The organism is Paenibacillus sp. alder61 (genome assembly GCF_020179875.1).
In the GTDB taxonomy this organism is placed as follows: Bacteria; Bacillota; Bacilli; order Paenibacillales; family Paenibacillaceae; genus Fontibacillus; species Fontibacillus faecis.
Genome location: NZ_JAIUDG010000005.1, coordinates 230,687 through 285,277, shown reverse-complemented (window position 1 = coordinate 285,277; position 54,591 = coordinate 230,687). Strand labels below are relative to the sequence as shown.

The following is a 54,591-nucleotide window of genomic DNA, read 5'->3' as shown; positions in this document are numbered from 1 at the left end:
TAGGTATCTTTGTATTCAAGGAGACCTCCTTTCGTATGTATCTGTACAATTCTACGATAACTGGGGTCTCCTTTTTTTGTAAATTATTCTTCTTACTTGTTATGTCATTTTTTTTGCAAGATTGCTGTGATGCGGGTCCAAAAAACAGGTTTCGGCCCGTTTTTCCCTAAAATAGGGCCCCAAATGACCGCTATTTCTCACCGAAGGGACAATTTCGACAAAATAACGCCTCAAATGACCGTTATCCATCACTATTGACCAGCCCGCATCATAAAGAGGGATCCGGCCGCGGCAACCAATTTCTCTTCTAAACCGACAGAGCACCCCATCCTCACCAAATTACTCGGGCAGAAGCTTTTCCTTCCAATCTAGTTTCCGGTACAGCAGTGTTCCTTCCGCCAGCAGATCGTACATCGCCGAAATTTTCAAATACTTGGTGATCCCCGGTTTGTCATCAAAATAATGGCTACCGCATAAATAGGCGCAGTAGAACTCCTTCCAGCTGTTATATTTGTTCTGCAGCAGGGTTGCGGCTTCCAGCTTGATTTCCCAAGCTTCTTCCTTGCTCAAAAAACCTTTGGAAACGCCCACCCGGCTAAGCATAACGGCCCAGGCCCCGCCATAAGCACTGACATCGCCGGAAGGCAGTTGATGCAGGCATTTGTTCACAACGTCCCATTTGGCATATTCCTTCTCGCCCTGCTCCCTCTGGATCGTCTCGAGATACCGGCTGCGCGCGTCACCCGTGAGGGCCGTGAGATACCGGTGTCGAACGAGGTACTCCTCACGGTCCCCGTCATCCAATAGCCAGCGGATTTTCCGCTTTAAACTTTCGGCATCCTGGATGCTCCATGTTTTAAGGACGTCGCGAATGACGCTCTTGCGAACCAGCCGTTCCATCAGGCCAAACTCGTACGCCACGTAATAGTTTTGCAGCGTGCCTTTTAAGCAGCTTGCCGTGAGACAGCGAAAATACAACTCCAGCCGTTTCCGCTGCCGCTTGCTGTATTGATGCGACATCGTTGAATCCCCCCTTCTTCCTTATGTAAAAGACAATCTGGCGGCTCTCCAGGTTTTCCAGGCGCATCCGCCCAGAATGACCGGCAGCACCCAGAGTGACACCGGCGGCAGGTGGAATACAAAATAGACCAGCGCAAACAGAAACAAATACAGCCAGCTTAGACGGAACATGATCAGGACGTAAGTCCAGCGGCGGGCTTTTTGCGCCATCTTTTTCAGCTCGGCATAATTGGGATTATGCTCCTGGGGGTAGAGGCGGGAATTCCGGAGCATGATCAGCATCACATTGTACCGGAAGTGATAGAATTCTTCCCATGTCGGCCGCGCCTCCGCGTACTCCTCCCAAATGCTCTGAACTTGCCCCAGCTTCAGCTTCGCCTCGGCCGACAAGGCGAGGAGATCCTGATCCGGGGTGTAGTGTTCCCGAGCCGACTCGCATTGCCGGATAACGTCCTCATACCGCCCTTCCTCAAACAACCCTTGGGCGTACAGCTGCCGGGCTTCCCGATCCCGGGGTCTCAGGTCAAGGACCCGTTCCAGGCACCCCATCGCCTCAGGTTTCCGTCCCGTGCCCAGGTAAAGTTTTGCCCGCATCAATGACAAGTCGGGATCCTCCCGGAACATCCCAGCCGCCTCGGTCAATGCCGCTTCGGCCTCCTCCAGGTCGTCCTCTCTCAGGGCCGACTGAGCTTCCTGCCTAAGATCCAGGTAATGCTCGATATCGAAATCCAAGGCCTTTTCCGCAAAACATTCGTATCCCAATTCGGCGGTTCCCCGGATTTGCTCCAGGATATAGTCCACCTCCTCCTCATCGTAAGATTCATATAGTGCTTCCTTGGACTCCAGCAGCCGAAAAGAGTGGTCCAGAACCGTCCATACTTCCCGCGGCATATGCCGATGTCTCTCCAAAAAATGCATCAAACCGTTCACCCGAACGTCCTGATACTCCATATTCCACATAAAATCTTCCGCCATGAGCGCGGTCCACGCCTCGGGATCGATCCGGCGGGGGAAGTCGTCGTAAAGGTTCCTCATCTTTTCAAAAAATACCTGCACCGGATGCGGCTTCGTCCCGGTCGGCACACGAAGGTCCGCCTCTGCCTGAAAATCCTCTTGACGCATAACCGCGATTTCTTCATATATAGGTTCGTTCCATTCATCCGCTTCCCGCGCAACACTCGCCCCGGCCTGATCCGGATCGCCGGCCCGCTTCATCGCCCATTCGAAAGCTTCGCGAAGCTGCTGGTACCCTTGCGGATCCTCTTCCGGATGATGGAGCTTCAATTGCCTGGCGTACGCTTTTTTAATCAAGGACTTATCCGCCGTCGCCTCAATCCCCAATATCGACCAGTATCTCATTGCCCGGTTACTCCACCTCTCACCGCTTGAATTTCAAGCATGATTTCACAATAAAAAACCCCCGGCAGCGAATGCGGGAGCTATGTTCATTATAACATAGGAGGCTGTCATACTCATCCAGGGCGAAGGGCTTAATTGGCGGCCGGAGACGCGTTAACCGCATTACCCGAGTAACTCTAAAATCACGGAAATGTGCGATTTATCAGCCACCGATTGTTCTTCCGGCGATTTTTAAAATTAGCTGTGCTTCTTCTTCCGGCGACTTCAAGCAATCGGAGAGAATCCATTCTTTAAGAAGTCTTACTGTTCCATACTGAACGTACGAAGCAATCGCCTTCTTTTCCTCCAAATCCAGGTTTTCCGGTAAGTGTTTAATGACCATATGATCAAACTGCGGTAGTGAGATTTTGATGTGGGAGAGTAGGTCATAATTATCTAGATCTAATACAAGTTTTGCAAATTCAAGATTGTCTTTTATATATTGCAGAACCTGAGTCAGACATTCATCGATATTTTTGCCTGCCGCCATATCATTTATAACGGTAAATGAAGTGCTTTGTATGTACGTGTCAGCAATTTCATTTAATACATCATATTGACTTCCATAGTGATTATAAAATGTAGTCCGATTAATTCCTGCGACTTGGCATAACTCTCGTATGGATATTTTATTTATTTTTGTTGTCTTTAGCATTTTTAATAAAGCCTCGCGAATCAAGCGTTTTGTTAACATAACCCTCTGGTTGACATTACTTTTTTCTGACATAGTTCCTCCATTGTATTTCGACATTTTGAAAGCATCTGTCGGTTGCAAAATAGACATATGTTGATATCATTTTAAAGTGCTAGTGAAATATGTCAATGAAAAGGAGAGGTGGACGTGAAAAAAAATAAAAAAAGAATATTAACCGTAATCATTGTGTGTATGAGTCTCGTGATCGTACTTATTGCCGGCTATCAAATCAAAGAAAATGTCCGAATTAACAGAATAGTGAATTCACACAAAACGGAGCACGCAGAACAAAACAATGCTGCAAGAAGCAATAATGAGAATGACCCTGAACATATTACGACCGCAGTTCAACAGATTATGATAGGAACCATGAGTAATAATTATGATAATGCTCTACAGACATTACTTGCTATCAAAAACGCAGGTTATGAAGCTATCGAATTGAATGATTTTATGATTCACAAATCTTCTTTGCTTGTAAAATTAATGACAAAATTCTCAGGTATGCCTATTGGCAATGGCGGCAAGCTCGATTGGCCGAAGTTGATTCAAGAAAGCGGACTAAAGGTCGTAAGCATACATAGTAATCTGGGGAGCATTGAGAACGATGCTAAAGCGATAGCCGATGAAGCGAAGAATTTTGGGACAGATACTGTAGTGATTACTGGGATGTACAAATTTGATTACAGTAGTCTGGATGATGTGAAGGAACTTGCCCAACGTCTGAATCAGGCTGGAAAAGCTCTATCGGAAGAAGGAATACGTCTTCTGTATCATAATCATAATGTTGAACTGCAAAAGGTAACCTCCGAAAAAACAGCTTACGACATCATCATTGAAGAAACAGATCCTGCCTATGTCAATTTCGAGTTTGATAGTTACTGGATGGCCGACGGTGGTGCTAATGTTCCGGCCTTGATGGAAAAACTGGGTGGCCGAATGAAATTATGGCATATCAATGACCGCGGTTATACCAAATCAGGTCCTTATATGACACCAATACTGAAAGAAAACGCTACGGAGTTAGGATATGGAAATATGGATCTGGATACACTCTCGGCAATTGCTATCAAAAACGGAGTAGAAGGGGTCATCTTAGAAACTCATAAAAATTGGATAGATAACGATCCGATTAAGAGCCTCCAGGTTAGCGCAGAATACATGCAGGAGAAGTTTGGTGACCAAGAAAACGTTAAATAAAATGAAGCACAGAAATATAATGATACCGAGGCAAATTTATTATATTTCAAACTCTCTATTGCAACGGTTGAACGGCTTCTCTCAAATCCCTTTTCTTGGAAGATTGTACTCCTTACTGTGTTGCTTCCCGTGCTCACGAATAAAATTCCTGCAAATCTGCATGTTTTTTTCTTGTTTGGAACCAGAATTTCAAAATGCCTGCAAATCTGCAGGCATTTTCGACGAAACCGGCTCGTTTCTAGAAAATCGCTAGAAATACCTGCAGATTTGCATCTTTTTTGCGAATCCCCTCCGGGATCAGGCTTAAATACCTGCAGATTTGCATCTTTTTGAAGTTGGAAGGGTTGGAGTGTGCGCTAACTAGGTACCCTGACCGCCGTGGGCTAAATACGATTTGGATACCTGTGGGCGTGAATGCCGCACAAACTAACCCATGTAATCTTCAGCGATTTGAATGTGTCTCTTAAGTTCTAAGTCCGGATACCTTCTATCTAGTTGGTACAGTAACTCTATGTATTTTTTACTTTGTAGGTTGTATGCTACATCTTCAAATACTTCACTAAGAAATGAGATTTCCGTTTTCGAACATTCTTTCAAAAAACCTAATGTTAATCCTTCATCTTCACTAAGTAAATCAATTAACTCTGTCCACTTTTGCGTAATTCTAGGATCATTATCATCGAGTAAGGCTCTAGCCCCCAAAACCGCACGTACTTTCTCATTAAACACAATACTTGTGACCTCCACTGGGTTCTTCCCGGGAATCGCCAACATCGAGGAGTGGCCTGCTTGCTCGGCGACTTCCTTGGCGAAGCTGAGAGATTTCGGAGATCTCTCTTCTCCTTAGAAATAATCCCTAATCATACCCACAAATTTACTATAACTTCAATTCGGCAGCAAACGGCCTATTTTCCCAGACTGTCATCTTCCCAATCTATCCCCATCTCCTCAAACGATGTCCGGCTCTCCCTCCAACCCTCGGGGCTTTCCGCTCCAATGACTTCGAGCTCCCCGCGGGACAAAACGATGCTCCCGTGAGGATTACTAATTTTCCTCTCATATATCGACTTCAGCAAGTTTACTTGCTCAGCAGTCATATCATAATAATCCCGCCACGATTCAATCGCGGTTTCCGGCTCCATCAGTTGACGATCCAGCAAATACCCGCCGTATTGCACGAGTCCGACGATATGATCCACCGAAGTCATCGTCTCGTGATCTCCCCAAAAAGCGGTCGTTATGGACGGGGAAATCGTACCATCCTCACGCTGATCCAGCAAATATTCCAAAGTTTCGGTTTTTGCCAACTCCACAACTTCCCGTGGCGCCCCCGCAAAGAAATCCAGCGCTGTAGGCATATCCGGGCGCGTGTCTTGCTCGCTCCGAAAAGCCCCCACACAATAGTTCTCTTTGAACGTAATCGTCCCTCTTCCTCCCGAGTCGTCGACAACACTGTAGTTATCTCCATCCCAGGAGTGTTCGTACGAAAATTCGGGGTAATGGGCGACCATGATCGCATGGGCTATCGACGCCAGCAGGCATCCGCTCCATAATTGCTGTTTATTTAATCGGCTGTTTAAAACGATCGGTTTCATCTATATCTTCCTTCCTTTAGGTAAAAGCGGTCATTCGGATGGATGCATAGACTAATCTACTACAACTCAAACCACGCAGCAATCCGGCGATCTCCCGATTCCATGGTTGCGCGGGATTGACAACTTTTCCGCGTTCTTTTAATATTTTAGACATCTAACATATTGGTGGTGTTCATTTGGACCTGTACGCTCGCGTTAAACAAATCAATGAAGCCGAATATGCCATAAACCGGCTGATCTTCAAGCAGTACAAGAAGGCTCTAGCCAGTCAGCTCACCACACAGCAGGCGGTATTGCTGGACATCGTCTATGCTGCGGGAAAAATCACGGTGGGGGAGCTCGCCCTGGAGATGGACATCAGCTCCAGCGCCGTAAGCCAGCTGATCGCCAAATTGGAAAAGAACGGATACGTTCACCGTTCCGTCAACCCGGATAACCGGCGCGAAGTTTTTATTACCTTGGGTCCGCAAGGACTGGAGTACTTCGACAAGCAGGAGCAGGTCCAGCGCGCCGTGGCCGAGCGACTGTACGCCAAACTGACACAGGCCGAACTCGGGGATTTGGAGCGGATTACGGCAAAATTAATGAAGATTGCCCAGGAGGAATTCCGTTGAATTCCCCGTCCCCAATATGTTAGTTGTCTAAAATAATTAGGAGGATTAACTATGCGAACGTCTCTTTTTTCTATCCGTCAACCATTGGAACAACTAAAATTCAACGGTGCGGTGTATCTGCAAACCGGCGGGCAAGAAGGCAGGCAGCTGACGATAGGTTATGCCGATCTCGAACAAACCCGGCCGATCACGGAAAGCACGCTATTTTACATCGCATCCTTAACCAAAATGTACACCGCCGCCATGATTCTGCAGCTCATCGATCGCGGCACAATCCGGCTTGAGGACCCGCTGACCGGCTGGTTCGAAGCCCGCGCTCCCTATGACCGGGTCACGATCGAGCACCTGCTGACGCATTCCTCCGGGATACCCGAATATTTCAATCCGGAGCTCGGCAACGTGGAGGCTATTTTGAAAGGCGACTGGGAGCCTTATTTTACCCCGGGTGAAGGGTGGCTTTACACCAATACGAACTATGTTCTGCTCGCCCGAATCCTCGGGCGGACAAGCAGACTTTCTTATGAAGCCTGTCTGCGCAACAACATCGCCGGTCCGCTGGGACTCCGGCATACCACCACAAGGCCCGACCCGGAACAAATCGCCGTCGGCAAATTGTACGATTACCGGGAGCGCCAATTTACCCCGGTGACGAAAGATCCGTTGTTCAAACAGATCGATCGCCTGTATGGCCATTATGACGGAGATGGCGGAATTTATGCGACCGCCGCGGAGGTGGCCCGATTTATGCAGGGATTTCTTCGCGGGGAATTGGTTTCCCATGAACTTGTATCCCGCGCGATCACCGCTTCTCCATTAAGCCGGGGGCACGGATACGGATACGGATTCATCATTCAGGAGGAGGCCTTCGGCCATTCCGGAGGATGGCCCGGCTATTCGGCCCACGCCTTGTGCTCATGGTCCGGAGACGACCTAACGGTTCTGCTTACCAACGAGGAAGTCAGCCCGGCCTACGAGCTGCAACTGCTGGACCTGTTGAGTCACTCCGCCGCCGTCCCTCAGGAGGAGTTCGAACGACGCGCCGCCGGTCTTCCCCCCAAGCATCCCGAAGTCCTGTCTGTTGCCGGCGCGGCCGAGGAATGGAATGACCTTGAAGGAACTTATCGGCTTGCGGACGAACACCAAACTAGTTTTACGATTCAAATTGACATCGAATCAATCAGTCCGACTGTTTCTTTTCCCGACCAACTGGCCGCCGGTTTGCTCAAAGTCGAGCCCCATGTATACTGGATCCGCAATACGATGAGCTATATCGATGTGGCGAGGATGATATTTGTGGACGAGGGAATTGAAGTCCCGTTTCGAAAGATGCCGTAGCTGCGCTGCTCCACTGATGCACTCAAGCACTCAAGTCCGAGAGCTAACGGAAATAATAGCCGCTATTTCGTACATTTCCGCCTTTTGAAAATTCTAACGGAAATAATAGCGCCTAATCCCTACTTTTGCTTCAGAAATCAGGCCGTTTTTCCAAAATAGCAGCTATTGCGTCCGTTAGAATTCCAAAACGCCCTGAATGCGCAAAATAGCAGCTACTGTGTCCGTTAGAATCCCAAACGGCCCTCGACGCACCAAAGCAGCCAGCTACTACGTCCGTTAGAATTCCGAAACAGCCCTCGATGCGCCTAAGCAGCCAGCTACTGCGTCCGTTAGAATTCCAAACGGCCCTCGACGCGCCTAAGCAGCCAGCTACTGCGTCCGTTAGAATTCCAAACGGCCCTCGACGCGCCTAAGCAGCCAGCTACTGCGTCCGTTAGAATTCCAAACGGCCCTCGACGCGTCAAAACAGCCAGGGATAGCTCCCCATCGCCAGGCTAAGTATCCGCATAAGCAAAAAAAAGCTCCACACCCCGGCACATGTCATGCGCCTGGTGTGAAGCCTCCCCAGCTTATGGCCGTCCGAGATCATCGGTTATTGGCCGCAGCATTTTTTATATTTCTTGCCGCTGCCGCATGGGCAAGGATCGTTGCGTCCGACCTTGACCACGCGAATCGGCGTTTTGCTCGTTCTCCCCATCACGGTCGGTATCGTGGATGACTTCCCGGTTCCCAGCTCCGCCGGCGTGTGTCCGCAGTTGGACCAGAGTCGCGTATGGTTGGACACATCCACCAAAAGTTGAGCAACCTGCCGCACTTGCTCCTCATTGTCGAACACCAGGTCCCGGCGTTCAAACTCATAGATCAGCCCCTGCATCGGAGCTTCCATGGAACAAGCCAGCTGGATGTCGTCCACCAGGTAATGGGCCATCTTTTCGTCCAGCCCCATGCTGCCGACCACAAACTTCTTCAATGCCTCGAGCTGCGGCGTCATTTCGAAATAGCCGTCATCCGTATAACGAAGCAGCTCCGCTTGCTCCGGTACATAATACGGCTTGCCCTGGATTCGCTCCAGCAAAGCTTCCAGCTCGCCTTCTTCTCCGCTCTGCGCCAGGCCCGCGTCAACCAGCCAACCGTCCTGCAGCACAAATTCCCGCTCTCTCTGGAGAATATCGTCCAGGTGACCATGGAACTCTTCCAGGGTGAGCTCGTCCGCATTTTGGCCGTTGAAAATGTCCACCAGCTTCTCCGGCTGAAAAACCCCGTATAAATGGGTCAACGCCAGCAAATATTGATAAACCAGCGCCCTTCTGCCGCGGGCTTCCCGGAACTCCGGCGTATTGAGCCGGGCGTAGGCGGCCCGGACTTCCTCCGGAATGACCAAATGCAGCGCGCCCTCGTGGAAGTAGGTAAATAACAGACCCCGATCCAGCAAGAAGGCGTAAAATCCATACGGCACATAGTTGTCCTGTTTGGACTTGCGGTCCACCGCGGAGGCAAAAAGCTCCCATTCCTCGGCATCCAGCAGGAGGAGCGTCGATTCCAGACGGTTTAAGTCGACCAGCGCTTCATGAACCGCCTCGATCAGCTCGCTCTGCTTCATTTTGGATCTGCCGGGGATGCTGTAGGTTCTGGCCAGCGAGGCCAGCCGGGTCTTGGTGAGTCCGCCCAAAATATCCCGTAAGGACGTCTCCACTTCCCCCACGATCGCATGCCGGATATTGTTTTCTTCCATGACTTGATTGAAATCCATTAGCTTATAAACTCCTTTTTCTTCATTAATAAAGCGTGCATTATAAAGCGTCAAGCGTGCATTTTGGCTTCCGCCTCATCCCAGGCCACCGTATAGCCCTGTCCCTTGGCGCAAAAGATGGAAGAAGACGTATACTCCGGGTCCGCATCCTTATCGTAGCCGATCCGCTCCATCACTTCCCGTTCATTATGACAGCGATCGTATCCCGCAAGCGTCAGACTTAACTTCCCTTTTCCTTGGGTAAAAGAGGCCAGCTGGCTCCCGTAGTCCATAAACGTCGCTACAGGCACCGTGCCGGTTAATACCGTCAGGTCCCCCTCCGCCACCGGCGCCTCGAACCGCCCGTTGGCCTGGCTGATATCGGAGATCACCCGTCCGATGTGATCCGTGTCCACTTTGATTTTGAAGTGGTAATACGGCTCGAGGAGGAGGTTATCCGCCTTTTCCAGACCCTGGCGCAATGCTCTGAACGCGGCTTCCCGAAAATCGCCGCCCGACGTATGTTTGTTGTGGGCTCTCCCCGTCAGCAGGGTGATTTTGATGTCCGTCAGCGGCGAACCGGTCAGCAAACCGTGATGATCCCGCTCAAACAAATGGTGCCGAATCAGATTCTGATGGCCCACGGATAAATCGTCGGCATGGCAGGCATTCTCGAAGGTAATCCCCGAGTTGCGTTCGCCCGGCTGCAGGCGCAGGTGAACCTCGGCGTAATGCCCCAGCGGTTCGAAGTGGCCGCGGCCGACGACTTCGTTGTCGATCGTTTCTTTATATAAAATTTCCGGTTGGTCAAAGGCCACTTTTAACTTGAAACGCTCGTAAACGAGCTGTTCCAATACTTCAAGCTGAATCCGGCCCATAACATGAATATGAATTTGCTGGAGTTTGTCCTCCCAAACCACATTCAGGGAAGGATCTTCCGCATTCAGCAGGTTAAAATAGGCCAGCGCTTCCTTGACATGAACTTTCGGTTCAAAGATGACCTTGGACCTTAACGCGGGGGCCGTTTCATATTTCGCCTTTTCCCGCAGCGCTCCCGCGCCATCCCCGACCTGGGCCCGGCTCAAGCCGGTCACGGCAAACAGCTCGCCCGCCTCTACCTGGTCGACCGTCTTATACTCGCTTCCGTTGTACAACCGGATTTGGGTGATTTTTTCGGTCACCGGGTTCTGCGCGTCCCCGTATTCCAGGGTGTCCCTTACTTTTAGCGTCCCGTTCAACGCTTTAATGAAAGTAACGCGCGTTCCTTGTTCGTCATGGCGAATCCGGTAAACTCGCCCGGCAAACGGGCCCTCCCTAGTATAGTCCGTCACCGTCAACCGCTCCAGCATGCGGAGGAATTCCTCGATCCCGCTTCCCTGCAAGGCGGAACCGTACGCATACGGGAAGATCCGGCGCTCTTTAAACAAAGAACGCATTACCTTCATCCACCGGTCCGGGGCGTAACCGTGCTCCAAATAATATTCCAGCAGGGATTCGTCCCGCTCGGCGATAAAATCAACCAGGGCATCGCTCATCCCGCCGTCATCCGCCAGGTGGCCCGGCAGCTCGCATAGCTCGGCCCCGAATTCCCGGCGAAGCTCCTCGGCCACACGGGCCGCGTCCGCACCGATCCGATCCGTTTTGTTGATGAAGAAGAAACAGGGAATTTCGTGCTTCTTCAACAGTTCCCATACGGTTTCCGTCTGCCCCTCGATGCCTTCCACGGCGCTGACCAGAATAATCGCATAATCCATCGCCTGGATCGCCCGCTCCGTCTCGGGAGAGAAGTCCATGTGCCCGGGCGTGTCGATCAGGTAGTAGACGGAATCCCCGCAGGCGAAGCGGCCCTGATCGGCAAATACCGTAATCCCCCGCTGCCGCTCGATCTGATGGCTGTCCAGAAACGCGTCCCGATGATCGACCCGGCCGCGGCTTTTGATGCTTTTCGTATAATAGAGCAGCTGCTCCGAGAAGGTCGTCTTCCCGGCGTCCACATGCGCCAGTATCCCAATGGTCTTATTCATGGTTGCCTCCGGAAATAAACGTTCGACTCATATTATAACACAGGGACGCAAATGCTGATTTTTGCTATTTTTCGCGGCCGTTTTCCTTGTGGATTCTAAAAGACACCGATGTTCCCTGACCGGGGACACTGTGAATCTGCAGCCCCCGCCCATAATGCCGTTTTAAACGGAGATGCGTATTCCATAGCCCCACGCCGGTCCGGCTGTCCGTCCCGCTGTCCAGCACCCGCCGCCATACTTCCTCTTCCATGCCAACACCGTCATCTTCGACCAGAACTTCGGCGTAGTCCCCCCGGTCTTTAACCCGAACGGTGATCTTCCCGCCGCGGGAACGAATCGTGATCCCGTGCCGGATCGCGTTCTCCGCCAGAGGCTGAATCGTGAGCATCGGGATTTCCAGGTCCCGGCAAGTCTCATCCACGTCCCACTCCACGCACAATCTGTCGCCAAAGCGGACCTGCTCGATGTACAAATAAGACCGGACGATGCTCAACTCTTGCTCCAAAGGGGCGGCTTCATCCTTATTCTGCAGTCTGAACTTGTCCCGCAGAAACTCTCCGAACACTTCCAGAAGATCCCGCATCCGATCCGGTTCCGTCTCGCTCAGGGCCAAAACCGAATTCAGCGCGTTGAACAAAAAATGCGGCTGAATTTGCGCTTGAAGCCAGGCCGCCTCGATTCGAAGCCGCTCGCGGAGCGATCGTTTGGTCTCCGTTAACGCCCGGACACGGGACCTGAGTTCCTTCGCATCCACCGGCTTGGTGACGTAATCGTTCGCCCCCGCCAAAAATCCCTGCTCAATGTCCTCGGGCTGGCTTCTTGCGGTCAGCAGAAGCACGGGCAGCTCCGTAACGGAAAAACGTTCGCGGATTCGCCGGGCCAGCTCATATCCGGACATGCGCGGCATCATCACGTCCGAGAGCACCAGATCCCACTCCCGGGAATCGAGCGCCTTCAAGGCCTTTTCCCCGCTTGTAACCGTCGTAATGGAGTAATCTTCCGCGTCCAGGATCGCCTGGATAACATCCAGATTCACCGGGTCGTCGTCCACGACCAAAATCCGCGAGCGGTCCCCCTCCGGAACCGGCCCCGGCGGCGTTACCGCAAAAGCCCTAGCAGGCGTAAGCGCCTTGGGGCTCGAAGCCTCGGCGCTAGAAGTCTCGGCGCTGGCCGCGGCCGTTTCCGCTTTCTGAAGCGGCCCAAGCGATCTCAAAGGCGCCGTTTCTTCCGCCTTCGTCTTGGCCAGCGGTAGAGTAAATACGAACTCCGAGCCTTGACCGGGCGAAGACTCCACCCGCAGGGTCCCGCCCTGCAGCTCCGCCAAACGTTTGCTGATGCCAAGCCCGAGCCCGAACCCGCCCTCCGTGAGCATCCTGCCGGAGTCGGCCTGTTCGTAAGGCTCGAACACGCGCCGCAGCGTGTCGCCGTCCATGCCGATCCCCGTATCCTTGACGGCGATATGCACCTTGTCTTCCTTCACATATCCCCGGACCGAAATTTCCCCTTCCGGCGTGAACTTTAACGCGTTATGCAGCAGATTGAACATCATTTGAATCACCCGGTTCTCATCGGCGAAAACCTGCGGCAAATGTTCCGGGATCTCGTCGATCAGCTTCACTCCCCTGCCTTCCGCCATGTAACGGAGCATATCTAGGACCCCCGTCGAAACGCTCTGCACGGCAAAAGGCCGAGGCTGAAGGCGCAGCGCATTTTCCCGCAAGCTCATCGTGTCCAGCAGGTCGTTCAGCAAGAGCGACATGCGCCGCCCCACGTTCATGACGGTTTCCAGCTCCTTGGCGCTCTGCGGATGCAGCGTTGGTTTCTCCCGCTCCAGAACCGCTTGCGATAGGTTAAGCATACTGTGCAGCGGATTGCGCAGCTCATGCGACGTATTGGCGAGGAACTCGTCCTTCAGCTTGTCCGCCCGCTGCAACTTTGCCGCCATTTTTTTCGTATCGGCATGGACCTGGAAGTAGTTTTTAAACCAAACGGCGACCAAGCAGGCCATGCAAAAGATAAGATCGAACGGGTAGAAGACCGTCTTGATCCCCAGGGACAATTGAATGCCCCACCAAATCAGATTGCTGGCGAAGGCCGTTACGGACAGAAGCAGCAGCAGCTGGTTTTTAGGCTCTCTTAGGGACGTCCGGATCATGGAACCTATCGTGATAAATAAAGATACGCCCAATAGAAGTCCGTACAAAGGCTGAGCCAGAACGATTTCCCGGACAGGCCGGAAAACCGCGAGCAGCAAGCCGGCCCCGCAAAGCGCGGCGTACCCCGGCGACAGCTTGCTCCAGAACCGGGGGACCTGATCTTTGACGCAGCGGATCTGGAGTAAGCGATAAAGACCATGGACATATGTACCAGTTTAAAGCTCCAATCGTAATCCATCGTAAACCAGTAGCTGAACAATTTCTCGTCGCTTCCCAACAGGTACATCATCATGGCGCTGACGCAGAGGACGGAGAAAGCGAGCAGCCGCCGATCCCGGTTGCCCACCAGGAACATAATAAAGGCGTACCCCGCATGCATCAAAAATACGACGGCCACCAATTGCTGCATGGCGACGGATATCTGGGTTTCGCGTTCGACGGCCTCCTTCAGTCCGAATTTCACCGAACGAACGATGCCGCCTTCCCGCGGATCTTTATAATTCGCCGCCTGTATAACGACGTCCATTTCCCCCCGGCTATTGGCTTGAAAGGAAACGGTCTGCGGCATATTTCCCGCGGTGTAATCGCGCCCGCTTTCCGCAGGCTCACCCGACTTATGAAGCAGCTGCCCGTTTACGTAAATCGCGGAGGAACTGCGGACACTCGTAATCCGTAAACTGTACTGCCGGGAGCTCCCCGGTTCGACAAGAATGCGCAGCCGATAAGTGCCGTAGCCGTAAGGGGTGCTCTCCCCCGGCTTCAGATGGTCGTCCCAGCCTTCGGGGACCTGGATCAAGGCCGGGGCTCGCGGCCCGTCCTGCGCCCGCGGCCCGATCAGCCAATCATACGGATAAAACTCCCATTCCCCGTCCAGGGTGACCACCGGCGTTTTTTCATTCGTCCCCCAGCCCCGCAAGTCCATCCGGCCGCCGACGGCCCGAAGATGATCCCCATGGTAAAACCCATCGATCCAGAGCATGCGAAAACCCGCCAGCAGCAACAGAAACAGCGCCAGCAGGGCGACGATTCTCCAGGTAGATCTCTCTTTTCTTTTTTTCCTTAACAAATGTTCGGACTCCTTATTTCCTAAATGATCTCGCCGTCAGTTCGAATCTGCCAAAATATTCTTATTTCAAACTATGAAAAGTATAGCCCAAGCCTCTGCAAGAATTCAATTTCTACTATAAAAAAACAATCCCGGATACGCCTCGCGGCAATGTTAATTCTGTACAAAATCACAGTAAAAAACGACAAGTTTATGCGTCGGCAATTGTGCTATAATCACGTTGATTCGCTAAGCCGATAAATTTGTAAGGCGTTTCAACAACCGTGTGAGAACACACAGAAACAGGTGATTACATGTTCGAGCTGAAATGGCTGTGGCAGAACCTGGAGGGAGACCGTTCGCGGTATGTTCTGGCTCTCATCCTCTCGGTCGTGGGGTCGTCGCTCACGATCGTCAATCCGTATATCAGCCAGCGCATCGTGGATACGTTCATTTCCGGTGAACATGCGATGCAGAACCTGACGCAGGAGCGCGGGCTTCTGATTATGCTATGCCTAGGCATGATCGGCTTCACTCTGCTGCGCACAGGTTTAGCCTATCTGACGACGATGCAGTACGAGCAAGCCTCGCAAAATATGCTGTACCGCATCCGTATTTTTTTGTACAACAAAATTCAGGGTCAAGACATGGAGTACTACGACCGCAACCGGACCGGCGATCTCATGACCAAGATGACAGGCGATCTGGACATGGTGCGTCACTCGATGGCGTGGATTATCAAGACGATTATCGAATCGCTGACGATCTTTATCGCGGCCGTCGTTTATTTTTTCTCCATCGATGTGGAGTTGACCCTTTGGCTGCTGATTCTTTCGCCGCCGATTTTTATCGTAGCCTACATATTCGCCAAGCGCGTTCGTCCTATGTATGTGGATCTGCGCGAACGGCTCTCCCAACTGAACACGATCACGCAGGAGAATATCGCCGGCAACCGGGTGGTCAAAGCGTTCGCCCGCGAGGATTACGAAGTGGAGAAGTTCACCGAGAAGAACGTCAACTACGCCAAGGCGAACAAGGCGGCCGCCCTCGTCTGGCTGGACTACTTTCCATATCTGGAGTCGTTTGCACAAGCGTTTAACGTCATCCTTATGCTCGTCGGCGGCCTGTTCGTCATGAACGGCCGGATCACTTTCGGCGAGTTTGCGGCCTTTTCGTCGCTGATTTGGGCCGTATCCAACCCGATGCGCAACATCGGCATTATCATCAATGATATTCAGCGGTTTTTCGCCAGCCTAAGCAAGATTGTGGATGTCTATTATGCCCGGCCGCACATCGTGAACGAGCACAACGCCATCGATAAACGGCGTTATGACGGCCGCATCGAGTTCGATCACGTCAGCTTCAAATACGATAACGTGAAGGTTCTGGATGATGTGAGCTTTACAGTTGAGCCGGGTGAAACCGTTGCCATCATGGGCTCGACGGGATCGGGCAAAACGACGCTCATCAACCTGATCCCGCGTTTCTACGACGTCTCCGAAGGCCGTGTCCTGGTCGACGGTACGGACGTACGCAAGCTGGAACTCGACGAGCTGCGCGGCAACATCGGCGTGGCGACGCAGGACGTGCTCCTGTTCTCCGACACCATCGACGGAAACATCGCTTTCGGCGATCCCGATCTGCCGGAGGAGGACACGGTGAAATACGCCCGGCTGGCCGCCGCGCATGACTTTATTACGCGAATGCCCGAAGGCTATGACACGATCGTCGGGGAGCGCGGCGTCGGCCTGTCGGGCGGGCAGAAGCAGCGCATCGCGCTGGCCCGCGCCATGGCGGTGCGCCGGCCGATCCTCATCCTGGATGACACGACCTCCGCGGTCGATCTCGAAACCGAGGAACACATCCAGCAAAGCCTGCGCGAACTGGACCATCCCTGCACGAAGATCATTATCGCGCAGCGCGTGTCCACCACCGCGCAGGCCGACCGCATCCTTATCCTGGACGGCGGCCGTCTGATCGAGGAAGGCACCCACGCCGAACTCCTGGCGAAGCGGGGCTACTATTACGAAGTATTTATGCTGCAGAACGAAGGTATCGGAAGGCAGGTGAGCGCCCATGGCAAGGAATAGGTTCGATATCGACGAAAACCTGGAGTCCCCTTTTGACATCAAGCACTTCCGTCGGGCCATGATCTACATCAGGCGGCAGAAGAAACCGATGATCGTCGCGTTCTTACTGAGCGCCTTGTCCGCGGCCATCGCGCTGTCGGCGCCGCTCATCCTGCAGCATGTCGTCGACGTGACAATTCCCGAAAAAGCGGTCGGTCCCTTGTTCGGCTGGTCCGCGCTGATGCTGGCAACGATCGTCGTCAGCGTCGTCCTGGCGACGATCCGCTCGCGGATCATGACCCGCGTGGGACAGGACATTATTTTTGAAATCCGGAGCGATCTGTTCAAGCATTTGCAGCAGCTTCCTTTCAAGTATTACGATGACCGCCCGCAGGGCAAAATTCTGATCCGGGTCGTCAACTATGTCAACTCGGTCTCGGACGTGCTGTCCAACGGGATCATCAACTTTATTCTGGAAATGTTGAACCTGATTTTCATCGCGGCGTTCATGTTCGCCGTCGATGTCCGGCTCTCGCTCATTACGCTGGCGGGGTTGCCCGTCTTCCTCGGCATCATGCTGATGATCAAAACCCGGCAGCGCCGGGCATGGCAGGCGGTATCCAACAAGAGCTCGAACCTGAACGCGTATCTGCAGGAGAGCATCAGCGGGATCGGCGTGACGCAGATCTTTTCCCGGGAAAAGCGAAATGAAGGCATCTTCACCCGCCTCGCCGCCAACTTCCGCAAAGAATGGATGCGGGCGCTGCGTTTCAACGCCCTGATTCCTTTTTCGGTCGATAACCTGGCTACCATTGTCAGCGCGCTGATCTTCCTGGTCGGTCTGCTCGCTCTGGGACCGGGAGAAGCGACCTTCGGCGTCATTCTCGCCATGAGCAGCTATGCCGCCCGGTTTTGGCAGCCGATCCTGAATCTGTCGAACCTGTACAACAGCTTTATCAACGCGGTGGCCTATCTGGAGCGGATCTTCGAAACGCTGGATGAACCGGTTACCGTCAGCGATGTGCCGAACGCGAAGGAACTTCCGCCGGTGAAAGGCCATGTCCGATTCGACGACGTCACCTTCGCCTACGATCCGGGTCACAACATCCTGGAGCATCTGTCCTTCGACGTCAAAGCCGGCGAAAGCATCGCCCTGGTCGGTCCGACCGGTGCGGGCAAGACCACGGTCGTCAACCTGATCTCCCGGTTCTACAATCTGACCGGCGGGCAAATTCTCGTTGACGGCCACGATATCTCGCAGGTGACGCTGAAATCGCTCCGCAGCCAGATGGGGATCATGCTGCAGGACAGCTTTATTTTCTCCGGCACGATTATGGACAATATCCGCTACGGACGGCTCGACGCCACCGAGGAGGAAGTGATCGCCGCCGCGAAGACGGTCTGCGCCGACGAGTTCATCCGCGAGTTCGAGCAGGGCTATCAGACGGAAGTCAACGAGCGCGGCTCCAAGCTGTCCCAGGGGCAGCGACAGCTCATCTCGTTTGCGCGCACGCTGTTGGCCGACCCGCGGATCCTCATCCTGGACGAAGCCACCTCGTCGATCGACGCGAAGACCGAGCGCCTGCTGCAGCAAGGCCTGAACGAGCTGCTGAAAGGGCGCACGTCGTTCATCATCGCGCACCGGCTGTCCACGGTCAAAAACTGCGACCGCATCATGTACGTCTCGGACAAAGGCATAGCGGAAAGCGGCTCGCACGACGAGCTCATCGCCCGCCGCGGCCTCTACTACCGGCTGTACACGGCGCAGAAGATGGAAGCGTAAAGCCAGCAGCGCGCCTGACGCGCCACTTCAAAAGGCTGCCGATTCATTCGGGTTCTAACGAGAACCTGACCTGAAGCGGCAGCCTTTTCGGCGCTTGGCCTTTACCGCGTAGCGTTTGGTAAAGGCGTGCGTGGGGCCCGAACTTTAAAAAGCCTGCAAATCTGCAGGCTTTTTTCGCGGATTGGGCCGAAAATCAAAAATACCTGCAAATCTGCAGGCTTTTGGCGCGAATAGCTCATCCCCGGCGTAAATCCGTTGAAATTCCTGCATATTTGCATCTTTTTCACATTCGCTCGTTAAACTGGCTGAAAATTCCTGCATTTTAGCATCTTTTTCGGCTTGGGTTGATTGGTTTGGTGGGGTGGTTGGAGTGATTGGGTTGATTGGTTTGGTGGGGTGGTTAGAGTGATTGGAATGGTTTGTTGAGTTTGTTGAGTTTGTTGAGTTTGTTGAGCTAGCTAGCTTGCTTGAGTTGGCTCGGCGGCTTCAGCCCGTTCAGCCCGTTCAGCGGAATCATCGCCTCATCCCCGCAAATTCCAGCCTGCTAAAGGAAGGAATGGATCGGGGTGGCGGGCTTCGAGTGCGGAAAAGGGAGAGTTTAGTGGACCTCAATCATGATTAACGGGATTTTCTCCCGTTAATTATGTTCGTTCTCCCCCTGTGGCGCAATTTAGCGGGAATTTCTCCCGCTATTTCCGGCCTAAAGCGCCAATTTAACGTTGGTCGCGCGGATTAGCTGGAGGTTTTCCAGCTAATTGTGGATGCGAAGCCAAATCGCCCAAATTAGCGGGACTTTTTCCCGTTAATTCCCCTGACCTGCCCTCGTTACGCTATTTACTATTTACTATTTACTATTTACTATTACTATTTACTATTTACTTTTTACCCTTGTTCCTCACTTTACTCCCTTACTCTCGCTACTCTCCAACGGACTCACCGCCTATCCCAACCTGACGATCCGTCTAGCATACACATCGCAATCGAAATCGCCTTCGTCGCACATCATCAGTTCTTCAAAGGATTCATCCCTGTGATGGGGAGACAAGGGCAGCACGCCCAGAATATAGTATCCCCCGTGCGCCGCTCCCCCTCCATCCCCGCCTTTGGCGCGGATCGGCGAATCGACGAGTTCGCAAATGTAGGGGTCGTACGCGATGTACAATCCGAAGGCGTTGGGTTTCTCCAGGTTCGCGGTGTAGTAATATCGCTTTCCCCGGCAAATGTCCGCCAATAGCTCCCGGTCGATATGATCGCCGAAAATCCGGGGCGTACCTCCACCGCACAAATACTCCCACTCCTCCTCGTCAGGAAGCGAGAACCCCGACCGTTCGAACCGTTGGATCACCTCAAAGTAGTTGACCAGCCCGTCGTTCTCGCTCTCGATCAAAACGACGTTTCGTTCCACCAGCATCGGAGAAATCCGCACTTCCCGGCGCGGTGAAAAAACACTCCGCAAATACGCTTCGGCCTCCTGCGGAACTCCGGCCACCTCCAGTTCTTCCTCAATCGCGGCGGCGATGCCCAAGTCCGCGTCGTGTTCATCCAATCGATCCCATCCCAGGGTAACCGGGCCGCCGGGTACGAAGATAAACTCGCTGCCGTTCAGATCGAATACGCCGGTACTCCATTTTCTGCCATTACGCTCAAAGGTTTCGACCGATGTCAAGCGAAAAGCATGCCCGTTCCAGCCTTCGAGCGATTTTAGCCATTTTACTTTCTCGTCTTCTTCCATCAGAATCCAGTTGTCATAATGAAGTTGACGCGCTTCCTCCGGTTTCATGTTCATTCCGTCCTATACCTTCCCCTTTTCTAGTAATGGAGAGATTTCCTTTAATTATATCAATTAAAGTCGAACGGAGGTCAAGCTACACCGGGGGCGACAAACCCGTCATTCCCTCGCTATCTCGTCTTCTTCCATCCATCCCTCCTTCATCCACTTCTCTCCATCCTTTCCACTTCATCCTTTATTCTTCATTATCCTTTATCCTTCTCTATCCCTCATCCCTCTCCTTTATCCCCCCTTCTTCTCATTCATTCCTCCTTCACTCCCTCGTCATCCCGTCCTCTTTCACCTCTTCCTCCTTCATTCCTTATTCTTCATCCACTCCTCCCAGTCCGGCAGTTCCTCCAGCGTGATCGTCCTGGAATGACGGTACGTCTTCCGCAGTTGCTCCAGCTCGGTGTACTCTTCCGAGTACGCGAGCCTGCCGTCCTCCTCCTCCCGGTACACGAACGTACCGTACCAGGTACAGTTCCAAGCCCACGGCGTTCCGTCCTCGGCCATCCGGTCCGGATCGGGAACGACGCCGTTTTCCGACAGCGCTATGATTTTGGAAGTCCGTGTGTAAGATTCTGCGGTCCTAAAACGCTCCTGCTGGGAAGAATAATCCCGGACAGGCGCATAAATGTCTTCACCCATGATGTCGACGAACTCGTCGCCCGGATACCAGTCGGCATGCTGCCCGTTCCATACCCAGATCAGATGGTTCAACCCATGCTCGTAAGTCAGCCGGTGATACATCAGCTTCCATAACGCGATGCATGGCTCCGGCCCCTTGGCTCCCCACCAGAACCAGCCGCCCGACGCTTCATGCAGGGGACGCCACAGCACCGGAACCCGCGCATCCGCCAGCCGCTTCAGTTCTATCGCGATGGCGTCGATATCCCGCAGGATCAACCGGTACTCCTCCGAGCCTGTATTCGCCATCGCCTTCTTCACATCGAAGGTCGTCGCCTTCGTGTAAAATCCACTGCCCCATGTCCGGTCCGGCGGCAGATCGATCAAATCCTTCGGCGCGTTCCAATGCCAGCAAAAGGTCACGATTCCGCCGCGGTTTTTCCACCAGTCGATCGCCAGGTCCGTATCCCGGCAAGTCACCCCCCGTTCCACGCGGGACGGGGAGTAATTCATGAAGTCGAAACCGGCCACCGCCGGATAACGGCCGGTCACCTCATGGATCAAGTCCAGCTCCGGCGTCGACAGGACGCCAATCTGCTGTCCGGTCAGCATGCTCCGCCCGTAAATGCCGCATAGATATCGCATCAATCCCCGCGCCTCCGGCGAGGCGGCCGGGTGGACCAGCACCGGCTCCACCTGAAACTTGGGATCTTTCGCCACCTTCTCGCCATGTTCCGGCTCTTGCAACTCCTTGTTTGCTTGTTTGTTGCTCACTTGTTCCCTGCTCTCTAGTTCCCCGTTCACTTGCCCCCTGCTCTCGTGTTCCCCGCTCTCTTGCTCCCCGCTCTCTTGTTCCCTGCTCTCTTGCTCCCTGCCCTCTTGCTCCTTGCTCTCATGTTCCACGCTCACGTGTTCCCCGCTTACTTGCTCCCTGCCCTCTTGCCCCCTGCTCTCTTGTTCCACGCTCTTTAGTTCCCCGCTCACTTGCTCCCTGCCCTCCTGTTCCCCGCCCTCATGTCCCTTCTTCGCTTCTTCCTCATTCGCCTTGCGCAGTTGTTCCACCGGCCATCCCCCGCTTCCATTTGGCATATTTTCGCTAACCCACGACCCCGGTCCGCTCCACGCTCTCCACAAAATGCCGCTGCACGAACAGATACAGCACGATCAGCGGCAGGATCGCCAGCAGGATACCGGTGTCCACGATGAGCGCCACATGATTCGGGTCCGCCTTCGCCGACGCATCCAGGCCCATCAAAGTGGGCAGGAACTGGCTCGCATCCGCCGGCAGCGAGGCGACCTTCAGCGGCATCAGAGCGCTCTCGCTCATAAACAGCGAGGTATAGAACGTATCGTTATACTGCCACACGAACGAGAACAGCATCACGGTGATCAAGGGCGGAATCGCGTTCGGCAGCATGATCGTGAAGAAGGTTTTGATGCCGCCGGCCCCGTCGATCAGCGCCGCTTCCTCGATCTCCTTCGGCAGACCCCGGAAAAACTGGCGGAAGATATAGATGAACAATCCCGCTTTGAGCCCCGTCGCCGTGGCCGACGTAATGACGGACGGCCAGAAGCTGTTCAGGAGGTTGACGCCCTCCTTCCCCGTGAACAACTGGACCAGTCCCAGCACATCGAAGTTTCTGAAGTGCAGATACATCGGCACCATGAGCGTGCTCATCGGGATCAGGATCGTCAACACCACGAGACCGAACAGGAGGTTGCTGCCCGGGAATTGAAACCGGGCGAAACCATAGCCCGCCAGCGCGGTCGACATCGTCGTCAGCACCATCGTCACGAACACGTAGAGCATCGTATTCAGCAGCAGCGGCCAGTAATCCAGCAGATCCAGCCCCAGCTTGAAATTGTCCAGGGTAACGTGCACCGGAATCATATATATCGTCGGGTTATAGATGTCCTCCTTCGCCTTGAACGCGACCGAGAACTTCATCAGAAGCGGATAAAGGATCACAAACGTAATTCCGATAATGAGCAAAAAACGGCAAACGGACCATAGCCCTTCCAGCGACTTGTTTTTCACGCGGTTAAGACGGTTATGATTCGTCACATCATTCAGATCTTGCAGATTTTTCAGAATCTTGAGATGAGATCGATCCGCCAGTTTCAGGTTCGACGCCATGCCCCTGCCCCCTTCCTAGTTGTGGTAGAACGTTTTTCGCGCCACGATGTAGCCCATGACGACGAGCAGCAGGCTGACCACGATCGTATACAGCCAAGCCATCGCGGCGCTCAGTCCGAAATTCTGCGTCTTGAACGCCGTCTCATAAATCATTTGCGTCACCGGGCTGTCCGCGAAAGAATCGATAATCGTGTAGATGATGTTCGTCAGAATCAAGGGGCTGACCATCGGGAACGTCACTTTCCAGAACGTCTCGTAGGCCGTGGCCCCCTCGATTTTGGCCACCTCGTACAGGTTCCCGGGCACCGACTGCAGCGCCGCCAGAAAGATCAGAATCTGCACGCCCGAGTTGCTGATGATTTCATAAATGCGCATGACCGCTTCCACGATGTAGTCGATAAAGCCGATCGGGAAGCCCGCCTGCGACAAAATCATCACCATGGAACGGACATTAAACTGGGAGGAAGCCTGCCCCAGCTGCTCCGCCACCTCGCTGTTTCCGACGAGATTGATCAGCCCCGAACTCTCGGCGGCCGCGATCGCCCCGGATGCCAGGATGACGGGCAGGAAAAAAATCGCCCGCGCCAGACCCCTTCCACGAAATTTCTGATTAAGCAGCACGGCCGAGAACAGGCTGAAAAAGAGGATCAGCGGCACGTCCACCGCCATGCCCCCCACCGATTCCGTCAGAATCCGGTTGAAGTTGGCGTCGACGAACAGCGCGTCGTGGAAATTACTCCAGCCGACGTTTTGCAGCTCATAGCCCTGCGGCGAGACCATCAGCTTGCTGAAGCTGAAGCGGATCGACTGAGCCAGCGGTCCCGCAAACAGGAACAGAAAACCGATCAGCCATGGGGCGATAAACAAAAGACCGAGCAGGGAACGTTTTTGCGTTAAAGATATCGATATTTTCGGTTTCACCCCTCGTCACCCCCTGCGGTAAAATCCTGCGCTTCCACGGTCATCCCGTTCACGGTCACCGGCCGGTCCGTATAGTTGATCAGGATGGAGGCGCCGCCTTCGTATTTCACTTCCACCACGCCCGCCGCATGCCGGACATGCTCCAGGATCGGACGGCTGCGCAGCGGGCCGAGCACCTCGCTTGCCTCCCGGTAGAATTTAACGGCCTCATCCCGCCAGGCCTCGGACTCCACCGAGAACATCCCGTCAAACCGCGTGAACTTCAGCGTTGGCGTCGGCTCGGCGGACCACAGAAAGTGCGGCTCCGTTCCGTACTCCACGGATTTCAGCAGCTGTTTGCGCAGGTTCTGCTCATCGGCCAGATTCAACACCGCTCCGGCATAATCGAGATACCCGTGAATGACCATTTGATAAAAAGGAACCTCCTCATCCGTCAAGCTGAACCGGCTGCTTGCAACCGGAACGTCGATCACGTGCTTCGCATAGGGCCAGCTGTAGGCGTTGGCGTCCGAAACCATCAGGTCCGGAAACGCCTCGCGCAGGACTCCCAGCCGCTCCGTTACGATTCCCTTGGCTTCCTCGCGGAACACGACCCGCTGCACCCGGTAATCCGAACTCAGAACGCCGCCGAGATCGCGCAGCGACAACCTGCTCACGCCGTATTTGCCGTAACTGTCGGCGAATTTATCTACGTAATAAGGCAGCTTCGCGGGGGACAAAAGATAATACGTCCCGTAATACATATCCTGCCGGTTCAGGTTCCGGTCATAAGGATGCAGCTCCGCGATTTCCCGGGTCACGAACCGGGCCGCGTCCGCCGACGGATTGAAATGCCCGTCGTCCCGGTACACGTACTGGAACGCCACATCGGGATAGAGGGCTCCGCCTTGTTCTGCAAGCTGAGCGGCCAATTTCTTCAGGCCGGCGCTCCCGCCAAGCCCGCGGTCCGGCTGCGCCTTGACCGGCGGCCGATGATGCATCCCCTTGCCGAACCAGCCGAGGTAGCGCATCCGCACATTGGCGACGCCCTCCTCCGCGAGCGCCTGCGCCATGTTCCCCGCCTCCGCGAAGCTCGTCATCGGCACGACCGCATCATAAGGGATGCCCAGGAACGATTTTTGTTTATCGATGCTGCCGAGCACATCCACGTAAAAAGGCAGGTTCCCGCCTTCTTCCAGCGGACGGAGCTTGCCGTCCTTCGCCAACTGCTCCCGGTACATCCGGGCCATCCCCGAATAGCTGGCGTCCGCTCCGGTCAGGAACCGGTAGCGCACCGTCAGGTTTCCCCGGTAGAGCTCGTCGCTCAGCAGCTGAATTTCCTGAATTTGATCGCCCGTATAAAGTTCCAGTTCGTCTTCGCCGCGCACGCTAAAGCGGCTGAACACGTAGTTGTAGGCATTTTGCTTGCCGCTGACGTCCGCGGCGACGCTGGCGATTGCGTCGCCTTCCTCGATCACCGCAAACCACCCCGTATCTCCGGCTTTCATACCGTACACCGGCATGGCCGCCTTCCGGGTCACTTGCCCCCGGCTCACGCTGTTATCGTTCGGATCGTCGCCGTACACCCGCTGGACGTATTGCTCCTCTTTGATTTTCCCATTATTGAGCCGGATCAGAGCGCCGCTCCCGTCGGGAACCAGCATATAGCCGTCGTCTTTCGTGCCCGCCGCGCCGAAGAAGCGCAGCAGGTCGATGCTGCTGATCCGGTGCTTCTCGCTCTCCGTCACCCGGGCCAGCGGCACCGTCACGACGAGAGCGTCGCCGTCCAGCCGATACTCCAGCGGCACGCTAAACTTCGGCTTTTGCGCGCCGCCCCCGGCGGCTGTCCCGCTCGCCTCATTGTCCGCGGCTAGGTCCTCCGCCGTATACCCGGCCTCCTCGAAGGCGGCCAGCATTTTTTTCAGGACGAGCGGTTTCTTCACCTGCTCATCCAACCGTTCCAGCAAATCCGCACCGTTCTTGACCGGATAATAGCGGGCCTCGACATAAGCGGCCAGCGTTTCGTCCAGCTTGCTGAGCACCTTCTCCTCCAGCCGGGCCTTGGTAATCCGTTTCGGCAGCGCGTCGATGCCCAGCGAGACATCCCCCAAGGTGTACGTCACCCGGAGACCGTTCTCCAGGCTTTCCGCCGTAAAATTCCGGTTGACCACGCTCCAGGGATAACTCCAGTACGTCTCCAGAGTGCCGATTTCATCGCGAAACGAGACGGCGAACTGGGAGGACATCACCTCTTTTTCGAACGGGGACGCGATCGCGTCCTCATTGCGCCCCGCCGGATTGCTGTACCAGACTTCCCCGCTCTTGCGGTCTTTGGCGGCGACCTCGGCCGTCTGCTCGTTATAATACAGGGCCAGCGCTTCGTTTTCGGCCACCAGGGTCATGCCCGGAACGCCGCCGGACCCGGCATCCGGGAGCGCGCGCAGCTCCTTGCCGGCCTCGGGCGCCACCGGCGCCGGCTTGTAATCGGCGGGGTCGGCAGCGGGCGCCCCCTGGTTCAAGAGCAGAAATCCCCCGGCGATTGCCAAAATGACGGCACAGGCGAGCAGCGTTATCGTCCGTTTTCTTTTTTTCACGTCTTCCGCCCCCTACACCCTAAATATGAGCTCTCGGTAGATGTTTGCGATGAATTCATAGATTTGCTGCAGCATGCTGAAGATGAGCGTGCCCAAAAAGACGATAATCCCCATCACAATAACCGTCAGGATCATCGTCAACACCGTTTTGGAAGGGGTGTACTGGTGCACGGTCATGATTCCGACGAACAACAGCCCGAGGAACCAAAGGGCGGCCACCGTATTCAGCAGATAGTAGAAGGCCGTCTCCTCCTGCACCATAAACCGGCTCGCGAGCGTCATCGGCGGATAGATCAGCACCATCGGAACGAGCGCATACGAGGTCGCCATCACGATATCCCTGAACTTGCCCTCCCCGCCCATGAGCGTCGTCACCGACCAGTTGGCGGTACACCATAAGAAAAACGGAAAAAGAACGAAAACGATCTCGCTAAGGCTGTTCATCCGCCGGGGATCGTTAAAGTTGACGAGAAACCCGGAAAACTGCTTCTGCACGATCATCGCCAGGATCAGCAACGCCACAATGGCCAGAGCCACGCGCAGCCTCCCTTTTTGTTCGTATTTCATATCCCAAAATCCGTCGAACGGATGAACGATCACATGGAGCGGAAATTTAAGATAGTCCTGCTTCATGGCCTCTTTTCCCCCTTTGCTTCCAGCGTCTCGCGATCCTGTATGCGGCAAAGGCCAGCGCGGCCGTGAGCAGCACTGACATCACCGTGCCGAAATGCTCCTTCATAACCTCTCTGCGGTACCTTTTATAGGCGACCGAATAATTTTTGCGGTCCATCCCGAGTTTGAAATACTCGAGCGCTTCCTTGTTCTGTTTGCGCATCAGCCGGGCCTTGCCGATTCCGATATACGCGATGTCATAATTGCCGTTCAATTCGAGCACCCGGTTCCAGTAGGCTTCCGCCTCGGCATCCTCTCCCCGGTAATGCAGGCGGACCGCGGCGTTGACGTTCAGGCCGAACTCCGTCGGTTCGAACATCACGACGCTTCCTTTTCCCCGATCCAGGACAAACTGGCGCTCCCCCATCCGCTCGACGGCGACCGGCGTCTTGAACAGGCCGAGCTGATTGCCGCGTCCTCCGTAGATGTAGAGCAGGTTGCCGTTTTCGTCATACGTGAACACCCGCCCCTGCGTCGAATCCAGCGCACTGTACATCCCGTCGCCCAGCACTTTGATGTCCACGAATTTGGAAGGGCCGGTCGTCCTGCGATAATAGATATCCCCGGCCACGTCGTAATAGCCGAACCGCTTCAGCACGTCCTCGCCGGACGGGTTCAGGCGCTTGATCGGCTCCTTCGATCCGACGTCGATATTGGTCGCGTAAACAAAGCCTTTGTGATCGATATCCAGATTGGAAAACTCGGTCGGGATAAATAGCGCCATCTGCGCCATCTGCGCCTTCGTGGAGACCAGCCGCCAGAAATAATCGATATAATTGCGTTTCACCTTGATCGTTCCGATATATCCGATGAAATCCCCTTGCTCGTCGAATTGCATAATGCCTTCGTAGACCCCGCGGGCGACCACAAATACCCGACCCGCTTCATCGACCGTCACCTTGAGCGGTACGAATTGGAATCCCTGCGGCAGCACCTCCGACTGCGGATTTTGAATGATGCGGATCAGCTTCCCTTCGGGACTCAGCACCACGACACGCCGGTGATCCGTGTCCGCCACGTAAATCCGTTCCTCGGCGTCCGTGAAAATCCCCGACGGATTGGCGAATCCGTCCGGCTTGCCTTCATTGTCGAAGGAGGAAATCACCTCGGCCTCATTCAGATCTCCGTCGATCCGCACGATCCGCTGGTTGCCGGAATCCAGCACGTACAGCAGCCCGGATTCCGAAATATGCAGATCCGCCGGCTCCACGAAATCGCCGACGCCCAGCTCCTTGCCGGTAATCGACCGGCCCGGCAGATAGGCGGCCGGCATCGGCGTCGCTTCCTCCCAGTAATTGTAGTTGTAGCTCTCATACGGTGCCGGAGCGGGTTCGGACGCCGGCGCCGCCGGGGAAGCGAAGTCCGCCGCTTGGGGCGACGAACCGTAAATCTCGCCGGAAGGAAGCAGGAGTGCCGCGATGAGGGCCGAAACGATCCATTTTTTTGCTGTCATGGGCTCCCTCCTAGTCTTTCATGCCCGAAGTGGCCATGGTTTCGATAATCCGGCTTTGCGAGAACAGGAACAGCGTGATCGGAACGCTCATGAGGATAAGGGCTACCGCCGCCCCAGCCCCGGCCCGGGCAATCCCGCCCAGAATGATCTGATTGGCCGCGTAATGAAGCGTCTTGAGCTGCTCGCTGTAGATAAACCCGTTCCCGTCGCTTCCCCACAGCATCTGGAAGAGCAGAATGATCAGCGTCAGCCAGGCCGGCTTGACGTTCGGCATCACGATCGACCAGAAGATGCGGTACTCGCTGGCCCCGTCGATCTTCGCCGCCTCCAGCAGCGCGTCCGGAATCTGCTCCATGAACTGTTTCATCAGGTAAAGCCCGAGCGAGTAGGCGAAAGCCGGAATAATGACCGCCCAATACGTATCGACCATGCCGAGCCAGGACAGGATCATATAGTTCGGCGTCTGCGTCACGACCGGCGTAAACATGAGCGACAGTACGACCGTCGTGAACAGCAGCGACTTGCCCGGGAACTTGTGCTTCGCCAGCGGATAAGCCGCCGCCGACGCCAGAATGACATGGCCGACGATCCCCATCCCCGTAATAAACACCGTATTGAAGATGTAGCGGGAGAACGGGACCCACGATTGGCCGAGCAGGTTCATCAGATCCAGGAAATTGTTCCATGTCGGATTGCGGACAAACAGCGTCGGCGGAAACAGAAAGATTTCATCCAGCGGTTTGAACGCGTTGTTGATCGCGTACACAAGCGGGAGCGCCATGAACGCGCCGAACGCCGCCAGCATCAGGAATAGAAAAAAGGTGCCGGCGAACGAACGGTTTACCCGTTTTTTTCCGGCGCGGAGCTTCAGCTTGAGCTTCACGGGACGTCCGCCGTCGTTCCCCAGTCCGGTGCCGGGCATCCTGGTTGTTGTTTCAGCCTTCACGTTTACTCACCCACCTTGTGCAAAAGTTTCTGGACGATCAGGTTCGTGCCGACCATCAGGACGAACAGGACGGTGGCGATCGCCGAAGCAAAGCCCATCTCGAACCGCGTCGTCCCGTAGTCGATCAGGTGAGTGACGATCGTTTCGGCCGCGTAATTGACGCTCGGAAACCCGGCCAGCGCAATCGACACGTCGGCGACGGCAAACGAGGTGGTCAACTGGATGACCGCTCCGAACATCAACTGTGGCCGCATGGACGGCAGCGTGATGAACCACAATTCCTGCCAGCGGTTGCGGATGCCGTCCACGGCGCCGGCTTCGTACAGCGTTTTGTCGACCGTCTGCAGCCCGGCGATAAACGCCAGAAACCCGGTCCCCAAGCTGAGCCAAAGCTGAACGAGAATGATGATCGGCATGATGTAGCTTTCCGTCTTGAGCCATTGAATCGGCTCCAAAATCAGGCCGAGTTTGATCAGAAACCCGTTGACGATGCCGTACCGGTCTCCCGAAAAAATGATCAGCCAGATAAAATACACGTTCCCGGATATCGAAGGCGCGTAAAAGACCAGCGTCATGAACGCCCGCATCTTCGGACCGAGTTCATTGATGATCCAGGCAAAGATAAAGCAGGCCAAGTAGCTGACCGGTCCGGTGACCGCCGCAAACAGCAGAGTATTTTTCATCGCGGTCAGAAATATATCGTCCTCCAGGAACAACCGGGTATAATTGTCCCACCCGACGAACCGGGGAAACTCCAGCATGTTGAAATAGGTAAAACTGAGCACGATGGAGATGAGGACCGGCAGCACCGTAAACAGCATGAACAAAATCATATAAGGGGCCAGCAAAATATAGGAGTGCTTACTGGCCTTCATCTCCCGCCATTTCAAGGCCCACCACGAACTAAGCATGTCGATTCCCCCCCTACTCCCGCAGCCCGCCGAATTCCTTCTGCTTGTTGCGGATTTCATCGTGGATGTACTGCACCGAATCCATGATCGCTTCCCGCGGTTCGATGCCGCCGATGACCGACCGGTAAAACGCGTTGAACAGATGCCTTCCCGTGGCGTAGCCGCCGGGAACCTCCGGAATGCCTTCGACCCAGCGGAACTGCTCCTCCAGGCTTTCGAAATCTTCCACCGGCCAAGGCAGCTGTTCCAAAGCCTTGATATTGGCGGTCGGATAGCGGGCGGCCGCCCCCATCAGGCCTTCCATTTCGCGGCCGTAGCTCGTTTGCGTTTCGTCACTCGTCCACCATTTCATAAATGCCCAGGCCGCCTCCTTGTCCGCGGCGCTCTCCAGCATCAGCACACCGCTTCCGCCCGCGGGAACGGTGCGATCGAGGCTTCCGTCCTCCCGCTTGGTGCCGGGCACCGGCGCGAAGCCCCACAGCCCGCGAATTTCCGGAGCGAAAACGGCAAGCTGGTTATAGGTGGTGTAGTCGGCGATACCGATCGGCATTTGCCCGGTCCGGAAGCGGTTGGCGAAATCGTATTCCCGCTCCAGCTTGTAGTCCGTGTAGTATTCCGTCCACTGCTTGAACGACTCGATCCCCGTCTTGGAATCGAGATCCGATTCCGTGTCGGCATCGCGGTAAAACTGACCGCCGTTCTGCATCAGCAAAGTGGCGTACATCGAGTTCGGCGGCAGCGTCGTCCACTGGTTCGGCGCCTGGGTGACGACAGGCAGACCGAAGCCCATATGGTTCTTGTTCAGGACGGCCAACAGGGCGGCGACGTCATCCCAGGTCTCGGGGACCTTTAGGCCCAGCTCGGCCAGGACGTCCTTTCGGTAAAAGAGCATGTTGAACGTCTGCGTTTCCGGCAGCGCGAAGACGCCGTCGCGATACTTGTAAGGGACGATGGCGCTCTCCCGGAACCTTGCGGCGACCTCTTCATAGTCGCTGAACTGCGTCAGGTCCGCGGCCGCGCTCCGCATGGCGAAATTCACCGGCAGGTCGTTGCCGATCTGCATCGCCACGTCCGGACCCTGTCCGGCCAGCGTGGCGGGGAGAATGGTCCCCATGTTGACCAGCTTCAGATTGACGTTGATGCCGGTCTGCGGCGTAAAGGTTTCGTCGATCATCGCTTTGATCGCGTTCGCCTGATCCCGGCCGCTGCCGATCCAAACCGTTACGGTCCGCTGGTCCTTCTCTTCGGCCACGTTGCCGATCCGGTTGTAATCGATAAAGAACGAAGAAGCGAACGTCGACAATTCGTGCACGATTTTGTCCCCCGCCCCGAGTCCGCCGTCCGGCAGCTTCTTGTCGGGGGAGGCGACGTAAATCTCGTCGATCATCAGCGGCTGCTCCCTGGCCTGCTGCAGCCAGGTGCCGAGCCCCCCGGTGTTCGTCTTGTACGTTTCCAGCCGCCGCGGGATCGTCTCCGGCTCCTCCACCATCTCTTCCAACTGGAGGGCCATCGTTTTAAGCAGCGCTTCCTGGTCGCCGGATTGCCCGGACAGTTCCACCAGCCGCGCGCTGACCGCGCGCAGGCGTTCGCTTTCCGTCCGGAACACCTCCAGCAGTTCGGGAATCCGCTGCTCGACGCGGTAATCCCGGAATTCATCCGGCTTGGTGCCGGTGATCATCAGAACCTTGCGGTACATGGCGTTCAGGTTGAGCAGGCTCGCCTCCACCTGCCGCAGCAGCGGAGCGAATTCGCCGAGGCTGGCCTCCAGGCGCAGCACATGCTTGCCTTTGTCCAGCTTGAACAGGTACGGGTCGTCCCCGCCCATCACATCGACTCTGTAACCGCTGTCATAACGAAAAGCGGCCCGGTTCATTTCCGCGAACGGTACTTGTCCGTCAATCGTTAGCCGGCGGGTCGCATAGATCCCGCGCACGAAGTTTTGTTTGGAGCGGAAGCCGATATGGTACAGTCCGGTCTCGGGAACCTCGACTTCCCATTCCAGCCATTGCCCCGGCAGCCGCCAATTGTAGCCCCCGATCGTATTGATCCTTACCTTCGAAGCGCTGTACGGGGTGACGCCCGGACTCGACCGCTCGCTGAGCGGATACAGCGTCGGCGACGATTTGGCGACGGCCTGCTCCGCCTGGACAACGATCATGTGCCCGGCGGTTTCCCGAACGCCGCCCTCCGCTTCGTACCGGGCCTTCACCTGCTCATACGGCAAGGCCTCCGGCTGCTGAAACAGCTTCAGACGGTGAATCACCATCGGCTCCCGGGATGCGGTCAGCGTCAGCGTGTGTTCCCCCTTGTCAAAATAAAACCGGAACGGCTCCGTCACGTATCCGTCGGAATCCTTGAACACCGTCTCCCGCCAGGCCGGCCGTTCGACCTGCTTCGGCCTCAGCTCATTGCCCTGGTTATCGCGCTCGATTTCCGGCTTCGCGTTGTCCCAGATCCGGTCAAATTGCAAATACCCCGCCTCCTCAAAGGGGAAGCGGCCATCGATCTTTAAAGACCGCTCGATGGAAGAGCTTTTGCCTTCCACCGGATAGTAAAGCAGCGACAAATTGTAAAGGCCCGCTTCCTCCACCCGGACCTTCCATTCGACCTCTCCTTTTTCCCCGGTGTAAACGGAGAGCCCCTCCTGGCCCTCATAGTCGCGGAGCTTCCGGACCTCCGCATTCCCGGCGCGGGCATAATCCGCGGCGGGAATGACGATTTCCGCTTCCGGGCGGGCGGCGTTCTTGTACCCGGCTAAATAATCGTCATAGGCGGGGCTGGAGGAGCTTTCTTTTCCCCCCGCCACCAGCTTGATATCCGGAAGCCGCGTCGCGGTTGCGGTCTTGCCGGATCTCGCCGAACCGTCGCCCCCGGCAAATCCCCCCGCGAGCCAAACGACCAGCACGATCGCGGCCGCCGTGACCAGCAGCCAGCCCCATCCCTTGCTCAGTTTTCGTATCCCTGTCAATGTCCATCCTCCTCGCACCCGGGTGTGGAACAGGAAAGGGACGCGGCAGCCCGTACACGTCCCTTCCCTCCCTTGCTATTCAGGCATGCGGTACTAGCATTTGGTACTGTCTTGGCCGCCTATTTGCCCAGCTTGTCGACGGCGGCTTGCGCCTGCTGTTTGTATTTTTCCGCTGTGGCGGCTACGGATTGATTTTTCACGATAATATCTTCGACAAAAGCACCCGTAGGATAGTTCGGATACGCCTCATCCACGGTAATGACTCCGGTTCCCGAGATATGCTCGCGGATCATATCGATGTCCTCCTGATTGGCGTAAATGCTCTCCATATAATCCTGGCCGGGATATTCCTCGGTAGGCGGGATATCGAAAGTCTCTTCGTAGATTTGGTAGACGATGGCCGGATCTTTCACGCCTTTCGGAATGAACTTGGCGGCCGCCGCCGTAAAGGCGTAGGTCTGCTTCGGTGAGCCCTGCGGCCCGTTCGGAATCGGCACTACGCCGACCTCGAAGGTCAGGTCCTTCAACTGCCATTCCGCCGCGACAAACATCGCCACATTGCCGTCCAGGAAGGTGTTCGTTTCCTCCCAGTTTGTTTTGTTGCCGGATTTTACCCGCACGACCTTATCGACGTTGTACAAGCGGTTCACGAATTCGGCCGCTTCGATCGTGCGCGGGTCGGACAGCATTTCCTTGCCGTTCTCGTCATCGACGATTTTGCCCCCATTGGCCGCCGTAAAATGCTTCACCGCATCGATCGCCCAGCCGGAAAAGCCCCATACATCCGTCTTGCCGTCGTTATCCGTGTCTTTCGTTGCTTGCTTCGCAATCTCCAGAAATTTATCCCAGTTCCACTCTCCCTTGTTATATAGCTCCTGCAGATCCGGAAGCCCGAGCTTCTTAAAAATATCGCGATTGTAATGAATGCCCAGCGCGATCGTGCCGGGGTTGTCGAAGGCGTACTCCCCGCCCCCCAAGGCCGGAGATTTGATCATCAAGTCGGCCTTGTTGTTGATGTTGTTCTTCTCGGTCGTAAATTCGCTGATCGGAAGCAGCTGCCCCTTCAAAATCGCGGGCAGCGCGGACTTATATTCCAATTGGACGATATCGGCGAACGGCTCGCCGGCCAGGACGCTCGTCGTAAATTTATTCATATATTCCTCAAAAGGGACGTTGACGAATTCGATTTTGCAGTTGTACTTCTTCTCGACTTCGGCGATTTTTTCGAGGCGCGCTTTCTCACCGGCGGTGGCCCCTGCCGGCTTCAAGTCCCACCAGGCCGCGACTTTGATCACGCGGCCGCCCAAGTCGACGGCAGGCTCCTCGGCGGCAGGCGGCTCGGATTCGGCCGTATTTTCCGGGGCCTTGTTGCCCGTTTCCGGAGCGGGCGGCGGTGTGTTTCCGGCCGCATTGTTACCGCCGCCACAGGCGGAAAGCAGAAAAATCAAACAGAACAAAATCAAAGAAAGCCCTTTCATTTTTCTCATGGTTGAAACCTCCCCATTGTTCTATAGACCTTGTCTTGCATGGAACCCCGCTTGTGATTTCTTCTTGATCCTTCCCCACGCTCAGTACCTTTGTTTTGTTTGTTTTGCATAGTTTAGCTAACAGTATAGATAACTAGACATAACAAAATTAAAATTATCACCACTCCTTGTTATTGCTATTTGCCAAATAATATACCTCTATCTATAAACCACGTCAATAAAATTATGCTAACGTTTACATTTTTATGCTAACTTATACTAGCCGGACACAAAAAAACCCTGCAATGCGCACATTGCCAGGGTTTTTATACTAACAGCCTGTCTCACCTGTCTCTAAAGTTCCGGTTCTTTCTGGGTTTTCTCCCTCAGCACGACCTCGGCCTGGATCAGAAGCTTCTCCGGGTTGGAGTACGGGTTGGCCATCCGCCATACCAGCTTGTCCACAGCCCTCATCCCCAGCAGTTCCTTATTCACATCCACGGTAGCGAGGAGCGGCAGCTCGGGATCGGTATTGTCAAACCCCGTAAATTGAACGTCGCCGGGAACCTCGATTCCCTGCCTTTGCAGCGACTCCATAGCGAACTGAGCCGTCGTGTCGTTGTTGCATACGAACACCTCGGGGAGCGGATGCTTTGCGATTACCCTCGGGACCGTGTCGTGAATGTTGGCGATCTCCGGCCCGATCAATTCGGGAATCTGCCGTTGCCCCAGCTTATAATCCTCCAGCACGGAACGGAATCCCAGCCAGCGCTCGTAAAAGCTAGGCGCATCCCCGATTTGTCCGACAAACTGAAAGTTGCGGTACCCTTTGCTGATCAGTTTGATCATCATTTCGCGCATCGCGGACAAATTGTCCGTAAATACCGAGTCGCTTTGAAACGCCGGGTCGTGATGGTCGACCATCACGACGGGGATGTCGAGCCTCTGGATCTCAAGCAAAATTTGCGTGGACACGGAGCCGATCGTCAGAATCCCGCCGATCGCCTTCGGATTAAGCAGCGAGAACATCGAATCCCCCGACGGTTCCGTCAGCGTCAGAATGTCCGCGCCTATCTGATTCAGGCGGGCGGAAATCCCGTTGAATACCGGCCCCCAGTATAAAGAATCCGTGTTCTGATAGCGCACATTCGGGAAAAGCACCAGGATCGCGCCGACCCGGGCTACTCCCTCCCCGTCCGCAGACAGATTCCAAGCGGAGGCAGGGGAGGCTGCGGAGGCGCTTGATTTGCCTCCGTCTTTGAAGTAGCCGAGCTGCCCCGCCGCCTTTAGAATCATTTCTCTCGTCTGCGCGCTGACTCCCGGTTTTCCCGAGAGCGCCCGGGAGACCGCAAACTTGGAAACCCCGGAGAAGTCCGCGATTTCCTGGATGGTTACCTTTTTCATCGTATCTACCTACTTGAATGCAAATTTTATCGAAATCGCTTCATCTTAACTAGACTACTTGGATTTCGCCTTTTGTTAGGTTCCGTTAGGTCAATCTCATAATACCACGGAAAAGCCATAAACCCAAACTATAAGTTGTGGAATAGTTGTGGAGTAGTTGCGAAGTGGTTGCGAAAGCGGTTGAGGACCTCTGCCGGAAAAGTCAATTTCCGATTATTTTATCACAGAAACTGAACACATTCAGCGGACCATCCGATAAATATAATAAGAGGGAGACCGCAGCGGCACCGTAAACTTCGTAGACTTCGTAAACATCCTAGACCTCGTAGGCTCCGTAGACTTCGAAGCCTCGTAGATCTTAAGACCTCGTAGATCTCGTAGATCTCGTAGACCTCGTAGATCTCGTAGACCTCGTAGACCTCGTAGACCTTGTAGATCTCAAGATCTCGTAGTTCTCAAGATCTCGCAGATCTCGTAGTTCTCGTAGTTCTCGTAGTTCTCGTAGTTCTCGTAGTTCTCGTAGTTCTCGTAGTTCTCGTAGTTCTCGTAGACTCCGTTACCGTCGCAGGCCGAACTATCCTCGATAGATTATTTTTATAGGAATTTAGCAGGAAATTGCAGGAGAAAGGAGGTGTGATCATGGACAAAGCGATCGTACATAAGCTTGTGGATGAAGTAATCAATGAAGTAACCGCAGCGAACCGGGAAGCCCTCGAAGCCGATGGCATTTCCAAGGCCAGCATCGAGCTGTCCGTCCGCATGTCGGCCATGACGACGATCCGTATTCTTGAGAAGCTGGAACTGATCGAGAAAGGCTAACCTCCCCCCCCCTTTTTTTGCGGATGCCGGCCTCCCGGGACCATGTTCCCCGGGCGGACGGTGAACCCCTTCGTACCATCAGAGGTTTAACCAAATGTTTGACGGCGATTACTGGCCGAGAACACCGGCCCCGGGCCTTAGCCGGAGTTAGCAGCCCGGGGTTAATGACTATGGCTTAGGATCCGGAGCCTTAGAGCTGAGCCGGGGCCATCGCTAACTCTAACGGACATATTAGCGCCTATTTGTTGACTTTCCCACCAAAATGACCTCATTTTACGGAAATAGCGGCTACTGCGTCCGTTAGAATTTGCAATTGTCCCAAATGGACAAAATAGCGGCTATGGCTTCCGTTAGAATTTCGGCCCGGCCAATGGCCTTGGCTTTCCCTTCAATCCCGAACCAGGAGCCGGGGCTACAATCCGAATCCTTTGAGTCGGATCGGCCGATCTACACGACACACTGCGCACACCGCGGACACTGTGGACAACGCCGCACATTGGATCTAACGCGAACTGCACGCCGGGCGCTGGTTCAGCTACTTTAACGAACTCAGCTGACTCTACAGACCTAGCTAACTTTAACGGACATAATAGCTCTAGCTGACACCACTCTTTCTAACGGACACAACCAGCTCTAGCTGACATAGCTAGAGCTAACGGACGCAGCATCGCTAACTCTAACGGACATAATAGCTGCTATTTCGCAAAAATCCGCACTTTTGGAATTCTAACGGAAATGGTAGCGCCTATTTGTTCAGTTTCCCGCCCAAATGACCTCATTTTACGGAAATAGCGGCTACTGCGTCCGTTAGAATTTGCAATCGCCTCAAATGGACGAAATAGCGGCTATGGCTTCCGTTAGAATTTCGGCTGCGCCAATGGCTTTGGCCTTCGATCCCCAACCAAGTGCAGGGGCTGCAATCCGGGGCCCTAGAATCGAATCGGTCCGATTCGCACGACTCTCAACTGCACGACTGCTCGAATACACGATACACTGCGCACACACCGCGGACCACGCCGCACACGCCGCACACACCACACACACTGTGGACAACGCCGCACATTGGATCTAACGCGAACTGCACGCCGGGCGCTGGTTCAGCTACTTTAACGGACTCAGCTGACTCTACAGACCTAGCTAACTTTAACGGACATAATAGCTCTAGCTGACACCACTCTTTCTAACGGACACAACCAGCTCTAGCTGACATAGCTAGAGCTAACGGACGCAGCATCGCTAACTCTAACGGACATAATAGCTGCTATTTCGCAAAAATCCGCACTTTTGGAATTCTAACGGAAATGGTAGCGCCTATTTGTTCAGTTTCCCGCCCAAATGACCCCATTTTACGGAAATAGCAGCTATTGCGTCCGTTAGAATTTGCAATCGCCTCAAATGGACGAAATAGCGGCTATGGCTTCCGTTAGAATTTCGGCCCGGCCACAATGGCCTTGGTCTTCAATCCCGAACCAAGTGCCGGGCCTTCAATCCTGACCAAGTACCGGGCCCTACATCCGGTGCCTAAGAGCCAGAGTGAGGGGGACAATCTGGTGCCCTAGCATCTGGAAGGGTCGCCGTTTACACGACTGCACGCCGCGGACTCCCTTTTCCCCATCGCTACCCACCGGCCAGCATCAAACGCAATGCTCGCCCCCTCCCCACCTTCGGCTTGGTCTTTTGCCGGAGGCGGCAGCATAAAAACGGACTTTCAGTTCGTTACTTGGGCGGAGTTCACCACCGAGATAACGTTTCCGAAAGCCCGCTATATCACTTCTATTAACTCATGGGTAGACCGGCGCTGGCACAATACCGAGTCTACGAAGCGAGGGCTTAGCAGGAATCCCCGCTAAGCTCTTTCCGCCCTCCGCTTTAACCGCCTCTGCTTCAAAAAGTGGCGCAAGCCTTTAAAGAAGCGGCCGTTGGCCATCATCAGAAGGCCGTCCACCATCGGCATGTTCACGGCACCGCCCGTCATTCGGGCAATGCCGCGGAACGGGAGATGATAGATAGACATCATGATCAGATTCGCCGCGCTTCGCTTGCCGATTTTTCGTAAAAACCAATGGGCAAACACGATGCCATGGTAAGCCAGTCTGGCGATCGCCCCCTTGGCATATTGGCACTGCTCAATCGTGTCGTTGTAGCCGAGCGGTCGGGACCGATCCCAATCGGCCACCGGCAGGGGACGGCCGATCAGCTGTTCGAATTCCACGGCGCCGACCTGCCGCACGTTCCCCGAGTAATAGGAAGGAAGCTTGTCTTTATCGTAGGGCAATGGCGCTCCCGTTCCTTCCACGAAAAGCGTGTCCTCCAACCGGATATCCGCGCTGGAGGCTCCGATCATAATGCGGTATTCCGCCGCCTCGACCTCCCAGGAGTCGGTCTTTACGTTGAAATACCGGAAGGTTTTGTCATCGAAAGGGATCGTGACCGTTTTGGACTCTCCCGCGTTGATAAACACTTTGGCAAATCCCTTCAACTCTTTTGCCGGTCTAAAGATCTCCCGCGACTTGCAGCCGACGTAAAGCTGAGCCACTTCCATCCCGGCCGTAGACCCCGAATTGGCCAATCGGAAGGTGACGCCGTCCCGGTTCACCCGGATATCCGAATATTCGAACGTGGTGTAGCTGAGCCCGTATCCGAACGGAAACAGCACGTCCACCTGCGCCGTATCGAAATACCTGTAGCCGATATAGATGCTTTCCCTGTATTCCGCGGTGACTTCATTGCCGGGGAAATAAGGAGCCGACGGCGTATCCTCGTAATGAAGCGGGTACGTTTCCGCCAATTTCCCCGAGGGATTCACGTCGCCCGAGAGAACCCGCAGGATGGCCCGAGCCCCGGCCTGTCCTCCCAAATACCCATGGAGCAAGCCTTTCACTTTGCCGATCCAGGGCATTTCGACGGCGGAGCCGCAGGACAGGATGGCTACGATGTTGGGATTGACCCGGTACAGGGCGTCCAGCAAATCGATCTGGTTGTCCGGGATCCGCATATTTTGCCGGTCCAGCCCGTCGGCTTCCGTCACTTCATCCAGGCCGATGTACAGCAGGATGACGTCTGCCTTCGCGGCCAAGGCGCAGGCTTTTTCGATTTTCTTCGGATTTTTCTTTCCGTAACGTTCGAACCCTTGCTCATAACCGATGCTGATAATGCCCGATTCCTCGAAACAGTCCATCGTATGGTCGAGAATCGTGGGATTGACGATGGAGGAACCCGCCCCCTGGTATCTGGCGTGCTGGGCGAACTCCCCGATCACCGCCACCTTTTTGCCGAACTTGAGCGGGAGAATGCCGTCCTCGTTCTTAAGCAGTACGATCGACTCTTCCGCGACCTTCTGGGACACGCGGTGGTGATGCTCCACATTGAAATCGATATGCGGTCTGCGGTAAACGGCCTCTGTCGTAAAAATCAGATCCAGCAGCCGGTCCACACATTCATCCAGCACTTCTTCCGGAAGTTCCCCGCCGCGGACGGCAAGGACGATGTCCCGGTCCGTCTCCCCTCCCGTCGTCGGCATTTCCAGTTCGTTGCCGGCCAGCAGCCCGGCCACCCGGTCGTTGCTCCCGCCCCAATCCGTGATGACCGTCCCCTGATAGCCCCACTCCCCGCGCAAAATGTCTCGCATCAAATGCAGACTTTCGTTGGTGTAAGTTCCGTTCAGCTTGTTATAGGAAGACATGATCGATTTGGTCTTGCCCTCTTTCACGGCAATTTCGAACGCCGTCAGGTAGATCTCCCGCAGCGTCCGCTCATCGACGATCGCGTCGATCGACATCCGTCTTTGCTCCTGGTTGTTGACGGCAAAATGCTTCACGCAAGCGGAAATGCCCTGGGACTGGATGCCCCTGATATAGCTTGCCGCCATTTTCCCCGCCAGGTAAGGATCTTCGCTGAAATACTCGAAGTTTCTGCCGCACAGCGGGTTCCGCTTCATATTCACGCCAGGTCCGAGCAATACGTTTACTTTCTGGGTAATGGCTTCTTCTCCGAGATACTCCCCGACCTTTTCTCCGAGCTCCGGATTCCAGCTATTGGCCACCGTGGCCGCCGTAGGAAAACAGGTCGCGGGCACACCGGCATTCAGCCCCAATTTATCCGCCGCCACAGCTTGTTTTCGGATTCCATGCGGTCCATCGGCAAGAAACATGCTGGGAATCCCCAGACGCTCGATATCCTGGGACTGCCAAAAATCCTTCCCCGACATCAAGGACGCTTTCTCTTCCAAGGTCATGCTCGCAATGAGTTCTTTATACTTCATCTCTATTCCTCTTTTATGGTCTAGGCGGTAAGTTCAAGGATGACCGCGTATAGAACATTCTACTATAGATTTCGGGGACAATCTAATATAAAGAAGCAGGAAACCTCATTCGGCTCCTGCTTCCGCTAGGGTTAATTGAACCCTACCAATCTTTGCGATATTTTGTAAGCTCCGACGGAAATGCTGCGCCCCGCGCGCCCCGGCAAGCTGATCAGTCCGCCCATAATGCCGTATTTCAGATGGCGGTAGAGTCTTACATCCTTCTCCTTGATATACTTCCACAGCTCTTTTCGCTTTTGCAAATTTTCGACCGTGCCCGAACGGATCAGCAGAATGACCGATACGACCGTTACAATCTCCAGATGCTTGAGCATATAACGGCGAAGATTCTCGTTCTGGATCCGCTCGAGTTCCACCTGCTCGATCATCAGCTTGTTCACTTTCAACTGCTGATCGATTCTCTTAATCATGATGCTTTCCTGCACGGACTGGTCTTCCCGGCCGATATAATACCGGTAGAAATCCACATTGAGATAGTACATCGTCTTCACATGCTCAAGCGGCGTATACACAAACAAATTATCGACGTAAAAAGTATGCTTTGGCAGCTCCAGGCCGCAATCCCGCAACAACTGGGTCCGGTAGATCACGGAATGCATCAAGATGTACTGCCCTTTCCGGAAGGGCTTGACTTCGTCCCAGGTGAAAACCTTCCCTTCCGGCAGAACATCGTTGTATTTCATGATCTTTCTGTACTTCGCGCCTTCTTTTTCGTACACAAAATTGCTGATCAGCATATCCACCGTTTTATGTTGGCTCGCCAGATCGGATAAGGCTTTTACTATTTTCAGATACGCGCGAATATCGACCCAATCATCACTGTCAACGACCTTAAAATACAATCCGGACGCATGCCGAATTCCCGCATTCACCGCGGCTCCGTGACCGCCGTTTTCCTGATGGACCGCCTTCACGATCGTGGGATACCGCTCCGCGTACTCATTGGCGATGTCGGCGGTTTGGTCTCGGGAGCCGTCGTTCACGACAATCACCTCGACACGGTCTCCGCCGGGAAGCAGGGATTCGATGCAGTATCTCATATAATCCTGCGAATTATAGCAAGGGATAACAATAGATAATAGTTTCATATATTCACACTACCTGTTCTACTTTTCGGATTCTTGTTTGAAAATAATTTTGAAAATCGGGAAGAACACCCAGAAAGAAATCGCGCTGTTGATGATCATCGTGATCACGTCCGCGGTCGTTTCGCCCACGGAGCCCATCCCCCATGTGTTCATAAACAAGTTGTAAATCGGCGCTTTATAAAAGCCTTGCGCTGCGGCGGCGCCGATCGTAATGACGATATAGGCCACGACATACCAGAAGGCCGCCTTCCAGATATTGCTGTTCGATTTGAACGTAATGCTTCTTTGCACGAAAAAGTTGAGAATCTGCGCGATCGCGATCGTGATCTGAACGGCCAGGAAATAGGCCAGACCGCCACCGCCGCCGGAAGAAAGCGAGCCTGCGGCATAATCGAACACGTAATAAGGACTTCCGTCGAAGTTATGGCCGAACTGCAGCACCTGAAAGCTCGAATGGACCAGGGAAGTCCCGGCAAACATGCTTTTAAATACCGGCATAAGTACGAGCTGCAAGACGGTAATTCCGTTGCTCAACATAAAGAATACCAGAAACTGAGCAATATTGGGGTGTTTTTCTTTGTACCTCGCCCAGAAGCCGAGCGGGCCCGGCGTCGTTTTTGGGTTGTTCATGCTTATCTCTCCTCCGCTGCCAAAACACGCTGTTCTTTCTGTTTCGCGGCTTTCAGCATCTTGCTTCTTTCCTTCAAAAAATGGCGCAGGCCTTTAAAGAAACGGCCGTTGACCATCATCAGAATCCCGTCGAGCATCGGCATATTTACAACGCCGCCGGTCATTCTGGCGATTCCCCGAAACGGCATATGGTAGACGGACATCATAATGATATTGGCCGTGCTCCGTTTGCCGATTTTCCGAAGAAACCAGTAGGCGAATACCATAAGCCGGTAAGCGAGCCGCGCGGCCCAGCCTTTGGCATACTGGCACTGGGCGATGGTATCGTTGTAGCCCAGCGGCTTCGTCCGGTCCCAGGTCGACACCGGCACCTTGCGCCCGAGCAGCGTTTCAAACTCCTGCTTGCCGACCTTGTTGGCCCGGCCGGTATAGTAGGAGGGCAGCTCGTTCTTATCGTAAGGCACCGGCGCCCCGGTCCCTTCCACAAAAAGGGATGCCGCAAGGCGGATATCCGCGCTGGAGGCCCCGACCATGATTTGATAGTCCGCTTCCTCCACTTCCCACCGGTTGGTTTTTACATTGAAGTAACGGAACGTTTTGTCGTCGAAAGGAATCGTTACGGTCCGCGTCTCGCCCGCGTTTAGGAATACTTTAGTGAATCCCTTCAGCTCTTTCCGCGGCCGGAACACCTGGCCGTCGCCGCATCCGACATAGAGCTGGGCAACCTCCATCCCCGCCCGGTTTCCGGTGTTGGTGATGTTGAAGGTGACGCCGTTCCGATCTACCCGGATCTCGGAGTACTCATAGGTGGTGTAGCTTAGTCCGTATCCAAACGGAAAAAGAACCTCTACATTCGCCGAATCGTAGTAACGATAGCCCATGTACAGACCTTCTCTATACTCCACGCTGACTTCCTTACCCGGAAATTGGTGGCAGGCCGGCGTATCCTCGTACCGGAGCGGATAGGTCTCCGCCAGCTTCCCGGAAGGATTCACTTCGCCCGTCAAAACACGCAGGATCGCCTTGGCTCCGGCTTGACCGCTGAGATAAGCGTGAACCAGTCCTTTTACCTTGCCGATCCATGGCATTTCGACCGCGGCGCCGCAGGACAGGACCACCACGATATTCGGGTTGACTTGCTGCAAAGCGTGCAAAAGCTCGATCTGATTATCCGGGATCTTCATGTTCTGTCTGTCCAGACCTTCCGCTTCCGTCGCTTCGTCCAGACCGAGGTAGAGCAGGACCACCTCCGCCTTCTCCGCGAGCGCGCAGGCTCTTTCGAGTTTCTTCCGGTTCTTTTTGCCGTACCGTTCAAAACCCGGTTCATACCCCAGGCTGACGATGCCGAATTCCTGCAAGCAGTCCAGCGTATGATCCAACCGAGTGGGATTGACGATCGAAGAGCCGGCTCCCTGATATCTGGCTTCCTGGGCAAAATCCCCGATGATCGCCGCTTTGACGCCCGGCTTCAGCGGCAGGATGCCATCCTCATTTTTCAGCAGCACGATGGATTCTTCCGCCGCTTCCTGAGCCGCCCGATGATGCAGGTCGACATCAATTGGCTGTGGCTCGGCCCCTTTGAATACCTCTTCGGTCTTAAAAATCAGGTTCAGCAGCCGGTCCACGCATTCATCCAACACGTCTTCCTTGATTTTTCCGCTCTTGATCGCTTGAATGATCTCTTCGTTGGTCTCTCCACCGGTCGTCGGCATTTCCAGTTCATTGCCGGCCAGCAAACCGGCAACGCGGTCATTGCTTCCGCCCCAGTCCGTCACGACCACACCGTCGAAGTTCCATTCCTCGCGCAGGATCTCCCGCATCAAATGAAGATGCTCATTCGTATATTCGCCGTTTAACATGTTGTAGGAGGACATGACCGTTTGGGTCCCGCCTTCCTTCACGGCGATTTCGAATGCGGTCAAGTAAATTTCCCGCAGCGTTCGCTCATCCACGATCGTATCGATGGACATCCGCCGCTCTTCCTGGTTGTTTACGGCAAAATGCTTAACGCACGCGGAAATGCCGTGCGTTTGGATGCCTTGAATATAGGCCGCCGCCATTTTCCCGGCATGATACGGATCCTCGCTGAAATATTCGAAATTTCTGCCGCACAACGGATCCCGCTTCATGTTAACGCCCGGGCCGAGCAGGACGTTTACTTTCTGGGCGACCGCCTCCTTGCCCAGATAATCGCCGATCTTCCTTCCCAGCTCTACGTTCCAGCTGTTCGCAACGGCCGCCGCCGTCGGAAAGCAGGTAGCCGGAATGCTGGGATTCAGGCCGAGGTGATCCGCCGCGGCCGCTTGCTTGCGGATTCCGTGCGGCCCGTCAGCCAGAAACATACTGTTGATGCCGAGCCGCGGAATATCCTGGGACTGCCAGAAATCCTTGCCCGACATGAGAGACGCCTTCTCCTCCAACGTCATTTGCTCTATCAAGTATTTGTGTTTCATCTCCCGATACCCCATTTAGCTTTTGAGCGGTAGCCTCACAGGCTACCGCCAAAGCATTTTCTGTTTATTTTTGGACTTACAGTGTCTCCGTCTCGGCCGCTGCCTGTTTCACCTTTCTTCTCTTATGCGTCACTTTGTAGAACCCGAGTGTCAGCAAGGCCAGAAGAACGAGGTTTCCGATACCGAGGGCCAGCACCCAGAACGGATATGGCGTCACATTGATCTCGAAAGCGTTGCTGTTCGCCACGGTATACAGAATGTTGTGGCTCGCTTTTCTCATCGCCTGTTTGCCGGTATTGGTGTCCGTGCTCAACTTCGATGGCTTCTCCCCGATCGTCGTCAGCATCAGGTCGTTACCCGCGCGAATCGCCCGGTCCGTATCCATATGCGGGAACAGATCCCAGTCCGTGATGACCATGCCTTTAAAGCCCCATTCGTCGCGCAGTACGGTTGTGAGCAGTCCATAGTGCGCGCCCGCCCAAGTCGTTCCGAGCCGGTTAAAGGAGGACATGACCGCGGTGGACTTCCCTTCCTTGACGGAAATTTCAAAAGGCTTCAAGTACAATTCGCGAATGGCTTGTTCATTCGACCAGACCGCAACCCCATCCCGGTTGGTCTCTTGGTCGTTCAAGGCATAGTGCTTGATGTAGGAATATACGCCTTTGGTAAAGGCCCCTTGTACGGCGGCCGCCCCCATTTTGCCCGAAAGCAGGGCGTCTTCCGAATAATACTCAAAGTTTCGGCCCGAGAACGGTGTCCGGTGAATGTTCATGGCCGGCGCGTACAATCCGCTAACCCCGTAAACAATCGCTTCGTTCGCCATGTACTCGCCCATTTTGTGCGCAAGGTCCACGTTCCATGTCGATGCAAGGACCACTTCGCTCATAAACTGTACGCCGTTGATCCCGGTCAAGAGCGCGTTGACGCCCGCCGGACCGTCCAGATCCGTGGTGGCCGGTTTCTTGATCGACTCGATGGCTTGCGTCGCATATCCGCCAAATCCGATCAACTGGGCCATTTCATCGATGGAGAGCTGTTCCAGCAATTGGGCCCATTTCGGATCGTTATAATCCAACCCCACTAGGTCTTTCAGCTCCAGTCCATGGTCCGCAAACGTAATGTCCTTGTCTTCCGGATTGTCGACAGGCTGCTTGTTCTCCAAAGCCTTGATCAATTCCGGAGAAGCTTCCTTGTCCGCGGTGCGCTCTTTGGGCAGCGTGCCTTCCCAATCCGCCCGGGATACGTAGGTCACGTCGCCTCTGGCATCGTCAAACACATTCGTAGCTACCGTTTGATCCGAAGCGCGCTTGTTGTCCTGGTTATATACGATCGTATCTTTCACTTCGTACGTTCTGGAATCGATGACATCATGGGCGTTGCTCATCAGCTTGATGCCATATACGCCGGCCTCGAGGACATACGCCTTCTCTTTCCGGTCATCGTAGGAAGCCATCTCCTCCACCGGAATGTCGAGCTTGATCGTCTCGGATGCGCCCGGTTCAAGAACTTCCGTCTTATCGAACGCGCCCAGAACCACATGGGACTTTTCAATCCCGCCCTCGTAATAAGGCGGCGTGTAATACAGCTGAACCACGTCTTTGCCGGCTTTGTCGCCGGTGTTCGTTACTTTTACTTCAACGGAGATCGTATCTGCCGAAGTTTGATAGTTCGTAATTTCCTGTTTAAAATTCGAATAGCTTAAACCGTAACCGAACGGATACTGTACGGCTTTTTGGTAGGCGGCTTCATCCACCTGACCCGTTTTGTTGTCGACGTACCGCGTCTCATAGTAGCGGTAACCTACATAAATCCCTTCGGCATAGTTAAGAAAAGCGTGGTACTTTTCGCTCTCTTTGCCGAACTTGTCGACCGCTTTATGCTTGGTGTTGGAATAGCTGAAGTTACCGGCGTTGAAATAAGCCGGGGATGTGGTGATATCATAAGCATAGGTGTCCACCAAACGGCCGGACGGATTCACCGCGCCCGCCAGAATGCGGCCCACACTGTTGTTCCCCGTAGCGCCGGGACCGCCGATCAGGATCGCCGCATCGACGCCCTCTTTCTCCAGGAAGCCCAGTTCCATCGCATTGCTGGAGTTGATCACCACAACCACCTTCTTGAAGTTGCGGGAAGTGACCAGATCGATCATTTTCTCTTCCGCTTCCGACAGCTTCAGATAGTGACGGTCCTTCGATCCGCCGTACTCCGAGGTTTCGAACGGAAGGTCGCCGCCTTCGCCGCCGGAACGGGACAATACGATCAGCGCCACATCGGAGAATTCCTCCGCCTTCTTCAGCAAATCCTCGCTAAACTCGCTGGTGGCCGGCTCGCTTAAGGTGTAGTCGCCGCCATCCAGATTAAAGTTGTCCTGTTTCTTCTTTTCCGGCGCATGCGTGTTGTAGAAATCCGTCAACTCGCTGTTGACTTTGAAGCCCGCGTTCTCCAACCCCTGCTGGATGCTGACATTCGCACTCTCATCACCCGAGCCGGACCCGCTTCCTCCGTATACCATGCGGACGGACGCCTGGCCAAAAACGTTTACATTTTTCTCGCTGGCGCTATTCTGGTCGAGTGGAAGGACATTCCCCTTATTTTCCAGCAGGACGATCCCTTCATCCTCGATTTGTTCGACAACGGCTTTCGATTCCGCCGTCACTTGGGCTTTCTTTTCTTCGTCGATCTTGACTTTGGTCAAATACTGGTTAATGACGACCTGATAGTGACCGATGCCGACGTTAAGGGCAATGACGATAACGAGCCCCAAACTGAGACACGCCAGCCAAAACCTCCGCCAGCCCTTTTTCTCGGTCTGATTTCTTCTGGCCCAAACAAAACCGAAAGCGGCGATGAGCACCGCAAGAATGATGACCGATACGAGCAGAATTTTCAGCGTTTCCGCAATCGATACCATTGAAACGGTTACAATTGTACCGATCAGCAGCGCCAAAAAGACGACCGCCCATACCCCAAATGATTTTTTGTTTCTACCTGACTTACTCACTTCGTTCCCCCTCCTATGTAAGACGCACATTTTCCGGCCAAGCATGATCGATCGCTCCCGTTGTATGTGCTTTCATGACTGCAAATTAAGGGTACCTTATAACTTTTGAAATAACTATCAACCAATCGTTAGGGGGAGGTAACTTTTAGTTTAGCATGAAAAAAAGCCGCTTTGATGGCCCCCTCCAGCCCGTCAAAACGACTTGCATTTCTCTTTCACATAGTTTTGAAACAACGCGACCGCTTTGGATTGGATCCCTCTTTTTCTGTAGACCAGATAGATATCCTGCGGGATCTTTTCCTTCAGCCTGATCCATTTTAAGTTATCGTTTTGGAGCGATGCCTCGACAAAATCGATGGAAACCGCCACAGCTCCGTATTGTTCGCACAGCCGGTGGGCGGAGATCAAATTGCCGAATTCATGGACGACCTTAGGCGTAAATCCATATTCCAGGCATTTTTCGATAAACCCGCTTTCTTTCCCTTGACCCGCCGATTTCGTCACCAATTCTTCGCCCGCCAGATCAAGGATCGAAATCTCATCCTGACGGGCGAGCCGGTGATCCTTGGAGACGACGACAACCACTTCGCCGCCGGTAAGCCGCTCGAACTCGCATTCTTCCGCTTCCGCCGTCCCGACAACCAGGCCGACATCCACTTCCTCTTCGAACATTTTGGAGATCGGATAATCGTCCGGGTATTCCTTCAGTTTAATCTGAATATCCGGATGCTCTTTCGAGAACCGGTATAGCAGATCCACCGGGAGCACGGAGGTGATCGAGTAGGTGATCAGAACGTTCAACAAGCCTTTGCGGCCGCTGATAATGCTGATTTCTTTTTTTATGTCTTCAATCAGGTAATGGATATGCTTGGCCCGGGCATGCAGCAATTCCCCCGCCTGGGTGGCCTCCATTCCCCGAGGTCCTCTATAAAACAATTCCGCTTCCAGCTCCAGCTCCAACTGCCGGATCGTTTTGCTGATCCCCTGCGGTGTTATGTACAGGTCCTTCGCGGCCGCGGTAACGCTCTTCTTCTCGTAAACTTTAATGAAATATTCCAATGCCTCTGTATTCATGCTGGTTGAACCCCCTGATTCCATACCCTTCGAGTCGGCAAACCGAATGGTATGGTCTAGTATAACATATCGAAAGGTTGCGGTGGTCTGTAGTTGATCCCATTCGTTTTATGCTAAGATGTGAATGTGTTTTTTTATGTCAGGCCATCAAGAAAAATAAGGAGTTTCCCATCATGTACGATTACTTGATTGTCGGCGCGGGTTTGTTCGGCGCCGTCTTCGCTTATGAAGCGGGAAGAAGAGGCAAAACCTGCCTCGTCATCGATAAAAGAGACCATATCGGCGGAAATGTTTACACGGAAGAAATCGAAGGGATCCAGGTTCACAAATACGGAGCCCATATTTTTCATACGAACAGTCAAACGATTTGGGATTATGTGAACCGGTTCGCGGAATTCAACCGCTATACCAATTCCCCGATCGCCAATTACAAAGGGGAAATCTACAATCTTCCCTTTAACATGAATACCTTCAATAAGCTGTGGGGAGTGGCCAGCCCGAAAGAGGCGCGGCAAAAAATCGAAGAGCAGCGCTTGGCCGCGGGGATTACGGAGCCTCAAAACCTGGAGGAGCAAGCCATCTCTCTGGTCGGTACGGATATCTACGAAAAGCTGATCAAGGGCTATACGGAGAAACAGTGGGGAAGATCCGCAAGGGAACTGCCTTCTTTTATTATCAAGCGCCTTCCCGTCCGGTTCACGTATGACAATAACTACTTTAACGATCGCTATCAAGGCATTCCGGTCGGAGGTTACCGGGCCATTATCGAGAAGATGCTAGCGGGGGCGGATATCGAGCTGAATGTCGATTTCTTTGCGGCCAGGGACGAGCTGATGCAGCGGGCCAAAAAGGTCGTTTATACGGGCATGATCGATCAGTACTATAATTACCGGTATGGCGTTCTCGAATACCGCAGCCTGCACTTTGAAACGAAGGTGCTGGACGAATCCAACTTCCAGGGAAATGCGGTGGTCAACTACACGGACCGGGAGACGCCTTATACCCGGATTATCGAGCATAAACATTTTGAGTTCGGCACGCAGGACAAGACGGTGATTACGGAGGAATATCCGAAGGAATGGAAGCCCGGGGACGAGCCTTATTATCCGATCAACAACGAGAAGAACAATGAGATCTACCAGAAGTATAAAGCGTTGGCCGACGCGGAGCGGGACGTTATTTTCGGCGGACGGCTGGCCACTTACAAGTACTATGACATGCACCAGGTCATCGGGGCCGCTTTGACGGCGGTGGAGCGGGAGTTTGAGGAGAAGTAAAGGGGTTTTGCGGTGAAAAGCAGGATCTCCTCCGGTGTTTGCGGGCGGGATCTTGCTTTTTTATAATCGGTAAAAGGGAGAAGCGCCCCGACCGTATGTGCAACAGAACAGACATACCTCACACTATTTGTGAATTAGTTCACAATAATTGTGTTAAACCTTTGGTATAGTGAATTACGGTGAAGCCGAGAGGTTCGTACTTTCGCTCACCGTTATATTTACATATCTCAGTGGAGGGGTTCAACATGAACAGGAAAGCACCAGCAGCACTTCTTCTCATCCTCTCGCTCATGCTCGTCATCGCGGGTTGCGGCGCCGGGAACCAGAATCAGAAAGAAGGCCAAAACCAAAACAGCGCGCCAAAGGAAACCGCCGCACAGGAAACCCAGAAGGCCGAGGCCGTTTCGGGCGCGTCCGAGAAATCGTACACCCCGCTCGATCAGCTTAAAGATAGCTACGATATCATCATCGTCGGGGCGGGCGGAGCTGGCATGTCGGCCGCGCTGGAGGCTAAAGCCAGCGGCATGAACCCGGTGATTTTCGAGAAAATGCCGGTTGCGGGCGGGAACACGACAAAGTCTTCGTCAGGCATGAACGCATCCCAAACCAAGTTTCAAAAAGAGCAGGGCATCGAGGACAGCAATGATCTGTTTTACGAAGAGACGTTAAAAGGCGGTCACGGCACCAATGACAAGGAAATGCTCCGCTTCTTCGTGGATCATTCCGCCGAAGCGATCGATTGGCTGGATTCCATCGGCATCCGCTTGAACAATCTTACGATTACGGGCGGCATGAACGAGAAACGCACGCACCGTCCGGAAGACGGGTCCGCGGTAGGCCAATACCTCGTCAACGGCTTGGTCAAAAATGTGCAGGAGCAAGGCATTCCGCTCTTCGTGAATGCCGACGTCAAGGAGATTACGCAGCAGGACGGCAAAGCGAACGGCGTGAAAGTGGTTTTGAACCAAACGGAAGAGAAGACCATTGCGGCCAAAGCGGTCGTGGTGACGACCGGCGGGTTCGGCGCCAACATGGACATGATTAGCGAAGTCAGACCCGATCTGAAAGGATACGTCACGACGAACCAAATCGGCAGCACCGGGGACGGCATTCGAATGATCGAACAACTCGGCGGAATCACGGTCGATATGGATCAAATCCAGGTTCACCCGACGGTTCAGCAAGAGAAGTCCTATCTCATCGGGGAAGCCGTGCGCGGGGAGGGAGCGATCCTCGTGTCCGCCGAAGGCAAACGCTTCGCCAACGAGCTGGATACCCGCGATAAAGTGACCGCCGCCATCAATGCGCTTCCGGAGAAATCGGCCTACCTGGTGTTTGATTCCGGCGTTAAATCCCGCGCCAAAGCGATTGCGCAGTACGAAAAAATGGGCTTTGTCATTCAGGGGGATACGGTGGAAGCCTTGGCCAAGGCCATGAATGTTCCGGCCGATGCGCTTCAAAAAACGCTCGATACGTGGAACGCCGCCGTGAAGAATAAAAAAGACGCGGAATTCGGCAGAACGACCGGGATGGACAACGATTTGTCCGGAGCCCCTTATTATGCGATCAAAATCGCTCCCGGGATTCACTACACGATGGGCGGCGTCAAAATCAACACGAACACGGAAGTGTTGAATAAAGAAGGCAAAGCGATCCCCGGCCTTTTCGCCGCGGGTGAAGTGACCGGCGGCCTGCACGGCCAAAACCGGATCGGCGGCAACTCCGTAGCCGAAATCATCATCTTCGGCCGCCAAGCCGGGATTAAGTCGGCGGAGTTTGTGAAGGGACAGTAAGAAACGGGTCGCCTCCCCTCACTCAACAAACAACAAACGCTTGGGCTCATAGGAGTCCAAGCGTTTGTTCGTTTTAGTGCCGGCGCAAAAACGGAATGCTTATGCATCAAGGCAAGCCTACGCCTCGGGAACTAACGTATAGAGTGTACCACTCATCACGGCTTAATCCGATGTTCTCGGCTTCCGCACACGCCCGAATTCGGGAAGGGTGGGTTGTCCCGATGACCGGCTGGATGGCGGCGGGGTGTTTCATCAGCCAGGCAAGCACGATCGCTTCCGGCGAAGTTCGCTTCTCTTCCGCCAGCCGTTTCACCAGCAAAGCCGTTTTCTTTACATTTTCGTCGGCATTCTCCAGACTGGCTCCTGAGTATAAGCCTTTGGCCAATGACCCCCAAGCTTGAAGCTGAATGTTCTCCATCTGGCAATATTCGAGTGTGCCCTCGGGAAAAATATTGCTACGCGCCGCGTCTTGATTTACATGGATGCCGGTTTCAAGCCAACCGATTTTGTGCAAGCTCAATTCCAATTGGTTGACCACCAGTTTTTCGCTGCAATGGGCTTGCAGTAAACGAATTTGCCCGGCGCCCATATTGGAAACGCCAAAATAGCGGACTTTTCCCGACGCTTTTAGCTGATGAAAGGCTTCCCCTACTTCCCGCGCGTCCATGAGCGCATCCGGTCGATGCAAGAGCAGAATATCCAGGTAATCAACGCCCAGTCTGGAAAGAATCCCGTCCACACTCTCCAAAATGTAGGCCTTGGAAAAATCATAACGTGCCGGAATGCCGCCCGCTTCATCCGGAAAGCGAATCCCTAATTTGGACTGAATGATCATTTTTTCTCTTAACTCCGGCTTTTCCTGCAACACCTGACCAAAGACGGTCTCGGCTTTTCCGAACGCGTAAATATCCGCATGATCGAACATATGGATTCCGCTGGCCAAAGCCGTCTCTACCGCTTCATGCGCCTGTTTTACATGTTCGGTTAGAATGGGATCCCTGCTCCAGCCTCCGCCAAGCCCCATACATCCAAAAATAAGCCGGCTTGCGTTCAATCCGTGATGATGAATAGGCAATACTGTCATCTTTAGCACATCCTCTGTTATACAAAATATTGTTTCATAGCTCCATGTTCATCCGTGTAATCGATCACCGACTGATTCGTTTTAAGATCAACGAACAAGGTGCAGCGCGTTTCATCCTTTTGCCAGGAAAGCCGGATTTCATCCGCCGCGGAGTCAAGCACTTGAAATTCCCCGTTAAACGCCTCATATTCATTGCGGAACCGGATCAGCTTCAACAATCTCTGAACCGCCGCTTTTTCCAAAGCCTGTTCGATTTCCCCAAGGGTAAAGTTGTGGCGGTTAATTTCCCGACCTTCCCCGGTTTTTTTCACATTTTCCAGATCGTTTTCCCCGGCCAGCAGCCCGACATAGTAGACCTGGGGTACGCCCGGCGTAAAGAACTGCAGCGCCCGGGCAGCCAGATAGGCATCGTCATCGCCATTCAGAACGGAATAATACGAACAACGGATTTGATGAACATCAAAACCATCCTCGGCTTTATGCTCGTCCGATAAAATCAGACTGAGATTCGCCCCTCTTTCCAAGCAGGTGTCGACTAAT

Annotated in this window: 37 protein-coding genes (1 of these 37 running past the window's edge); 8 read left to right on the top strand and 29 right to left on the bottom strand. The window is 54.2% G+C overall.

Going from position 1 to position 54,591, the window contains the following annotated elements:
- Window positions 1-339: 339 nt before the first annotated feature.
- From LBW89_RS07530 to LBW89_RS07520, 3 genes are all read right to left on the bottom strand, one after another.
- Window positions 340-1,020, bottom strand: coding sequence for a DUF1266 domain-containing protein (locus LBW89_RS07530; protein ID WP_148456630.1), 681 nt, complete (start codon window positions 1,018-1,020; stop codon window positions 340-342).
- A gap of 21 nt (window positions 1,021-1,041) precedes the next feature.
- Window positions 1,042-2,379 (bottom strand): tetratricopeptide repeat protein, encoded by a 1,338-nt coding sequence (locus LBW89_RS07525; protein WP_148456628.1) that lies wholly within the window; start codon window positions 2,377-2,379, stop codon window positions 1,042-1,044.
- 202 nt (window positions 2,380-2,581) lie between these two features.
- Window positions 2,582-3,202: a TetR/AcrR family transcriptional regulator gene (locus LBW89_RS07520; RefSeq protein WP_225038879.1), complete on the bottom strand. Its 621-nt coding sequence runs from the start codon at window positions 3,200-3,202 to the stop codon at window positions 2,582-2,584.
- A 57-nt stretch (window positions 3,203-3,259) separates the two neighbouring features.
- Between LBW89_RS07520 and LBW89_RS07515 the strand changes: the two genes are divergently transcribed.
- Window positions 3,260-4,312, top strand: a complete 1,053-nt coding sequence (locus tag LBW89_RS07515; RefSeq protein ID WP_211373351.1) for a sugar phosphate isomerase/epimerase family protein — start codon at window positions 3,260-3,262, stop codon at window positions 4,310-4,312.
- A gap of 426 nt (window positions 4,313-4,738) precedes the next feature.
- On the opposite strand, the gene LBW89_RS07510 is transcribed toward LBW89_RS07515, so the two are convergent.
- Window positions 4,739-5,041, bottom strand: a complete 303-nt coding sequence (locus LBW89_RS07510) for a hypothetical protein (RefSeq protein ID WP_148456624.1) — start codon at window positions 5,039-5,041, stop codon at window positions 4,739-4,741.
- 176 nt (window positions 5,042-5,217) lie between these two features.
- The gene (locus LBW89_RS07505) at window positions 5,218-5,907 is read right to left on the bottom strand and encodes a hypothetical protein (RefSeq protein WP_148456622.1); all 690 of its coding nucleotides are present in this window, start codon (window positions 5,905-5,907) and stop codon (window positions 5,218-5,220) included.
- Window positions 5,908-6,083: 176 nt separating this feature from the next.
- Between LBW89_RS07505 and LBW89_RS07500 the strand changes: the two genes are divergently transcribed.
- Both LBW89_RS07500 and LBW89_RS07495 read left to right on the top strand, forming a co-directional pair.
- A complete protein-coding gene (locus LBW89_RS07500; protein ID WP_148456620.1) occupies window positions 6,084-6,521 on the top strand; it encodes a MarR family winged helix-turn-helix transcriptional regulator in 438 nt (145 codons plus the stop codon).
- Between the two features lie 51 nt (window positions 6,522-6,572).
- Window positions 6,573-7,856, top strand: a complete 1,284-nt coding sequence (locus LBW89_RS07495; RefSeq protein WP_148456618.1) for a serine hydrolase domain-containing protein — start codon at window positions 6,573-6,575, stop codon at window positions 7,854-7,856.
- A 592-nt stretch (window positions 7,857-8,448) separates the two neighbouring features.
- Here the strand turns inward: LBW89_RS07495 and LBW89_RS07490 are convergent.
- From LBW89_RS07490 to LBW89_RS27685, 4 genes are all read right to left on the bottom strand, one after another.
- The gene (locus LBW89_RS07490; RefSeq protein ID WP_225038878.1) at window positions 8,449-9,606 is read right to left on the bottom strand and encodes an SEC-C metal-binding domain-containing protein; all 1,158 of its coding nucleotides are present in this window, start codon (window positions 9,604-9,606) and stop codon (window positions 8,449-8,451) included.
- 50 nt (window positions 9,607-9,656) lie between these two features.
- Window positions 9,657-11,609, bottom strand: a complete 1,953-nt coding sequence (locus tag LBW89_RS07485) for an elongation factor G (RefSeq protein ID WP_225038877.1) — start codon at window positions 11,607-11,609, stop codon at window positions 9,657-9,659.
- A gap of 64 nt (window positions 11,610-11,673) precedes the next feature.
- The gene (locus LBW89_RS07480; protein WP_318249345.1) at window positions 11,674-13,863 is read right to left on the bottom strand and encodes an ATP-binding protein; all 2,190 of its coding nucleotides are present in this window, start codon (window positions 13,861-13,863) and stop codon (window positions 11,674-11,676) included.
- Window positions 13,770-14,831, bottom strand: a complete 1,062-nt coding sequence (locus LBW89_RS27685) for a hypothetical protein (RefSeq protein ID WP_318249344.1) — start codon at window positions 14,829-14,831, stop codon at window positions 13,770-13,772. The genes LBW89_RS07480 and LBW89_RS27685 overlap by 94 nt, the downstream gene beginning before the upstream one ends.
- A 293-nt stretch (window positions 14,832-15,124) precedes the next feature.
- On the opposite strand from LBW89_RS27685, the gene LBW89_RS07475 reads away from it, so the two are divergent.
- Together LBW89_RS07475 and LBW89_RS07470 are read left to right on the top strand one after the other, a co-directional pair.
- Window positions 15,125-16,900, top strand: coding sequence for an ABC transporter ATP-binding protein (locus LBW89_RS07475; RefSeq protein ID WP_213507939.1), 1,776 nt, complete (start codon window positions 15,125-15,127; stop codon window positions 16,898-16,900).
- Window positions 16,887-18,662 (top strand): ABC transporter ATP-binding protein, encoded by a 1,776-nt coding sequence (locus LBW89_RS07470; RefSeq protein ID WP_225038876.1) that lies wholly within the window; start codon window positions 16,887-16,889, stop codon window positions 18,660-18,662. Before LBW89_RS07475 ends, LBW89_RS07470 begins: the two co-directional genes overlap by 14 nt.
- A 940-nt stretch (window positions 18,663-19,602) precedes the next feature.
- Here the strand turns inward: LBW89_RS07470 and LBW89_RS07465 are convergent.
- The 12 genes from LBW89_RS07465 to LBW89_RS07410 all read right to left on the bottom strand — a co-directional run bounded on the left by LBW89_RS07465 (window position 19,603) and on the right by LBW89_RS07410 (window position 36,511).
- Window positions 19,603-20,448: a hypothetical protein gene (locus LBW89_RS07465; RefSeq protein ID WP_225038875.1), complete on the bottom strand. Its 846-nt coding sequence runs from the start codon at window positions 20,446-20,448 to the stop codon at window positions 19,603-19,605.
- Window positions 20,449-20,745: 297 nt separating this feature from the next.
- Window positions 20,746-22,122 carry a glycosyl hydrolase gene (locus LBW89_RS07460; protein WP_225038874.1) on the bottom strand — a complete coding sequence of 459 codons (1,377 nt, stop codon included), beginning with the start codon at window positions 22,120-22,122 and terminating at the stop codon, window positions 20,746-20,748.
- A 34-nt stretch (window positions 22,123-22,156) separates the two neighbouring features.
- Window positions 22,157-23,197 carry a carbohydrate ABC transporter permease gene (locus LBW89_RS07455; protein ID WP_211373350.1) on the bottom strand — a complete coding sequence of 347 codons (1,041 nt, stop codon included), beginning with the start codon at window positions 23,195-23,197 and terminating at the stop codon, window positions 22,157-22,159.
- Window positions 23,198-23,212: 15 nt separating this feature from the next.
- Complete coding sequence (locus LBW89_RS07450) at window positions 23,213-24,118, bottom strand: carbohydrate ABC transporter permease (RefSeq protein WP_148456603.1); 906 nt, start codon at window positions 24,116-24,118, stop codon at window positions 23,213-23,215.
- Window positions 24,115-26,691 (bottom strand): DUF5696 domain-containing protein, encoded by a 2,577-nt coding sequence (locus LBW89_RS07445; protein WP_225038873.1) that lies wholly within the window; start codon window positions 26,689-26,691, stop codon window positions 24,115-24,117. The genes LBW89_RS07450 and LBW89_RS07445 overlap by 4 nt, the downstream gene beginning before the upstream one ends.
- A 12-nt stretch (window positions 26,692-26,703) precedes the next feature.
- Window positions 26,704-27,324 carry a Yip1 family protein gene (locus tag LBW89_RS07440; protein ID WP_148456600.1) on the bottom strand — a complete coding sequence of 207 codons (621 nt, stop codon included), beginning with the start codon at window positions 27,322-27,324 and terminating at the stop codon, window positions 26,704-26,706.
- Window positions 27,305-28,816, bottom strand: coding sequence for an NHL repeat-containing protein (locus tag LBW89_RS07435; RefSeq protein WP_148456598.1), 1,512 nt, complete (start codon window positions 28,814-28,816; stop codon window positions 27,305-27,307). Before LBW89_RS07435 ends, LBW89_RS07440 begins: the two co-directional genes overlap by 20 nt.
- Before the next feature lie 10 nt (window positions 28,817-28,826).
- Window positions 28,827-29,621 carry a carbohydrate ABC transporter permease gene (locus tag LBW89_RS07430; protein WP_373317747.1) on the bottom strand — a complete coding sequence of 265 codons (795 nt, stop codon included), beginning with the start codon at window positions 29,619-29,621 and terminating at the stop codon, window positions 28,827-28,829.
- 143 nt (window positions 29,622-29,764) lie between these two features.
- Entirely contained in the window at window positions 29,765-30,673 is a 909-nt protein-coding gene (locus LBW89_RS07425; protein ID WP_148456596.1) for a carbohydrate ABC transporter permease, read from the bottom strand.
- A gap of 13 nt (window positions 30,674-30,686) precedes the next feature.
- Complete coding sequence (locus LBW89_RS07420; protein WP_148456594.1) at window positions 30,687-33,641, bottom strand: extracellular solute-binding protein; 2,955 nt, start codon at window positions 33,639-33,641, stop codon at window positions 30,687-30,689.
- Window positions 33,642-33,760: 119 nt separating this feature from the next.
- Window positions 33,761-35,128, bottom strand: coding sequence for an ABC transporter substrate-binding protein (locus LBW89_RS07415; protein WP_148456592.1), 1,368 nt, complete (start codon window positions 35,126-35,128; stop codon window positions 33,761-33,763).
- 333 nt (window positions 35,129-35,461) lie between these two features.
- Window positions 35,462-36,511 (bottom strand): LacI family DNA-binding transcriptional regulator, encoded by a 1,050-nt coding sequence (locus LBW89_RS07410; protein WP_148456590.1) that lies wholly within the window; start codon window positions 36,509-36,511, stop codon window positions 35,462-35,464.
- A gap of 639 nt (window positions 36,512-37,150) precedes the next feature.
- Here LBW89_RS07410 and LBW89_RS07405 point away from each other — a divergent pair.
- The gene (locus tag LBW89_RS07405; RefSeq protein ID WP_213508157.1) at window positions 37,151-37,330 is read left to right on the top strand and encodes a hypothetical protein; all 180 of its coding nucleotides are present in this window, start codon (window positions 37,151-37,153) and stop codon (window positions 37,328-37,330) included.
- A 1,846-nt stretch (window positions 37,331-39,176) separates the two neighbouring features.
- Here the strand turns inward: LBW89_RS07405 and LBW89_RS07400 are convergent.
- The 6 genes from LBW89_RS07400 to LBW89_RS07375 form a co-directional block, all read right to left on the bottom strand.
- The gene (locus LBW89_RS07400) at window positions 39,177-41,591 is read right to left on the bottom strand and encodes a glycoside hydrolase family 3 C-terminal domain-containing protein (RefSeq protein ID WP_148456586.1); all 2,415 of its coding nucleotides are present in this window, start codon (window positions 41,589-41,591) and stop codon (window positions 39,177-39,179) included.
- A 131-nt stretch (window positions 41,592-41,722) separates the two neighbouring features.
- Window positions 41,723-42,739, bottom strand: coding sequence for a glycosyltransferase family 2 protein (locus LBW89_RS07395; protein WP_148456584.1), 1,017 nt, complete (start codon window positions 42,737-42,739; stop codon window positions 41,723-41,725).
- Window positions 42,740-42,757: 18 nt separating this feature from the next.
- On the bottom strand, window positions 42,758-43,369 hold the full coding sequence (locus tag LBW89_RS07390; protein ID WP_148456582.1) for a hypothetical protein: 612 nt from the start codon (window positions 43,367-43,369) through the stop codon (window positions 42,758-42,760).
- 2 nt (window positions 43,370-43,371) lie between these two features.
- A complete protein-coding gene (locus LBW89_RS07385; RefSeq protein WP_148456580.1) occupies window positions 43,372-45,822 on the bottom strand; it encodes a beta-glucosidase family protein in 2,451 nt (816 codons plus the stop codon).
- 76 nt (window positions 45,823-45,898) lie between these two features.
- Window positions 45,899-48,823, bottom strand: coding sequence for a glycoside hydrolase family 3 N-terminal domain-containing protein (locus LBW89_RS07380; RefSeq protein WP_225038872.1), 2,925 nt, complete (start codon window positions 48,821-48,823; stop codon window positions 45,899-45,901).
- A 192-nt stretch (window positions 48,824-49,015) separates the two neighbouring features.
- Window positions 49,016-49,897, bottom strand: coding sequence for a LysR family transcriptional regulator (locus tag LBW89_RS07375; protein ID WP_148456578.1), 882 nt, complete (start codon window positions 49,895-49,897; stop codon window positions 49,016-49,018).
- A gap of 173 nt (window positions 49,898-50,070) precedes the next feature.
- Here LBW89_RS07375 and glf point away from each other — a divergent pair, with 173 nt between their 5' ends.
- Both glf and LBW89_RS07365 read left to right on the top strand, forming a co-directional pair.
- Entirely contained in the window at window positions 50,071-51,174 is a 1,104-nt protein-coding gene (gene glf, locus LBW89_RS07370; RefSeq protein WP_148456576.1) for a UDP-galactopyranose mutase, read from the top strand.
- A gap of 245 nt (window positions 51,175-51,419) precedes the next feature.
- On the top strand, window positions 51,420-52,967 hold the full coding sequence (locus LBW89_RS07365; RefSeq protein ID WP_148456574.1) for a flavocytochrome c: 1,548 nt from the start codon (window positions 51,420-51,422) through the stop codon (window positions 52,965-52,967).
- Between the two features lie 106 nt (window positions 52,968-53,073).
- On the opposite strand, the gene LBW89_RS07360 is transcribed toward LBW89_RS07365, so the two are convergent.
- Both LBW89_RS07360 and gtfA read right to left on the bottom strand, forming a co-directional pair.
- Window positions 53,074-54,051 carry an aldo/keto reductase gene (locus tag LBW89_RS07360; RefSeq protein ID WP_148456572.1) on the bottom strand — a complete coding sequence of 326 codons (978 nt, stop codon included), beginning with the start codon at window positions 54,049-54,051 and terminating at the stop codon, window positions 53,074-53,076.
- A gap of 17 nt (window positions 54,052-54,068) precedes the next feature.
- Window positions 54,069-54,591 carry the end of a sucrose phosphorylase gene (gene gtfA, locus LBW89_RS07355; protein ID WP_148456568.1) on the bottom strand. The gene runs 947 nt beyond the window's last position, so 523 of the gene's 1,470 nt are visible here — the last part of the coding sequence; its start codon lies beyond the right edge, outside the window — the gene reads right to left on this strand; it ends in the stop codon at window positions 54,069-54,071.

Coding starts and splice junctions, on each gene's coding strand:
- LBW89_RS07530 (WP_148456630.1), bottom strand. CDS start 1,020: ATGTCGCATCAATACAGCAAGCGGCAGCGGAAACGGCTGGAGTTGTAT.
- LBW89_RS07525 (WP_148456628.1), bottom strand. CDS start 2,379: ATGAGATACTGGTCGATATTGGGGATTGAGGCGACGGCGGATAAGTCC.
- LBW89_RS07520 (WP_225038879.1), bottom strand. CDS start 3,202: ATGTCTATTTTGCAACCGACAGATGCTTTCAAAATGTCGAAATACAAT.
- LBW89_RS07505 (WP_148456622.1), bottom strand. CDS start 5,907: ATGAAACCGATCGTTTTAAACAGCCGATTAAATAAACAGCAATTATGG.
- LBW89_RS07495 (WP_148456618.1), top strand. CDS start 6,573: ATGCGAACGTCTCTTTTTTCTATCCGTCAACCATTGGAACAACTAAAA.
- LBW89_RS07490 (WP_225038878.1), bottom strand. CDS start 9,606: ATGGATTTCAATCAAGTCATGGAAGAAAACAATATCCGGCATGCGATC.
- LBW89_RS07485 (WP_225038877.1), bottom strand. CDS start 11,609: ATGAATAAGACCATTGGGATACTGGCGCATGTGGACGCCGGGAAGACG.
- LBW89_RS07475 (WP_213507939.1), top strand. CDS start 15,125: ATGTTCGAGCTGAAATGGCTGTGGCAGAACCTGGAGGGAGACCGTTCG.
- LBW89_RS07470 (WP_225038876.1), top strand. CDS start 16,887: ATGGCAAGGAATAGGTTCGATATCGACGAAAACCTGGAGTCCCCTTTT.
- LBW89_RS07465 (WP_225038875.1), bottom strand. CDS start 20,448: ATGAACATGAAACCGGAGGAAGCGCGTCAACTTCATTATGACAACTGG.
- LBW89_RS07455 (WP_211373350.1), bottom strand. CDS start 23,197: ATGGCGTCGAACCTGAAACTGGCGGATCGATCTCATCTCAAGATTCTG.
- LBW89_RS07440 (WP_148456600.1), bottom strand. CDS start 27,324: ATGAAGCAGGACTATCTTAAATTTCCGCTCCATGTGATCGTTCATCCG.
- LBW89_RS07435 (WP_148456598.1), bottom strand. CDS start 28,816: ATGACAGCAAAAAAATGGATCGTTTCGGCCCTCATCGCGGCACTCCTG.
- LBW89_RS07430 (WP_373317747.1), bottom strand. CDS start 29,621: ATGCTGGCGGCGTTCGGCGCGTTCATGGCGCTCCCGCTTGTGTACGCG.
- LBW89_RS07425 (WP_148456596.1), bottom strand. CDS start 30,673: ATGCTTAGTTCGTGGTGGGCCTTGAAATGGCGGGAGATGAAGGCCAGT.
- LBW89_RS07415 (WP_148456592.1), bottom strand. CDS start 35,128: ATGAGAAAAATGAAAGGGCTTTCTTTGATTTTGTTCTGTTTGATTTTT.
- LBW89_RS07410 (WP_148456590.1), bottom strand. CDS start 36,511: ATGAAAAAGGTAACCATCCAGGAAATCGCGGACTTCTCCGGGGTTTCC.
- LBW89_RS07405 (WP_213508157.1), top strand. CDS start 37,151: ATGGACAAAGCGATCGTACATAAGCTTGTGGATGAAGTAATCAATGAA.
- LBW89_RS07400 (WP_148456586.1), bottom strand. CDS start 41,591: ATGAAGTATAAAGAACTCATTGCGAGCATGACCTTGGAAGAGAAAGCG.
- LBW89_RS07395 (WP_148456584.1), bottom strand. CDS start 42,739: ATGAAACTATTATCTATTGTTATCCCTTGCTATAATTCGCAGGATTAT.
- LBW89_RS07390 (WP_148456582.1), bottom strand. CDS start 43,369: ATGAACAACCCAAAAACGACGCCGGGCCCGCTCGGCTTCTGGGCGAGG.
- LBW89_RS07385 (WP_148456580.1), bottom strand. CDS start 45,822: ATGAAACACAAATACTTGATAGAGCAAATGACGTTGGAGGAGAAGGCG.
- LBW89_RS07375 (WP_148456578.1), bottom strand. CDS start 49,897: ATGAATACAGAGGCATTGGAATATTTCATTAAAGTTTACGAGAAGAAG.
- glf (WP_148456576.1), top strand. CDS start 50,071: ATGTACGATTACTTGATTGTCGGCGCGGGTTTGTTCGGCGCCGTCTTC.
- LBW89_RS07365 (WP_148456574.1), top strand. CDS start 51,420: ATGAACAGGAAAGCACCAGCAGCACTTCTTCTCATCCTCTCGCTCATG.
- LBW89_RS07360 (WP_148456572.1), bottom strand. CDS start 54,051: ATGACAGTATTGCCTATTCATCATCACGGATTGAACGCAAGCCGGCTT.